Below are 57671 nucleotides of genomic sequence, written 5' to 3' on the forward strand. Positions count from 1 at the left end.
CGGAACCGACTGTTCAGACCCGACAGACAGATAAGGCTCATCCAGTGAAGGCGCTTTTTGCCTTTGCTGGATGAGACGTTCTGGCCGAGGGTCTAGGAGGTGGAGCTGGACAATGAGAAAAGCGGAATCGCCCGTTTAGCGCAGGCTGACAGATGTGAAGGCGGTTTTTGCCTTTGCTTCTGTGATTTACAATAGTATCATGATCATTTTCAAGTTTTCAGCCTATCTTTTCTCAAGATAAGAAAAAACTGCCTCATCACAGCCTATTCACGGCTTCATGAGACAGTTTTATTCTGTTTATGCTTCTTCCACTAAATCAGCAAATAATCCATATACATACTGTTCAGCATCAAATTCCTGGAGGTCATCCATTTTTTCGCCAAGGCCGACAAATTTCACCGGTATGCTCAGTTCATTGCGGATGGCGAGAACGATGCCGCCTTTTGCTGTACCATCAAGCTTCGTCAGGACGATGCCTGATACATCTGTTGCCTGAGAAAATTGTTTCGCCTGGACCATGGCATTTTGGCCGGTTGTTGCGTCAAGGACAAGCAGCACTTCGTGAGGAGCGCCGGGAATTTCACGTTCGATCACGCGCTTCACTTTTTCGAGTTCTTTCATGAGGTTTACCTTATTTTGCAGACGTCCTGCTGTATCGCATAATAAGACATCTACTTTTCTTGCTTTAGCTGCCTGGACTGCATCAAACATGACAGCTGCGGGATCAGAGCCGGCTGACTGCTTAATGACATCCACTCCTGTGCGCTCTCCCCAAACTTCCAGCTGTTCAATCGCACCAGCGCGGAATGTGTCTCCTGCAGCGAGCAGAACGGATTTGCCCTCCCGTTTAAGCTTGTGTGCGAGTTTGCCGATTGTCGTTGTTTTTCCAACACCGTTTACTCCGACAAACAAGACGACGTTTAATCGGCCTTCTTGAATATCAAGTTTTGGAGATTCAGCATCTTCCCCTTGATAGATGTCAACGAGCTTTTCTGAAATGACAGAACGCACATCTTTTGAATCTTGGATGTTGCGGCGCTTTACTTCTGTTTTCAGCTCATCAATCAGTTCCATGACCGTTGATACGCCAACATCGGCACCGATCAAAACTTCTTCAAGCTCTTCAAAAAACTCTTCGTCTACTTTGCGGTAGCGGGCTACAAGATTATTCACCCGTTCTGAAAATGAGACCCGTGTTTTTGTCAGGCCGTCTTTAAATTTTTCCGGTGAAGAATCCGGCTCTTGCTGCTGTGTAAATTTCTCTTTTAATTTTTTAAAAAAACTCATTCAGCTTCTTCCTTTCATCCTGATTGCACAAATTCTTTTGTTTCTTCCAAGCGGACTGAAACCATCTTGGAAACGCCTGACTCCTGCATGGTAACGCCATACAGTACATCAGCATCTTCCATCGTGCCTTTGCGGTGTGTGATAACGATAAATTGTGTGTCTTTGCTGAATTTCTTCAGATATTGAGAAAACCTGTGGACATTCGCTTCATCAAGGGCTGCTTCGACCTCATCAAGAACACAAAATGGCACCGGACGGACTTTTAAAATGGAGAAAAGCAATGCAATTGCTGTTAATGCACGCTCTCCGCCTGATAAAAGACCGAGGTTTTGAAGTTTTTTTCCTGGAGGCTGAGCGACAATATCAACCCCTGTGTTCAGCAGATCATCTGGATATGTAAGTCTGAGCTCTGCACGGCCGCCTCCAAACAGCGCTTGAAAGACAGACTCAAAATGAGATCTGATTTGGGTGAAGGTATGATGAAATCTCTTTTTCATTTCTTCATCCATTTCGCCAATAACCTGATAGAGAGTGTCTTTGGCTTCTTGAAGGTCATTGCGCTGATCACTAAGAAAATGGAATCGTTCTGAAACCCTTTCATATTCATCAATCGCTCCAAGATTGACCGTTCCCAGCTCTTCAATCGCAAGTTTAATGAGTTTTACCCGCTTGCGTGCCTCACCCGCATCAAGATCCAGAACATATTTTTCTTTGGCAGCTTCAAATGAAAGCAAGTATTCCTGACGCAAATGATTCAGTCGATTATCAAGTTCTACATCGAATCGGTTTAATCTGACCTCTTCATCTTTCAGCAGATCTGAAAGCTGCTTATGCTGCCTGTTTAATTCTTTCAATTCCCGTTCAGAAACTTCAAGCTGATCCTGAAGTTTCAGGCGCTGATTTCGTCTGACGGAAATCAGTTCAATCGTTTTGTTTTTGTCTTCGCGTTTTTGACGGGCTGTTTCCTCTAATTTTTCTTCTCCAGAAAAATTGGAATTCATTTCATCGTGCAGGAAATTCAAATCTTCCCGCGCTTCCGTCAATTTTTTATGCTGATCATCAAGCTCATGCTTTGTGCGTTTTGCTTTTTCAAGCTGATTTTCGAGTGATTGCTTTTTGCTTGCTAATACAACTTTCAGATCGGTTATCTCGTTTTGAACTTCTTCTTTTGAAGATTGCTGGGTTGTTTTTTGTACAGATAATTCGGCAATAAGCTGATCAAGATCCTTCATTTTTTCCTTTGAAGCATCCAGCTGCACCGCAAGCTCTTCTTTCCGCTTTATCATTCTTGCCTCTTCAATCTGATATGATTCTTTTTCGGCATCATAAAGAGAAAGATGATTGTTTACATTCTTCTCGTTCATTTCCATCTCTCTCAGTTCGGAACGGACTGACTGTGTTTCAATCCGCAGCTGCTCTCCTTTTTCTCTTTGAAGTTCAACCTGCTGATCCAGAGCTGAAATCGAGTGCTTCAGCGATTTCACGTCTTCTTCAAGCTGACTTGTTTTGTCGCTCATTTCATTAAATTGCTTTTCAATTGTTTCTAATTCGCGGCTGCGGCTTAAGAGTGAATTGTTTTTTTGCTTGACGGCTCCTCCTGTCATCGATCCCCCGGGATTTACGACATCTCCGCCCACAGTAACAAAGCGAAAACGGTAGTTTAGCAGTTTAGCAAGTTCATTTGCGCCCTTTAAATCTTCTGTGACAACGACTGTGCCGAGCAGATTAGATACAGCTTTATGGTAGCGAGGGTCAAAAGAAACCAGTTCTGAAGCAATTCCTTTAAAAGCACTGTGGCTTCTCAATGTTTGGAGATCATGCGGTGAAACGGTGCGTTCCTTCATGACAGTCAGCGGCAGGAATGTCGCACGCCCAAACGCATTTTTCTTCAGATAAGAAATCGCTGTTCTTGCAGCTTGTTCGTCTTCAACTACCACATGCTGCGCAGCACCGCCAAGGGCAATTTCTACCGCTGTCTCATATTGCTTGTCCGTTGATATAAGCTCTGCAATGGCGCCATGAATGCCTTGAAGCTGATTGCGCTGCTTCAGGACTTCTTTTACACCCTGGAAGAATCCTGCGTAATCCTCCTGCATGGCCTCAAGCATTTCTTTGCGCGATTTTGTCTGCTGCAAATATTGATAGGCTTGATAAAGTGCCGTTTCTCTTTTTTGATAAGCTGCTTTGTCCTTCTCTAATTTTGCCTGTGCGGCACGGAAGGTTTTAATTTGTTCATCCAGCTGAGCTTCAAGTAAAGAGAGCTTTGCTTCAAGTCTTCTCTTTTTCTCTTCAATCTCATTTCGTTCGTTAATGTACTTTTGATTTGCTTCTTTTAACCGGCCGGTTTTTTTTGTTTGCTGATCCATTTGATCATCTATGTATGTCATTTCATTTCTTGCCTGTGCCTGGGCATTCAGCAAATCAAAATATTCACTTTTGAGAGATTCAATTTTCTCTTCAATGTTCTGATCATACGTTGACAGCAGTGTTTGTTTCTCCTGAAGCTGTTTTTTAAGTTCGCTGACTTCTTTTTGTAGATGTTCCAATAATGCTGACTGGGTTTTCTTTTCATTCTCAAGAGCTGCTGTCCGTTCAGATGCTTCTTCTATTATTTTTTGCAGCTGAGATTTATTCTGATGGGCATTTTTTTTGCGCTCTTTAAGAACTTCTTTGCGGCCTTCAAGCTTTTCGAGGTCCTCGCTTGCAAGAAGCAGCACTTGCTGAAGATCATTAATAGATTCGTCGAGTGCCTGGGACTGATCCCTGGTTTGTTCAATTTCGGCCTCTTTCTTTTGAACAGAGGCAAACAGACTGCTTTCTTGCAGTCTTCCATTCTCAACAGTCTGTGATAAAGACTCCCATTTTTTATGAAGCTCTTCAATTTCATAAACCGTGAGAGCTACTTCAAATTGCTCAAGTTCTTCTTTTTTCTCCAGAAAATCCTTTGCAATCGATGCCTGAATTTTAAGAGGCTCGACCTGGCCTTCAAGTTCATGAAGAATATCTTGAACACGATTAAGATTTTCCTGCGTTTCCGCTAATTTGAATTCTGCTTTTTTCTTTCGTGTTTTATATTTTAAAACACCTGCCGCTTCTTCAAAGATGCTGCGTCTTTCCTCTGCTTTGCTGCTGAGAATTTCTTCCACTTTCCCTTGGCTGATAATTGAAAAAGCTTCTTTGCCAAGTCCGGAATCCATAAAAAGATCGACAATATCTTTCAGACGGCAAGACTGATTGTTAATATAAAAGTCGCTTTCACCAGATCTGTATACTCTCCTCGTAACCGATACCTCATGATAATCGATCGGCAGAAACTGGTCCTCGTTATCAAGAGTCAGAGTAACCTCCGCCATATTTACGCCTTTTCTTGAGTCGCTTCCGGCAAAGATAATATCCTCCATTTTCGTTCCCCGGAGTGACCTTGCCGACTGCTCGCCAAGCACCCATCTTATGGCATCGGTAATATTGCTTTTCCCGCTGCCGTTTGGTCCGACTACCGCGGTCACGCCTTTAACAAAATCTACATTCACCCGCTCTGCGAATGATTTAAACCCTACTATATCCAAACGTTTGAGGAACATTTAGGATCCTCCCTACTATTCTTTAAAATCAACCATATTCTATCATAATTCAGGGCAGTATGTTTAAAAAGATAAAGCCCCTTCCCGCAATCCATCCAGATGCAGCGAACTATTAATAGAAATCTTGCACGAAACCATTATTCAAAAACTGCCGGACATAAAGAGAACCCCCTGAATTCCGGGGGTTAATTCAACTTAATGAGGTTTCAGTTTTGTTAATGCTTCCTGCGCGGCATGCTGTTCAGCCACTTTTTTGGATTTGCCGTTTCCGGTTCCGAGGATTTCTCCATTCAAAGAGACAGTCGCCACAAATTCGCGATTGTGGGCAGGACCCTTCTCCTGAAGAATTTTATATTCCAAAGAACCTTTGCTGTCTCTTTGAACAAACTCCTGAAGCTGACTTTTAAAATCCATCACATGAGAAAAAGCACCATCATTAATTTTAGGAAATACACATTTTTCTAAAAAGGCAACGACAGGATCAAGCCCTGAATCCAAATATAAAGCTCCAATAAATGCTTCAAAAACATCTGCCAGCAGAGCAGGTCTTGCTCTTCCGCCAGTCATTTCTTCACCTTTACCAAGCAGTACAAGCTTTCCAAATGATAATTCATTTGCAAATGCAACAAGCGACGGCTCACATACAATAGCCGCTCGGACCTTTGTTAAGTCCCCTTCGCTCATTGTTGGATATTTCTTAAATAAAAACTGAGAAATCGTTAACTCTAAAACCGCATCTCCTAAAAATTCCAGTCTTTCATTGTCCTCGTAAGGCTTTTTGCGATGCTCATTCACATAGGATGAATGTGTGAAGGCTTGATACAAAAGTCTTTCATTTTGAAATGTATGGCCAATTTGTTCTTGAAATTGTTTGAATTCTGCTTTTTTGACAAACGATCTTCTCTCTCTGTAATTCATCTTCGGCATAGGTACCTCCATCACTTAAACAACCGCATCTTTTCTTTTTTGTTCCCATGTTTTAAAAGGGATAAAGCCCCGCTTTAAAACGGGACTTTAAATGCAACATTACTGTTGACTTTGTATGTAGTTCACAGCGTCACCCACTGTTGCAATTGTTTCTGCATCTTCATCAGAAATCTCCATGTCGAACTCATCTTCAAGTTCCATTACAAGTTCTACTACATCAAGGGAATCCGCACCTAAATCGTCTTTAAAAGAAGCTTCCATTTTTACTTCAGCCTCATCAACACCAAGACGGTCAACGATAATTTTCGTTACGCGAGCTAGTACATCTGCCATAACATTTCACCTCCCCTCAAAGTATTATAGTGTATATCCTATTAAAAAACTAGCCGAAATCAGAGAATCCAAAGCAAGACACAAAATTCTTTTTTACATGACCATTCCGCCGTCAATATGGATCGTCTGCCCTGTGATATAGCTGCTTTTATCAGAAGCTAAGAACGTGACCGCATTTGAAATATCAGATGGCTCACCAAAGCGGGCAAGCGGAATTTGCTTCAGCATTTCGGTTTTCACTTCTTCAGTTAGTTTATCCGTCATATCGGTTGTGATAAACCCGGGTGCAATGGCATTGACTGTAATATTTCTCGATGAAAGCTCTTTAGCTGCGGTTTTTGTTAAACCGATCACACCTGCTTTAGCCGCTACATAATTGGCCTGGCCAGGATTTCCGCTTACCCCGACGATGGATGCAATATTGATGATTCGGCCTTGACGCTGCTTCATCATTTGTCGTGTTACCGCTTTAGTCGTCAGAAAAACACCTTTCAAATTGATGTTGATGACATCATCCCACTCAGAGTCTTTCATTCTCATCAGAAGATTATCTTTTGTAATGCCGGCATTGTTTACTAGTATATCCAGTCTGCCAAATTGCTCAACTGTTGCTTTGACCATCGCAGCTACAGCCTCACTGTCGCTGACATCTGCCTGAACGGCAAATGCTTCTCTGCCGAGCGCTTTTATTTCATCGACAACTTCATTGGCTTTTGCTTCGCTTCCTGCGTAATTCACCGCTACATTTGCACCATTTTGAGCCAGTTCAAGTGCAATGGCGCGGCCGATTCCTCTTGATGCACCAGTAACTAATGCCACTTTACCTTCAACCATTATTTGACCTCCCTGAGCTTTTCGATTGCAGCTTCGATTGATGCCAAGTCAGATACAGCAATCGTGTTTACCTTGCGATCGATTTTTTTCACTAATCCTGAAAGAACTTTTCCAGGCCCGATTTCAACGAAAGTCGTTACACCCTGTTCTATCATTTCACTGACCGATTGCTCCCATTTGACTGGAGAAAACAATTGTTCGAAGAGCAGGTTTTTTATGTCTGCACTGCGTGTTACAGGTGATGCTGTAACATTTGCCACTACAGGGACAGCTGCATCACTAAGACTGACTTCATCAAGTATGCTTTTGAACTTTTCTGCAGCAGGCTTCATCAGCTCTGAATGAAACGGACCGCTCACATCAAGCGGGATTGCTCTTTTAGCGCCATTCTCCTTTGCTAATGCTGACGCCTTTTCTACACCTTCTGCCGTACCTGAAATGACAATCTGACCAGGGCAATTCAAATTCGCCAGCTGCACAGAGAAACCATCGTTTGTGATTTGTTCTGTCACTTCACGCAGATCCTCTAAATTCATTCCAAGAATCGCCGCCATCGCTCCGACGCCAGCAGGAACAGCTTCGTTCATATATTCTCCGCGTTTTCTGACAGCATATACAGCATCTTCAAAGGAAAGGACTCCGCCTGCCACAAGTGCCGTGTATTCTCCAAGACTGTGTCCGGCAACAAAATCAGGCTGAATTCCGCTTTCTTTGAATTTTTCCAAAACAGCGATGCTTGCTGTCAGCAGAGCAGGCTGTGCGTTGTACGTCAATGTCAGCTTTTCTTGCGGACCTTCAAAGATTATTTCAGAAAGCTGAATACCAAGCTTTTCATCTGCAGCTGCAAACACGCTTCGCGATGCTTCCACTTCATCATATAAATCTTTCCCCATGCCGACAGTCTGTGATCCTTGACCGGGAAAAATAAAGGCTAGTTTACTCATATTCTATCTCCTCTCAAGATCCCGAACAGAGTTCGTTTTCTCAATTGTTTGCTGAATCGTTTTGCAGACATCGTTGTTTACCATCTCGCGCGCCTGACGGATTGCATTATAAACAGCGTTAGGGTCTGAAGAGCCGTGCGCTTTAATAACAGGAGCCTTCAGTCCGAATAATCCGGCACCGCCGTACTCGGAGTAATCCATCTTCCCTTTGATTTCTTTTAATTGCGGCTTTAATACTGCGGCTGCGAGTTTTGATTTCATATTGCTGGTTAATGCTGTCTTCAGCATTTTAAATACGGACAGCGCCGTTCCCTCTACCGTTTTTAAAGCAACATTGCCGGTAAATCCGTCTGTTACGACAACATCTGCTGCTCCGTCAAGCAAATCTCTCGCTTCAACGTTTCCAATAAAGTTAAGATCAGATTCTTTCAATAATTGAAAAGCTGCTTTTGTCAGTTCATTTCCCTTTTTGTCCTCTGTGCCGACATTCAGCAATCCTATTCTTGGATTTGCAAGTCCGCGGACCTGTTTGGCATAAATGGAGCCCATGATCGCGTATTGCTGCAAATGCTCAGGCTTTGCGTCTACATTTGCCCCAACATCCAGCATGAGAAAGCCCTGTCCTTCTATAGTAGGAAGTGTCGGCGATAATGCAGGCCGTTCAATGCCGTCTATTCTGCCGACAATAAATAGCCCGGCTGTCATTAATGCTCCGGTGTTGCCTGCAGAAATACAGGCATCAGCCTGTCCTTCTTTTACAGCGTTTGCCATCAGCACCATTGATGCATCTTTTTTTCTTCTCACCGCTCTGACAGGTTCATCTGTTCCTTCAATGACGGTATCCGTATGTACAATTGTAATTCTTTCCGGATTAGAAAGATGTTCTTTTATAAGAGTTTCTCTGCCGTATAAGGTAATCTCAATATCTTTAAATAGAGTGACAGCTTTCATTGCACCTTCTACGATAGCTTTAGGAGCGTTGTCCCCTCCCATTGCATCAATTGCGATCTTCATTGCTGAAACCTGCCTTTTTCATTGTTTTTGACCGGTACATTTCAAATGTGCCGGAGAAGACCAGCTCAGTTCCGACATAACTGTTTACATCGACCGTGGTTCTTCCTTTGTCTTCATCCATTTTTATCACTTTAGCTTTAGCGATTACTCTCTCTTTTTCTTTAACCTGCCTGGTAAAACGAATATTTGCCTTAGCTGTTAAAGCCAGTTCATCGTCAATGACAGCAACTGCCAGTGAATTCGCCTGAGCAAATAAATGATGGCCGCGGGCGATTTGGTTCCGGACAAACACGTGCTCTTTTTTCACTTCAAAAATAGAAATGGCTGAGGAATCAAGATCAAGGTCGATAATTTCGCCGATTACTTCTTCTAACGGAAGTGATTTCACTTCATCGTCAAGCTGCTTGACGGCTACATGTTTAATCCGTTCGCGAAGCTCCGGAATCGAAAGCTCAAGCCGGTCAAGCCTGATTGTCTGAATGCTGACACTGAATTTATCTGCCAGTTCTTCGTCTGTAATAAAAGGTGTATCATTTATAGTCTGCTGCAGCATCGACTGCCGCTCTTTTTTGGATTTTCTCATTTAGTCTGACACCGTCCGCACTCTTAAGACTAGGTACTAATAGTAGTATATAATCAAATAAAGCAGATTGCAAGGTCCAAATGCAATCTGCTTTCTCTATTGTAGTAATCTATTAATCTAATTTATCTCCATCAACTACCCCTGTTTGTTCAAGATACTCCCTGAGTTCCCTATAGTCATCTGAGTGCCAGAAAGCATCGGATTGAACGAGCTTTGCAGCATCACTTCTGGCTGTTTCAAGCGCACGGTAATCATGAACCATATCAGCCACTTTAAACTCAGGCATTCCGCTTTGCTTCCTGCCAAAAAAGTCTCCCGGCCCTCTGAGCTCGAGGTCTTTCTCTGACAGCTCAAAGCCATCCGCTGTTTCTGTCATCACACGCATGCGTTCTTTGCCTGTTTCTGATTTCGGATCAGCAAGCAGGATACAGTATGACTGGGAGCTTCCTCGTCCTACCCTGCCTCTTAATTGATGAAGCTGCGAAAGTCCGAAGCGCTCTGCATCATAAATCATCATAACCGTCGCATTCGGTACATTGACTCCCACTTCAACAACAGTTGTGGAAACTAAAATTTGAACCCGGTTTTCACTGAACTCCCTCATCACTTCGTCTTTTTCCGCACTTGTCAGTCTGCCGTGCATCAGTCCCACATTCCATTTATCTTTATAAAAGTGAACGAGTGTGCTGTGAACGTCGATTGCATTTTGAACATCAAGCTTATCGGATTCCTCAATAAGGGGGCAGATGACATAAGCCTGTCTTCCTGCCTGCAGTTCTTTATGAATAAAACGAAGGATGCGGTCCAGCATTTCGTGCTTCACCCAATACGTTTCAATTTGTTTTCGCCCAGCAGGAAGTTCGTCAATCACAGAGACATCCATTTCGCCAAATGCCGTGATGGCAAGCGTCCTTGGAATAGGTGTAGCTGTCATAAACAGGACATCCGGATTTTCTCCTTTAGCACGCAGCACTTTTCTCTGCTCAACACCAAAGCGGTGCTGTTCATCTGTAATCACGAGTCCAAGCTTTGCAAAATGGACATCCTGCTGAATCAGGGCATGCGTTCCGACAACAAATTGAATTTCGCCATCTACAACTCTCTGCAGAAGTTCTCTTCTTTTTTTCCCTTTCACCGAACTGGTAAGCAAAGCGACAGTGACAGGGGATCGGCTGAAGGTTTCCGATAGTGATTCTGCATGCTGCTCAGCGAGAATTTCTGTCGGCACCATCAATGCAGCTTGATAACCGGATAAATGAGCGGCATACATAGCAATGGCCGCAACAACTGTTTTACCTGAGCCCACATCTCCCTGAAGGAGGCGGTTCATGCGGTAGTTTGACTTCATGTCAGTTAAGATTTCCCCGACTACCCTCTGCTGGGCATTAGTTAGAGGAAAAGGAAGAGATTCGGTAAATCCGTCTAATTGCAATGGGTCGATCTGATGGATAATTCCATGAGACTGCTCGCGCTGGAATTTTCGCAAAGCCTGCATTTTCAGCTGGAAAAGAAGGAATTCCTCATAGACAAAATATCTTCTTGCATGCTTTAAATCCTCATGCTTCAAGGGGTGATGCATGGTAAAAATGGCTTCTTTTTTTGCGGGCAGACGATACGCGGCCATCAGCTGTTCCGGAATCATATCCGTGATGTCAGATGCGTATTGACTTAGTGCCTGATTGATGAACTTTCTCATCGTTTTGACCGTGATCTTTTCTTTAACTGAGTATACCGGTTCGATTTCATGCTGCTTTGCCTGAGGGCCAAATACGATTTCGCTCACGGAAATCGTCTGGCGGTGCTTGTCCCATTTTCCCGAAATCGTGATGGTGGACTGCAGCTCAAGCTTCTTTTTATAATACGGGCGGTTAAAAAACACGGCACTGATTAAGTATCTTCCAACAAGAACCCGGACAGTCAGCCTTGATTTCTTTTTGCCGAAAAAGGCAAGAGAAGGTTCACTATGAACCTTCCCCTCGACTGTCACCCGTTCATCATGCTGTACTTCCGCTAAGTCCTTCAGGCGATAATCTTCATAACGATATGGCAAATATTCAATTAAATCTTTGACAGTATAAATGCCCATTTCATTCAAGATTTCTTCTGACTCAGCTCCTATCCCCTTTACGGCACTGACAGGCTGCATGAGGGTATTAGCCGCGTTCATCAAGAGAGATCCCAAAAATTTTCGCCTCGAGTTCACGGCCGGTCGGAGTGGCCGCGAGTCCGCCCTGAGCTGTTTCTTTAAGAGCCGTCGGCATCGATTGGCCGATGCGGAACATAGCATCGATTACCTCATCACACGGGATGCGGCTCGTAATGCCTGCTAAAGCCATGTCAGCCGCGATCATAGCATTTGCTGCTCCCATAGCATTTCTTTTTACACATGGAACTTCTACTAGACCGGCAACCGGATCACAAACAAGTCCAAGCATATTTTTCAGAGTAATTGCCATCGCCTCTGCAGCCTGACTGGGCGTGCCGCCTGCCATCTCTGTTATTGCAGCTGCAGCCATGCCTGAAGCAGATCCGACTTCAGCCTGACAGCCGCCGGCAGCGCCGGAAATGGATGCGTTATTTGCAACCACAAAGCCAAAAGCACCAGAAGTAAACAGAAAATCAATCATTTGTTCTCTGCTTGGATTTAATTTAGCTTTTACCGCAAAAAGAGTTCCAGGAACAACGCCCGCCGATCCTGCAGTAGGGGTTGCGCAAATGGTTCCCATTGCAGCATTCACTTCGTTTGTGGCAACCGCTTTACTGACGGCATCCAGAATAATTTCTCCTGATAGGAAATTCCCCTTTTGGATATATGCCTGCATGAGAACGGCGTCTCCTCCAGTCAGCCCAGAATGAGATTTCACACCTGCAAGTCCCTTTTCAACAGCTTGTTCCATGACCGTTAAATTCTGATCCATCATGGACAAAATTTGATCGCGTGTTCTTCCGGTCATTTCCATTTCCTGCTGAATCATAATTTCTGCTATTTTAACGCCCTTGCTTTCAGCAAGTTCGATTAGTTCTGCTACATTTCGAAACATGTTTTTTCCCCCAGTCACATCACTGCTTCTTTCAGCTTAATCTGCTATTTTCGTTACTTGAAGAATATTCGGCAGTGTTTTAAGTTCATCCAGTACAGCAATATCGATGTTTTGATCCACTTCAATCGTCATTAAAGCAAGCTTGCCTTTTTCCTTGCGCGCCACATTCATATGGCCAATATTAATCGCATATTTTGCCAGAACATTCGCTACAGCAGCAATGGCGCCAAAACGGTCGTTGTGAACAACTAAAATGGCAGGATGATTTCCTGATAATTTCAGTTCAAATCCATTCAGTTCAGTGATCTCAATTTTCCCTCCGCCGATCGAGATTCCAACAAGCTCAAGCTGGCCCTGATCATCACCGATGATGACACGCGCCGTATTCGGGTGATCCGTTATCGCTTCTTCTTCTGTGAAGGTTACTTTCATTCCTTTTTGATCTGCAATCTCTAAAGATGTTTTGATTCTTTCATCAAATGTATCAAAGTCAAGCAAGCCGCCGATAATGGCTACATCTGTGCCGTGGCCTTTAAATGTTTTGGCAAACGAGCCGTAAAACGAAATCGCCGCCCACTTCGGCTCTCTTCCAAACAGGCTCCGTGCCACTCTCCCGATTCTTGCAGCCCCTGCTGTATGCGAGCTTGACGGGCCGATCATAATGGGTCCAATGATATCAAATACACTTCTATATTTCATAAAATCCCCCTAAGCTTAGAAAAAAGTTACTGAAAAAAATCTTAATCTACCCCTGCAAGTCTCAGTTTACCAGAAAATGACCGATTGCGAAAACGTAATCATACTGGAAAAAAAGTTCGGGAAATTTCAGCTCACATAAGAAATAGAAGGGGGATCCCCTTCTATTTTTTTGTTTTATTCAATTGAAAAGATGTAAGAATATAGAGGCTGTTCACCTTTATGAACTTCCACTTCAATTTCTTCATATGTTTCTTCGATGAATCGCACCAATTCCTGCAGCTCATCATCAGCAGCATCTTCACCTTGAAGAATTGTAAGAATTTCATCATCTTCTGAAATTATCGTTTCAAGAAGCTTTTTCGCAGAGGCTAATTGGTTTGTGTCTTTAGTAACAATTTTGCCGTTTGCAATTCCCATGAAGTCTCCCTTTTCAATATCAAGTCCGTCAATATTCGTATCGCGGACAGCGTACGTAATTTGACCTGTTTTGACAGAGCCAAGGGCTTCTTTCATGATTTCTTCATTATCTTCTGCAGATCCCGAGGGATTGAATGCAAGCAATGCAGCCATTCCCTGAGGCACTGTTTTTGATGGAATAACAATTACGTGATCATCAACAACAGAAGCCGCCTGCTGAGCAGCCATGACAATATTTGAATTGTTAGGCAGGATAATGACATTCTCTGCATGAACATCTTTAATGGCCTGAACAATATCCTCAGTGCTAGGATTCATCGTTTGTCCGCCTTCAATGACTGAATGAGAGCCGATGCTTCTGAAAAGATCTGCAATCCCTTTCCCCATTGTCACAGTAACGATGCCGTATTTTTGTTTTTCCTTCTTTTTGGAAACGGGTTCAGCAGCAGTCATAGACGGAGCGTCATCAAGCAAGCTTGTGTGCTGCTGGCGCATGTTTTCTATTTTCATGTTGATCAGGCTTCCATAACGCTGTGCATATGTAAGAACTTGGCCCGGATATTCTGCGTGGATATGTACTTTAACGATTTCCTCATCAGCAATGACTAATAAAGAATCACCGTGCTCGCTGAGATCCTGTCTGAACGTCTCTTCAGTAAAAGCGTCTTTATCGTCTTCAAACCGAACCATGAATTCCGTACAGTAGCCAAATTCAATGTCTTCTGTATTGATGTGGGAAGCTACACTTTTATGATGTTCAGCACTTACAAGATCCGTCATCGAAGCAGTAACCTTAATATTTGACACCTTTTCGCCTCTTAATTCGGCAAGGAAACCTTCATAAACAAATACAAGTCCCTGGCCGCCGCTGTCGACTACTCCAACTTCTTTAAGAACAGGCAATAAATCCGGCGTTCTCTCTAAAGATGCTTTAGCTTCTGTTAAAATCGCTTCCATTAATTGATCGATTGAAATAGATGGATCAGCTTCAATTGTATCAACCGCTTTTTTGGCAGAGTCTTTAGCAACAGTTAAAATCGTACCTTCAACAGGTTTCATTACCGCTTTATAAGCAGTATTTACACCAGCCTGAAGTGCGTTTGCAAAATCGGCGCTTGTAATCGTGCTTTTTGATTCGATTGCTTTTGAAAAACCTCTGAACAGCTGAGACAGAATAACACCTGAATTTCCGCGGGCTCCCATTAATAAACCTTTTGAGAGTGCTGCACCGGTTTTGCCGATGTGTTCAGATACATGATTTTGAACCTCTTTCGCGCCTGAAGTCATCGAAAGGTTCATATTTGTTCCGGTATCTCCATCCGGAACAGGAAAAACGTTTAATGCATCAACGTATTTTGCATTGTTTGACAGGTGTCCTGCTCCCTGCAAAATCATTTCTGCAAAACGTTTTCCATCTAAAGTTGTAATTGACACGGACTTTTTCCTCCTTACTACGGGTTCGTTACACGAACACTCTGAACAAAAATATTGACTGAATCAACAGCTAGTCCAACTGTTTTATCCAGTGTGTACTTCACTTTCGTTTGAACATTATGAGCCACTTCAGAGATTTTAGTTCCGTAGCTGACGATAATGTACATATCAATATTGATATGATCTTCTTCTTGACGGACAATAACTCCGCGGCTGAAATTTTCTTTTCTTAAGATCTCAGTGATGCCGTCTTTGATCTGGTTTTTTGACGCCATTCCGACAATGCCATAACAGTCTATTGCTGCACCGCCTGCAACCGTTGCAATGACTTCATTGGATATGTCAATTTGTCCGTACTTTGTTTTCATCTCAATGGACATGATTGTTCCCCCTTTGGAATTGTTCGCATAGGCTAAAGCTATTTTACTATATACAAGCGATTTTTAAAAGTCATTCTATATCACTGCCACGGGACATCTTACCCTATAGTATTATTCAGCATCAATTATTCATGTATGTCAAGGAAAAATTCTTGAAAGCAAAAGCAAGAACTATTGCATTCCGAAAGGAGTTGTGATAAATTATTAAAGTATCTCATGACAAACAAGATCAGTATGTTTGAATTGGAAAGGTTTTTTGCAGTTAGGAGGGAATACGATGGCACGTAAATGCGTAATCACAGGTAAAAAAACACGTTCTGGAAACACACGTTCTCACGCAATGAACGCTTCAAAACGTACTTGGGGTGCTAACCTTCAAAAAGTACGTATCTTAGTTGACGGCAAACCAAAACGCGTATATGTATCTGCTCGAGCTTTAAAATCTGGTAAAGTTGAGCGTGTTTAATCAAAAGCTTTAAGCTTTTGACCCGTTCATTTCTATAGATTTTCTAAAACGAATTCAGGACGGGATTAAAACATATGAAAAAAGCACCGCTTTGGCGGTGCTTTTTTTATATTCTCAATGCCTTGGATAATGGCCCAACAAGGCAAAAAGCGCCTTCTTAGGTCATTTCTATATTACTTTAATGACCAGGGCGCTTTGCTTTTGGTATTTAGTCTTTTTTAAATGATCCCAGCATCGCCCGAACGATGCCACCTAAAAATTTCGGTAATTTGATCGTATAAAATTTCATACTTTCCCTCCTCAGCCATTCGTTCAAAATGATGATGAAAGATTCAGCGGATCTGTTTTTTCATTCTTCATCGTATGCGAAGCAAGTGCAGCCCCGATTATTTTTTTAAACATCATAGTTTAAAAAACGCTCCAGAAGTTATTCATCAGTACTTCTTACCATCATTAATATGCCTTGCTCAAACGAAAAAGTACCGAACGAAAGAATAAGTTCATTACTAATACATAGTGTAGAGCCAAGCTTAATATGACAATTTGAAAGCGGGTATTTAAAGCCAAGAAGGGTAATGCCTTTTACTTCACCGGTTACAGGAAGAAACGAAATATACGGATGATTGCTTTCACTTCCGATATGATAAGTGCCTGGCAAATGCACTGTTATTTCATTCGTATGATCAATGATTTTAATCGGTGCATCCGGATACTTTGCAAGCAGCTGAGTATTTGCAAGAAAATGATCCAGTCTTCCCCCTGTTGAACCGAATAAAAAAATTTCATCGGGTTCCTGCAAAATTGCCCATTCTAAAGCAATCTCCGTATCGGTTTGATCCTTTTCCGAAGGAAACAAGTCCATTTCAAAAGACGATTTCGCTAAATCCTCACGTTCATGATCTGAAATGGAATCAAAGTCTCCAAAAGCTCTGTCGGGGGTAATGCCTGCTTCCTGCAGGAAGATGACTCCCCTGTCAACACCAATCCAGATAACTGAATCCTTGTCATAGCTTGCTAAAGATGGAATGTACTTTTTCGGTCCGCCTGCAACAATGTAAATTGATTTCATTTTCCTCACCTATCCAGTAAACATAATAATATTATTGTTAAAACGAATTTTTAAAAAGAGGTTGTCCAGAAAGTCTGGTTTCACAAAATTGTTGTTTTCGATAATAAATGTTGTCCGTTCCTTTCCGCTCCACTTACAAGTTTACGAAAAGAACCTACAGAAAAAAGCAGGCAGGAAATACCATTTGTTTTCCTGCCTGCTTCATTTTATAGACTTATTGGACAATCCCTTAAGCATTTCTTATTTCACGAATGGCTTTCATGCGATCTTGTTGATTATATATTGCTGAACCGGCAACAAGGACATTTGCTCCTGCCTCAATGCAAAGCTTGGCTGTTTCTGTATTTACTCCGCCATCCACTTCAATTTCCGTATGCAATCCGCGTGCTTTCACCATTTCTGCTACTTCAGTGATTTTCGGCAGCACAGAATGAATAAAGGATTGACCGCCGAACCCTGGATTGACGGTCATAAGAAGAACCATATCAAGTTCGTCAAGAACGTGTTTAATGACATCGGCCGGTGTATGAGGATTAAGAACTACCCCCGCTTTTACACCTTCGGACTTGATCAGCTGAATGGTCCGGTGCAGATGAGGGCATGCTTCTGCGTGAACAGTAATGATATCCGCACCCATTTTAGCAAATGTACGGATGAAAGCATCAGGATTCTCAATCATTAAATGAACATCTAAAGGGAGTTTTGTAACCGGTCTGATCGCTTCAACAATCAGCGGTCCGATTGTGATATTAGGTACAAAATGGCCATCCATCACATCGACATGAATATAATCCGCTCCCCCTCTTTCAACATCCTCAATTTCTGCTCCAAGGCGGGAAAAGTCAGCTGAAAGAATTGATGGTGCAATTTTAATCATGGTTAGTACCTCGGCTTTCTATCCTTAATTTCTTCAATAAAACTCAAATAATGGTCATACCGGTATTTCGGGATATCCCCATTTTCCACTGCCGTCTTAACCGCACATTTCGGCTCTGACACATGTGTGCAGGCTCTGAATTTGCATTGATCGCTTTTTTCTCTCATTTCCGGAAAACAATACGAAAGATCTTCAACTTCAATATTCAAAAATTCCAATGAACTGAAGCCAGGTGTATCTGCTACCAGCCCTGATCCGACAGGAATAAGCTCTACATGCCTTGTCGTATGCTTTCCGCGGCCCAAATGGGCAGAGATATCGCTCGTTTTAAGGGCAAGTTCAGGCCGCAGCACATTTAAAAGAGATGATTTTCCAACACCGGACTGTCCGGCAAATACCGAGATGCGGTCATTTAACAATGGAAGAAGCTCGGCAATGCCATCAGCTTCAAGTGTAGAAGTCAGTCTCACTTCATATCCCATTTTGCGGTAATCATCCGCATAGGCAAAAATCTCATTCTTCTGTTTTTCATCTTCAATCAAATCCGTTTTGCTGATGCAAATAATCGGTTCAATCTCGTTCGATTCAATAAGGACTAAAAAGCGGTCCAGCAGCACCGTGCTGAAATCAGGCTCAACAGCTGAAAATACAAGGATTGCCTGATCGACATTTGCAATCGGCGGACGCACAAGCTCGTTTTTTCTGTCCAGTACCTCCTGGATGGTGCCTTCCCGTTCATTTTCGTAATCATAAATGACTTCGTCGCCAACGAGCGGTGTTACTTTATTTTTACGGAAGACTCCGCGTCCGCGGCACTGGATCGTCCGCTCTCCATCAAGACAATAATAAAATCCGCTTAACGCTTTAATAATTTTGCCTTTAGGCATACATTTCCTCCTTGATGCTGCAGGGTATTACTCTGGGTATGGAATAATTTCAGATTTCACAACCCTGTTTTCGATGATAACCTGATAAAAAGCTTTATCTCCAGGTGCAATCGAAAATTCGATTTCGCGTGAATCGTTCTCAGTGATCGTAAACTGATTAAACACATCCGAAATTGAATGCTCTGCATCATCTATGTTAATACTGACCTCGGCTGGCTGTCCCGCAAGCTCTGGCGGATAAGGAATTTCGATCTTTTTCTTCACTTTTTGAATTGGCATTGGTTCGGGACCAAGTGAAATTGTCGCTTCAAGCGTATCTCCAGGGAGTACTTTTTCAGATGGTCCAGGAGATTGTGTGATGACTTCTCCTTTGCTTACGGTGTCTGAATAAACATCTTTCCTGACTAATTCCAGATCTTTTTCTTCTATATAAGCTTTCAAAGCTTCCTCTGAATAGCCGGTCAAATCCTGAAGCTCAAACTCCTCAGGTCCCTTGCTTATCGTTAAGACAAGCTCATCTTCTCCTGGTATGACCTCAACTCCAGGTTCAGGGTCCTGTTCTAAAATCGTTCCATCCGCTGCTTCATTAAATTCTTCTACAACACTTATTTTTGTAAATCCTTTTCGTTCAAGAAGATCACGGACACGGTTAATATCGCGGTTCACATAATCATCCAGCTCTACTTTCGCTTTGCCTGAGCTCTCATAAATGATGATTGCATCCCCTTCTTTTACCGTTTTTCCTGCTTCAGGTTTTGTTTTAACAACATAGCCTTCCTGAATTTCTTCATCTTCAACAAAAATCGGGTCATCCACTACAAATTTTTCATCAAGCAGCTGTTTAACAGCCTCTTCATACTGCATTCCCGATAAATCAGGCACCTCAACATCCTTTGGCATAAGCAATGATGGAACAACAGTTACAGCTGCCACGCTTGCTACTAAAAGCAAAAGAAAGATTGTCAGTATAATCATGCCGGCTTTGTTCTTTTTCTTCTTTTCTTTTTTGCCTTTTTTATTTGCCTCTTTTACCGGCTTTTTTGTTTCATCTGTTCCTATGTTCTCAGGAGCGCGGACCATCGTATCGTCGGTCTTTTCATACATATTGGAATCCGTTATGATCGGAATCGCTTTTGTGGCTTCATTATCTTCCGGAATGACGAATTTCTCTTCGTTTAGCCGTTCTGGCTTCAGGGCAGTTGAAATATCTTCTTCCAATTCTTCAGCCGATTCATATCTGTGAAAGGTATCCTTGGCCATTGCCTTTAAAATGATATTCTCCACACTCTGCGGGATTGTGGCATTCCACCTTTTTGCAGAAGGTGTTTCGGACTGCAGATGTTTCAGAGCAATGGAAATGGCAGATTCCCCGTCAAAAGGGAGTCTGCCCGTAAGCAGCTCAAAAAGAACGATTCCAAGGGAATAAATATCTGATTTTTTATTCGCCATTCCTCCGCGCGCCTGTTCTGGCGACAAATAATGAACAGAGCCCAGCACAGAGTTCGTCTGGGTAATAGTCGTAGAGCTGAGCGCCATTGCGATGCCGAAGTCAGTTACCTTTACATTTCCATGGGGATCGATCAGAATATTGTGCGGCTTAATATCACGATGGACAATATGATTTTCATGGGCGTGTGCAATTGCGGATACGATCTGCTCCATGATATTTAAAGCTTCTCTTGGATGAAGGGGTGCATATTGCTGTATGTATTGTTTTAACGTATTGCCTTCAACGTATTCCATGACGATGTAATAGATGCCATCCTCTTCTCCAACATCAAAAATACTGACAATATTAGGATGGGCAAGGCTTGTTGCTGATTGAGCCTCTCGTCTGAATCTCTTAATAAATTCATCATCATTTGAAAAATCAAATCTTAGGACTTTCATTGCAACATCGCGATCTAAGATCATATCCCGCGCCAAATATACGTTTGCCATTCCTCCGCCGCCAATAACCCGAAGAATTTTATACCTGCCGCTTAATCGCTTGCCGATTAACACGTCTGATCACCCTCTTTGATTTCAGACGGCTGTTTGACGATGACGAGTGAAATATTATCCTCTCCTCCATTATCATTTGCCTGATTGACCAAAGATAATGCAATTTCGTCAAGTGACCCGATAGAGGTTAGCGTCTGCATCATTTCACTCTCGCCAACTTTGTTGGATAGTCCATCGGAGCATAATAGCAGAATATCTGATTCCTCAAGACAAATGGATGTCAGATCAAGTTCAACGTGTTCTTCTGTTCCTAAAGCCCTTACAAGAACATTTTTTCGGGGATGATGTTCTGCATCTTCCTTTGAAATCTGTCCTGATCGCACGAGTTCATTTACAAGCGAATGATCCTCGGTTATTTGTTTAAAACCGTCAGTGTTGCATAAGTAACCCCGGCTGTCGCCGATATGACCGATTGTGGCAAAGCTTTCTGTGCAGATTGCCGCAACTACAGTTGTCCCCATTCCTTTGCAGTCCGGATTTGTCAATGCATGTTCAAGCAAAATAGCATTCACTTTTTCGATATGCTCTTTGAGCCAATGTACAGCAAGGTCAGGGGAAGAAATGCGGGAAGCTGATTCCCACATTTCTTTCAGCGTTGCAATGGTCATTTGACTTGCAACATCCCCTGCTAAGTGACCTCCCATACCATCTGCAACAACCGCGAGCACATCTCCGTCTTCATTATTAAAGACGCCAACACTGTCTTCATTATGCTGTCTTACTTTTCCCCTGTCTGTTACTATAACGGTTTCCATGAAGTCACCTCGTCTCTTCTTTGCGCTCCTTCGCTCTAAGCTGACCGCATGCTGCATCAATGTCGTGTCCCTGCTCACGTCTGGTCGTTACGTTTATGCCGCGCTTTTTCAATGTCTTCTCAAACAGATCAATCTGTTCTCTTGGCGTTCTGACATAGTCTCGTTCAGGCACATAGTTGACCGGAATTAAGTTCACATGACATTTGAGATGCTTAATAAGCTTCGCGAGCTCTTCAGCGTGCTCTACCTGATCATTTACTCCGCCAAATAAACCATATTCAAAACTCACGCGGCGGCCTGTTTTATTCACATAATACTCAATGGCTTCCATCAGTTCAGGAAGCTTGTATGCCTTGTTGATTGGCATTAAACGGCTTCTAAGCTCCGTATTTGGAGCATGCAGAGAAACGGCAAAGTTAATTTGCAGATGTTCATCTGCAAATTTATAGATTTTTGGAATGATCCCGCTCGTTGAAACGGTAATATGGCGGGCTCCAATATTTAATCCATCGTCATGATTAATGATTTTAAGGAATCCCATCATTTCATCATAATTGTCAAATGGTTCGCCGATGCCCATGATGACCACATGACTCACGCGTTCTCCAAGCTCATCAAGTGCCTTCTGTACTTTTACGACTTGAGCAACGATTTCTCCTGCTTCTAAATTGCGTTTTAATCCGCCAAGTGTTGATGCACAGAACGTACAGCCAATCCGGCATCCGACTTGTGTTGTTACACAAACCGAATTTCCATATTCATGGCGCATCAGTACGGTTTCAATCGAATAACCGTCATGAAGTTCAAATAAAAACTTCATTGTGCCGTCATTTGAAGTTTGCTGAATGATCGTTTTAAGTGTTGTTAAAACAAAGTTCTCATCAAGCTTGCTTCTCAGTGCTTTAGGCAAATTTGACATTTCCTCAAAAGAGGATGCTCTTTTAATATAAAGCCAGTCAAAAATTTGAGCAGCTCTGAACGGCTTCTCGCCTTTCTCTGTTAACCAATCTTGCAATTCTCCGAGTTCAAGAGAATAAATGGAAGGTTTTACTTGATCTTTGATGACTGTTTTTTTTGTACGTTTTACTTCTTCCATTTTTACACCTTCTTTCTTAAGCTTGCTATATAAAATCCGTCCGTGCCGAAATAATGCGGCAGTATTTGAAGCTGGCCATCAGCAGCAAATGGTTTTGCAGGCTGCGGCAAGCGGTCAATTAATGAACGATCGAGCTCATAATCACTGTGTTTTTCTAAAAATGCCTGTACGACTTGTCCATTTTCTTCATGATCAATTGTACATGTGCTATAGATTAGTGTACCATCTTTTTTCAATAAAGGCGCGACTGAAGAAAGAATTGCCAGCTGTATTTCGGAAAGACGCCCAACATCCTCTTCTGTTTTTGAATATTTTATATCCGGTTTTCGGCGGATGACGCCAAATCCTGAACAAGGTGCATCAACTAAAATTTTATCAAACTGGCCGTTTTCAAATCGGGTATGAGCCTTTCTGCTGTCGAGCGCTTCTGTCTTAATATTGCTCAGGTGAAGACGTTCTGCCTGCTCTTTAATTAATTTCACCTTATGCTCATGCAAATCAAGTGAATGAACGGATCCCGTGTTTTCGAGGATTTCAGCAATATGCGTTGATTTACCGCCTGGTGCAGCGCATGCGTCAAGCACACTGTCGCCTTTTTGCAATCCAAGCGTTCTTGCTACAAGCATTGAGCTTTCGTCCTGGATTGTAAAGCAGCCCTTTTTAAATTCTTCTGTTTGAGTAAGATTTCCCTTCAGGCTTTTAATGGCATCTTCTGTCAGGTCGCCTTTTTCAGTTTGAATCCCTTTTCGCTCAAGTATGTCCATCAATTCCTCAGGTGATTGTTTCATTTGATTCACCCGTGCTGTGACACTTGGCGGTGTGATATTTGCCTCGCACATTTTTCTTGTTTCGCAAATTCCAAGCTGGGCGATCCAGCGCTGAACAAGCCAGAGCGGATGACTTGTTTCTACTGCAATCCGTTTTGCATCATCTTTAATGGAATCAAAGGCCGGCACACCTTCACGCTGAAGCGACCTTAAAATACCATTTACAAAAGAGGCAATCCCTTTATGCCCCCTTGACTTGGCAATTTCCACCGCTTCAAATAATACGGCCCTCTCAGGCACCCGGTCCAGATAAACCATTTGATAAACTGAAAGGCGCAGCAGATTCATGACCCACTGTTCTGTCTTTTTGGCATTCTTCAAGAACGGCGCGAGGTAAAAATCAATCGTATCTTTGCGCTGAAGAGTTCCATAAACCATTTCAGTCAGCAGAGGAATATCGATTTCTTTCACATTATTCTTCTTGATCATAGAATTTAAAAGAAGATGGCTGTATGCCTGATTTTTTTCAATTGTCAGCAGTGTTTCCAAAGCAACCTCGCGGACATTATTTGTTTTCTTCATTTTGCTCTCCCAACTTTTCTCCTGCCTGCATTTGCGTGCCTCTCAGAAAATCTTCTCCGCTCATCTTTTTCTTTCCGGATGGCTGGAGCTCTGTAATTTTGATTGCCGTGCTGTCACCAGTAGCCACAACAAAGCCATCAGAATCGATTCCAATGATTGTACCAGGTGCTGCTGTATTTTTATTTGGCATTTTTTCACCCCACCAAATCTTTACAACTTGATCATTCATGTGGGTGTAGGCAACTGGCCATGGATGCAGACCGCGGATATGATCATAGATTTCCTGGCCGCTTTTCGTCCAGTCAATCTTCTCTTGTTCGCGCTTGATGTTTGATGCGAATGTTGCTTTTTCATTATCCTGCTTGCGCGGAGTCAGCATTCCTTCAAGCAGCATGGGCAGCGTTTCTGCCAATAGATCAGCTCCGGCAGCACTCAGTTTATCATGAAGAGTCCCTACATGATCTCGCTCTTCAATTGTCACTTCTGCCTGAGTCAGGATATCACCGGCATCAAGTTTTTCAACCATGTACATGATCGTGATGCCCGTTTTCTTTTTGCCCTGAAGGATAGAATAATGAATAGGAGCTCCGCCTCTTAGCTCAGGAAGCAATGATGCATGAACATTTATGCAGCCGAACTTGGGCGCTTCTAATAATTCATTCGGCAGAATTTGACCGAATGCAGCTGTTACGACCAGATCCGGTTTGAGAGCAAGCACTTGTTCAAGCTCTTTTTTATCTCTGATTTTTTCCGGCTGAAGCACAGGAATCTTCTGTTTTTCCGCTTCTACTTTTACTGGAGGAGGTGTCAGTGTTTTTTTGCGCCCTTTAGGACGGTCAGGCTGAGTAACTACTCCAACAACTTCATAGCCTTCTGCCACGAGTCTTTTTAAAACAGGAACTGAAAAATCAGGCGTTCCCATAAAAACGATTCTAGTCATGCCAATCATCCTTCCGATTCTTCTAGCTCTTCTTCTTTAAGATATTTTTTCACTTTTGACGTAAACAAAATTCCTTGCAGGTGATCAATTTCATGCTGTATTGCTCTAGCTAAAAAACCATTTGCTTCAATGACAAATGGTTTGCCTTTTCGATTTTGAGCTCTTACTTTAACAAAATCGCTGCGTTCTACTTCCCCATATAAACCCGGGAAGCTTAAGCAGCCTTCTGGTCCTGTCTGAGAGCCGCTCTTCTCTATAATAACTGGATTAATCAGTTCGATTGTTCCATGATGGTCATCAATGTCAACTACAGCTGCTTGAATAGGTATTCCCACTTGAGGAGCAGCAAGACCCACCCCGTCAAGTTCAATCATTGTATCATACATGTCTTTTAATAACTTTGAAAGCTTTCTGTCAAAGACGGTGACAGGTTCGCATTCTTGCTCCAGCACTTCTGCCGGGTGCACTACAATTGGTTTTATAGCCAATGAAACATCCTCCAGATTTATCTTTATTTTATTTAGTTTAGACGCATATGCTGCATCTAAACCCTACATCATTGTATTAGGATTTAAATCGATGCTGATGGATAATTGATTTTTATTCATATCCTGCTGATAGCGCTCGATAATCATTTTAAGCGATGCGTGCAGATTTTCTTCCCGCTTGTATTTTATCATGCATTGATAGCGATATCTATCGTTTATCCTGGGAATGGGTGATGCTACGGGTCCAAGGATCTGCACAGTATCTGAAAGTCTTTGATTCAGGTGCTTAGCTATTTTTTCTGTGACGGAAACAGCCTTCAGGAGATCGGGATGAGACACCGTGACTAAAGCAAGATAATAAAAAGGAGGATAGGCATGCTGCTTTCTTGACAGCATTTCCTGCTGATAAAAAGAATCATAATCATGATGGCTTGCTAGCTGAATGCTGTAATGCTCAGGTGAATAGGACTGAATCACAACCTCGCCCGGCAGTTCATGTCTGCCCGCTCTGCCGCTTACTTGTGTCAGCAGCTGAAACGTTTTTTCAGATGAGCGGAAATCCGGCAGATGCAGCATCGTATCTGCGGTTAAAACCCCTACAAGGGTTACATCCGGAAAATCCAGGCCTTTTGCAATCATTTGCGTGCCTAAAAGGATATCTGCCTCTTTATTGCCAAACTGTGTGAGTAATTTTTCATGAGACCCTTTCCTTCCGGTCGTATCAACATCCATGCGGATAATTCTTGCTTCCGGCAGTACTTTTGCAAGCTCTTCTTCTACCCGCTGGGTCCCCGTTCCAAAGAAACGGATATGTTCGCTGCTGCATTCAGGACAAACCTTTGGCATTGACTCCTCATGCCCGCAATAATGGCATTTTAATTGAGAACCATGTTTATGATAGGTTAAGGAAATATCACAATGCGGACAGCCGGTCACACAGCCGCAATCTCTGCACATGACAAAAGAAGAATATCCCCGTTTATTTAAAAATAAGACGGATTGCTCCCCTTTCTGGGTTCGGTCCTGAAGCTTTTCAAGGAGCGATGATGAAAACATCGTTCTGTTCCCGCTTCTTAATTCATCTCTCATATCAATCACTTCAACTTGGGGAAGCGGCCGCTGATTCACACGCTCTTTTAAGGAAAGCAGCTGATAAACCCCTTTTCCTGCTCTTGCAAACGATTCTAGTGAAGGAGTTGCACTTCCCAAAACAACTGGACATTGATGAAATTTTGCACGGTAAACGGCGACATCCCGCGCATGATAGCGGGGATTCTCTTCTTGCTTATAGCTTCCTTCATGTTCCTCATCAATAATAATCATTCCAAGATTCGTGAATGGAGCAAATACGGCAGATCTTGCTCCAACGACAAGCTTTACCTCACCGCGATGAATTTTTCTCCATTCATCGTACTTTTCTCCGACTGAAAGACCGCTGTGCAGCACTGCCACAAGTGAACCGAATCTTCCTTTAAAGCGATTAACCATTTGCGGAGTAAGCGAAATTTCTGGAACAAGAACAATTGCTTCTTTCCCCTGATTAAGGACAGACTCGATTGACTGCAGGTAAACCTCTGTTTTCCCGCTGCCTGTTACACCATACATTAAAAAGACATCATGCCGGTTTTGTTCAACCGAGTTCAGGATTGGAGAAATGGCAGTCTGCTGCTCAGCAGTCAGAGCAAGAGGCTCTGTCTTTTTAAATATGCGGTCCTCGTACGGATCACGATAAACCTCTATATTCTCTTCCCTTAACAGTTTCTTTTTAATAAGCGTTTTTACAGGAGAGTCTGTGATGTTCAGCTGTAAAAGAAGTTCCTGAAGCGGAACAGATAGACTGCTATTTTCAATAAAATAATCGAGCACAAGCTTTTGTTTTGCTGCCTGCGCAGTACATAACTCTGATTCCTTCTTTAATTCAGCTGTTTCAGCATTTGCAGTGATGTACTTTTGAGTCTTTTTTTTGTTTTTTTGTTTTACCTGGTAAATCACTTCAAGGGCGCCCCGTTCGATTTCCAGCTGAAATTCTTTTACAGAATCGCTTTTTTCGATATCTTTCCAAAAAATGCTTCTTCTGCTTTGAAAAAATGGAAGGACTTTCGGGTGAAGCTTCGGTCTGTGTTCATCAGAAACAAGGACGATTTCCTTCTCATATTTCGCTTTCATCGCAGCCGGCAGCATAGCCTGGAAAGCAGAAATCTTGAAGCATAATGTTGTTTGAGTAAGCCAATGGCCGATATCGAGCAGTTCCTTTGTTAATGCAGGCGTAATATCCATCACTTCAGCGATTGGCTTTACCCTGTCAAATTCACTTTCATTTTTAAGGCCAATCACAAACCCCTGAACTTTGCGGGGGCCAAACGGCACGATCACACGCATTCCGGCTTTAATAAAACCTGTCCATTTATCAGGAATGAGATAATCAAATGCTCTGTCTGTCTGCATTGCTTTCACATCAACGATTACGCTTGCGAACCTCATGATTTATACTCCTTTATCAAGACGGCTGATTTCTCCTAGTATTTGCTTTGCTACCTCTTGCTTAGACAGCACAGGAAGCTCGATTTTTTCACCGCTCTTTTTGTACATAGTCACAATGTTTGTATCCGTGCCGAAACCGGCTCCGGCCAGCGTCACATTGTTCGCCACTATCATATCCAGATTTTTTTTCTGGAGTTTTCTTAACGCATATTCCTCCACATTTTCCGTTTCGGCTGCGAATCCTACGAGAATCTGGTTTTCTTTTCGCTCTCCCAGATCTTTTAAAATATCTTTTGTACGTTCCATTTCAATCGTTAAAGAACCGTCCTGTTTTTTCATTTTCTGATCGGAGACGATGCGCGGCCGGTAATCGGCAACCGCCGCAGATTTAATGACAATATCCATTACACTGAAGCGTTTCAATACTTCATGATGCATTTCTTCTGCTGATTCAACCTTCACAACCGTCACTCCTGGATGAGGAACAATCGAAACCGGGCCTGAGATCAACGTAACTTCCGCACCCATTTGATATGCAGCCTCTGCAATGGCATAACCCATTTTCCCTGAGGAATGATTGGTAAAATAACGGACTGGGTCTACTTTTTCACGGGTCGGGCCCGCAGTAATCATCACGTTTTTGCCTTTTAAAGGCAACATGTCCTTATCAGAAAAAAAACCATCTATTAAAGAGACAATTTTCTCAGGTTCTTCAAGTCTTCCTTTTCCGACATATCCGCAGGCTAAATAGCCTTCACTTGGCTCAATATATTGATGCCCATACTGGGATAACGTCAGAATGTTTTTCTGAACAGCGGGATTGTCATACATATGAACATTCATTGCTGGAGCAATCCAGACCGGTGCAGTTGTCGCAAGCAATGTCGTTGTCAGCATATCGTCTGCAATACCATTTGCTAATTTACCGATCGTATTTGCAGTGGCAGGTGCGACAACAACAAGATCTGCCCAATCCGCAAGATCAATGTGTGAGATTACGGCAGGTTTTTTCTCGTCAAATGTATCAAAATAAACCTCATTTCTTGATAAAGCCTGAAAGGTCAGCGGGTTAACAAATTCGCGGGCTGACCTTGTCATGATTACTTTTATTTCAGCTCCAGCCTGAATGATTTTGCTTGTTAAAGCTGCTGCTTTATAGACGGCAATTCCTCCGCTTACACAAAGCAGGATTTTCTTCCCCTTCATTTCACATTCCCCCACCAAAGTCATAATAGCTACTATTATAGCTGTGAATTATCAAGAATGAAAAAATAACAACCCATGTTGTTACAGGTTGTTATTTTAAAGTGCCATTTAATTAGTCTTGTTTTTCATAATCCAGCAAGCCTGAATTAATTTCTTCAAGTGCTTTGCCGACATATTTATAAGAGACAGGCTTCACGATTTGCTGATCGTGATTTTCCTGCATTTCACGTGCGCGTCTTGCCGCTACTGTTACGAGTGTATATTTAGAATCAAGCTTATTCATGAGTTTATCAATAGATGGATATAACATATTATTTATTCAACCTCCAGCATTTTCTTATAACGAAGTGCAATGCGGTCACGTCTGCAATGTTCAGCTGTGACAATCGCACGAATACGTCCGCAGGCAAGATCCACATGATCATTTTCAACGACGTAATCGTAAGCATCCATCATTTCAATTTCTTCTTTGGCAACCTTCATGCGATTATTGATGATATCCTGTGTTTCTGTTCCGCGGGTGACGATGCGGTTTTTAAGCTCGCTTAAGCTTGGCGGCATAAGGAAGATGAATAACCCTTCCGGAAATGCCTTTCGCACCTGCAATGCTCCCTGAACTTCAATTTCAAGGAAAACATCTCTTCCTTCGCTTAACGTTTTCTCCACATAGTCAATCGGCGTTCCGTAGTAATTTCCAACGAATTCCGCCCATTCCAATAAACGCTCTTCTTTAATTAATTGTTCGAATTCTTCTTTTGATTTAAAGAAATAATCAACTCCGTCAACTTCGCCTTCACGCGGTTTGCGTGTCGTCATGCTGATCGAATATTGAAAATCTGTATCATTCTGTGAAAAGATAGCTTTTCGTACAGTACCTTTACCAACACCAGAAGGACCCGAAAGCACGATGAGTAATCCTCTTTCTTTCATATCCAGAACTTTCCCTACCCTTCATCTGTTAACTCGTCTTTATTTGAAAGCCTGTGGGCAACCGTTTCTGGCTGAACCGCAGATAGTATAATATGATCACTGTCCATAATCACGACCGCTCTCGTTCTGCGGCCATAGGTTGCATCAATAAGCATGGCGCGGTCACGGGCGTCTTGAATGATCCTTTTAATCGGAGCTGATTCTGGACTTACAATGGAAATAATGCGATTGGCTGAGACGATATTGCCAAAGCCGATATTAATTAACTTAATACTCATCTGTTCGCTCCCCCTAGTAAACGACAAAACTATTTTTGCCCTAAATGGCCCATTATAAACGATTTAACTGCTAATTATTCAATATTTTGAACTTGCTCTTTTAATCTTTCTATGACGCTTTTCAGTTCTACTGAACATTTGGATATCTCTTTGTCATTTGCCTTAGAACCGATCGTATTCGCTTCTCTATTCAGCTCCTGAACAAGAAAATCTAATTTTCTTCCAATTGATTCTTCTTTTTGCATCGTTTCGCGGAATTGTGAGAGATGACTTCTGATTCTCGTAATCTCTTCTGCAATATCCGCTCTGTCAGCAAAAAGGGCAGCCTCTGTTACCAATCTGCTTTCATCAATTGTGCCCTCGGAGAGCTCAGCCATCTTTTTTTCCAGCCTTTGTTTGTAGCGGAGTACGACTTGGGGTGCATATTTCTCAATATCAGATACATAAGATTCCATAAATGCCAGCTGCTTGTGCAAATCGATTTTCAGATGTGCACCTTCTGCCATTCTCATATCTTTCAGCTTTTCTGCTGCATCCTGCACAGCCGCAAAGATCATAGAATGAATTTCTTCATTCCCTTTTGCCTGTTCTCCAACTGCAATAACATGTTCCAGCTTAAGGAGATCTGTCAGCTGCAATCCATTATGTAAATCATACCGGTTTTGAATCGAAGCAGCCGCCTGAACATATTGATCAAGCAGATTCCAATCAACTTCTATAAACCGGTCTGCCAATGATTCGCCTTCAATTGTTATGTATACTTCCACGCGTCCTCTATTAATGATAGAAGAGATCACTTTTTTGATTTTATCCTCTATGGACATCAATTGTCTAGGCATTCTTACGTTAATTTCAAAAAAACGGTGATTAACCGATTTCATTTCGGCTGTAATGGTCAATTTATCATTCCCAATTGATGAACGTCCGTATCCTGTCATGCTGCAAACCATCTATTTCACATCCAATTCTTTGATCAAATCATAAGAAATGCTCTTTGATTCAGTTCCAAAAGGCTGTTTTCGCATAGATTGCTGTTTTTCATGATAAATGTTGTCCTTTCCTTCCGCTACAATACACTTAATATTTACGAAAAGAGCTTCTAACAAAAGAAAAGGTAATAGACTGAGCTATTACCTTTCGAATTATAGCATATTTTAACTTTTTTTTCTTGTCAAAAGTGATCCTGCCAGCAAAAAAGTTGGAATGGCTGATAATCCAAGCACCAAGAGCCAGTCTCTTGCCATGATTGGCACTGTATGGAAGATCGGCTGCATCGGGGCATAGTAGATCACAACAAGCATCAGCAGCACAGATGAAATAACCGCGCCAACAAGGTAGAGGTTCTCAAACGGATTTCTCAAAAACACAGACCTTTCGCTTCTGCAGTCAAACACATGAATCAACTGAGCCATGACCAATGTTGCAAACGCAATGGTCTGGGCATAAATCAAGTTGTCCGGATCACGGTGATAAACAATCATAAATGCAGCCAGGGTCACAATCCCTATCAGGAATCCCCTTGAAATAACTTTCCATCCAAGCCCCCGTGCAAATACTCCTTCCTTATGATGCCGAGGTTTTCTTTGCATTAAATCTCCCTCTGGCTGATCTAATCCGAGAGCCATCGCAGGCAGACCATCTGTCACAAGGTTGACCCACAGAATCTGGATGGGAACAAGGGGCAGCGGAAGCGCGAGCAGCATGGCAAAAAGCATAACCAGAATTTCCCCGACGTTAGAAGCAAGCAAATATCGGATAAATTTCCTTATGTTCTCATAGATATTCCGTCCTTCTTTAATAGCAAGCTTGATCGTGGCAAAATTGTCATCCACTAATACAAGTGCAGATGCTTCTTTTGCCACATCTGTTCCTGTTATCCCCATTGAAATGCCAATATCAGCAGCTTTTATGGCAGGCGCATCATTTACTCCGTCCCCAGTCATCGCAACGACATGCCCTTTGCTTTGAAGCGCTTTAACAATTTTCAGCTTATGCTCAGGTGATACCCTTGCAAACACATAAATATCGTCGACAATCTGCACAAGCTCTTCATTTGGCATGGCCGACAGAGCTGCCCCATCTATTACTTTTCCATTTGGCGGCAGGAGATCGAGCTGTTTGGCAATGGCTCTGGCCGTATTGACATGGTCACCTGTGATCATCACCGTTTTTATTCCTGCCTGCCTGCATTCTTTCACTGCTTGTTTCACTTCAGGACGCGGCGGATCGATCATTCCCTGAAGGCCTAAGAAAACCAAGTTTTTCTCAACTTCATGCTGATGATAAATGGTTTGTACAGAGATAGGCTTAAAGGCAACCGCAATCGTCCTTAGTGCCTGAGATGCCAGATTGTCGATTGCTTCATTTATTTTTGTTTCATATTTTGAAGATATATAGTGCTGTTTTTCATCCCAAAGCACAAAGTCTAATTTCTGAAGAAGAATATCAGGCGCACCTTTAGTGATGACAAAGCGCTTCCCGTTTTTATCCTCGATGATGACGCTCATCATTTTCCGGATGGAGTCAAATGGGAATTCCTCGATCATTTTAAACTGCTTTGAAAGAGATTCTCTTGAAAGCCCTGCTTTCATCGCAGCTACAACAAGCGCCCCTTCTGTCGGATCTCCGTCCAGAATGTAGTCATCATCTTTCTCATAAATGTTAGCAGTATTGCAAAGCATGCCAAATGTAAGAATTTGCTGAAGGGATTTATTGTCTTTTACTAATACCTTTTGTTCATTGGCGAAGAATTCGCCTTTCGGCTGATAACCTATTCCGCTTAGCTGCCAAGTGCTTCCGCCGGACCATATATGCGTAACGGTCATCTTGTTTTGTGTCATCGTTCCGGTTTTATCTGAACAAATGACGGATGCACAGCCAAGTGTTTCTACAGCAGGCAGCTTTCTGACAATCGATCTTTGCTTGATCATCCTTTGAACCCCTAGTGATAAAGCAACTGTTACGATGGCCGGAAGTCCTTCTGGAATCGCAGCTACAGCAAGAGAAACACCTGCAAGGAACATATCATAGAGCTCATGTCCTTGAATAACTCCGACTGCCACTACTAAGAAAGTTAACGCAAGAGCAACAACAATTAAGATTTTCCCGAGCTGTTCAAGTCTTCTCTGAAGAGGTGTTTCCATCGTCTCGGCAGACTGAAGCAAGTCGGCGATCTGTCCCATCGCCGTATTCATGCCCGTTGCAACAACAACTCCAACCCCATTGCCCCGAGTGACCAAAGTTCCCATGAAGGCCATATTGGTTAAATCCCCAATACCCGCATGACCGTCTGACAGAGCCTTCGTAAATTTAGATACAGGAAGTGACTCTCCCGTTAAAGCAGATTCCTCTATTTCCAGGCTTTTCGCTTCAATCAAGCGGAGATCTGCACCGATTCTGTCCCCGCTCGTAAATTTCACTATATCTCCTGGAACAAGATCCTTCGATTGAATCCTTGTCCATTCGCCTTCTCTAAGTGCCTGAACTTGAGGCGCTGACATCTCTTTTAATGCTTCAAGTGATTTTTCCGCACGCCGCTCCTGAAAAAAACCCAGTATGCCATTAATAAAAACAATGGCAATGATGGCAATGGCATCTATATATTCACCAAGCAAACCCGAAATCAGTGTTGCCGCCAGCAAAACCAGCACCATAAAATCTTTAAACTGCTCCAAAAATAATAAAAATGCTGAAGGTTTTTCAGCTTCCTTAAGTTCATTGAAACCGTGATGCTTCACTCTTTTTTGGACATCTTTTTCCGTTAACCCGTTTTCTCTGCTTGTATTAATTGACTGAAGAACTTCTTCCGGTCCAATTTCATGCCATTTCATGAATTTTTTTTACACCTCTCAATACGTGGAATAGTTGGACAATCTCTTATAATGTCAATTTATTCAGCCCTGTCCAAAAAAATGCTATAATAATTTGAATGTGGAGATTTGATCCAACTTACCTATAGAAAAGGGTGCTTGCGATGTCATTTGATGGCATGTTTACATATGCGATAACAGAAGAATTGAAAAGAGATCTGGAAAATGGAAGAATCTCAAAGATCCATCAGCCGTATAAAAATGAACTGATTTTCATCATCCGGGCAAATGGGGGCAATCACCGTCTCCTGCTGTCAGCCCATCCAAGCTATGCAAGAATTCACTTAACAACAGAAAGCTATGAAAATCCGAGTGAACCTCCAATGTTCTGCATGCTGCTCAGAAAGCATCTCGAAGGCGGAGTCATCGAAAAAATCGGACAAATCGAATTAGAACGGATTTTGTACATTGATGTGAAAGGCAGAAATGAAATCGGCGACGTTACTTATAAGCGCCTGATTATTGAAATAATGGGCAGACACAGCAACATTATTCTAATCGACCGTGACCGCAATATGATTCAGGACAGCATTAAGCACATCTCCCCTGCTGTTAATCGCCACCGCACGATTATGCCGGGACAGGAATATGTTCTGCCTCCTGAGCAGAATAAACTGAATCCCTTTGAAGCGACAGAAGAAACGATTTTGCGCAAAGTTGATTTCAATTCAGGAAAATTAGATCAGCAGCTAATGCAGCAGTTTGCCGGAATCTCACCTCTTTTTGCAAAAGAAATCCTGTTCAGGGCAGGCCTTGCAAGCAGGATTAGCCTGCCGGAATCCTTTTTAAAGCTTGTTTCTGAGATCAAGAATAATGAAATCTCAGCATCTATGATTGAAACAAGTGATAAAGACTATTTCTATATTGTTCCGCTTACTCACTTAAACGGGACGAGCAAGGTTTTCCCTTCAATTTCTGAGATGCTTGACCGCTATTATTATGGAAAAGCAGCCCGTGACAGAGTAAAGCAGCAAGGCAATGATCTTGAACGATTTGTACAAAATGAACTGAAGAAAAATAAAACAAAAATCAAAAAGCTGCAAGCGACGCTTAAGGATGCAGAAAAAGCAGAGAAATACAAGCTTCGCGGTGAGCTGATTACAGCTAATATGTATGCAATAAAACGCGGGGATAAAACGGCTGATGTCATAAACTATTATGACGGAGAAATGGTCAGCATTACCTTGAACCCGCAAAAGACACCGTCTGAAAATGCACAGGCATATTTCCAAAAATACAACAAGGCGAAAAAATCGGTTGCTTTTGTTGAAGAACAAATCAGACTTGCAGAAAATGAAATCCTCTATTTTGAAAACGTGTTTCAGCAAATTGAATCCGCTTCTCCGAAGGACATCGAAGAGATTAGAGAAGAATTGATGGACGGCGGCTATTTAAAGAAAAAACAAGCAAAAGGAAATAAAAAGAATAAGCCGGCAAAAATAATCCTTGAAAAATATGCGGCAACTGACGGAACGGAAATTCTTGTCGGAAAAAACAACAAGCAAAACGATTACTTAACAAACAAAACAGCAGCACGGGATGATATTTGGCTCCATACAAAAGACATACCAGGCTCTCATGTTGTTATCCGAAGCCAGGAACCAAGCGAGGAAACGATCTTAGAGGCAGCAAATCTTGCAGCTTATTTCAGTAAAGCAAAAGGATCAAGCTCTGTCCCGGTTGATTTCACAAAAATACGGAATGTCAAAAAGCCGAATGGATCTAAACCTGGTTTCGTCATTTATGACAACCAGCAGACCGTGTATGTGACGCCAGATCCGGATTTGGTCATTAAATTGAGAAAAGCATAGACTCTTTATGAGTCCATGCTTTTTTTTGCAAGCTGAATTAATAGTCTTTTCTTTTCATCCTGACTAAGATCGGCAGCTTTTATTTTTTCACGTTCTTTAAAGAGTTCTTCTAAGAGATCAAAAAACGCATCATCAAACTGATCAATAAATTGCTTCGATAAATTTTTGGCGAGAGTCGGACTTGCGCCGCCGGTGGACACAGCAAGTGTCAATCTTCCGCGCTGATGAAAAGAAGGAACTTGAACATTGCCAAGCTCTGACTCACCGGCAAGGTTGACAAGCTGATGTTCGCCCGCCTTCCTTGCCGCCCAGGCATTCACTTCTTTGCTGTCAGTTGCAGCAACAATTATGAATGCTTCATGTAAATCATCTATATCTGCTTCTTTTTGCTTCCACTCAATTTGTGATTGAGCGTGGAGGAGGCTGATTTCTTCGATCACGTGCGGACTGATCACCTTTATTTTTGCACCCTGCTTTAAAAATACAGAAAGTCTTCTATATGCAATTTTCCCGCCGCCGATGACGATAACCAGGCGATTTCGGACATCAACCATTAATGGCAGCATTGCATGTATCTCCATATCTGAAGGTGTATTTTGAATCATGATTATTGATTGCGGCCTGCACTCTCTCGGCAAATACTTGTTCAACTTCAGAGTCATAGCCCAGATACCGGCAGAGCTTGATTTTTTCATGGTCAAGCTTTTCAGCCTTTGTCTGAATTTCCCTCATAAGCAGCCCGGTAAATAATAAATAGGGAACAAGGAAAACCGTTTTCTCTTTGAAAAGCGAAAGGTTTGAAAGCATCTCATCAAGACTCGGTTTTGCAGCAGTCAGAAAGCAGATTTCCACATTGCTAACACCGGCCTCACTCTTTACAAGTTCACTTATGGCAGTCAAATCTCTTACTACGTCCGGGTCTGAGCTGCCTCGTCCAATCAGAACGATGATCGATTCAGCATCTGGTCTTCCCTGTTCATAGATTCGGTTCGTAATGCTTTTTGCCATCTTTTGGTGCACGCCGATAGGCAGGCCATATGTAACAGCAACTTCCGGATGATTATCTGCAGCCTTTTTCACTTCCAGAGGAATGTCCTCTTTTGCATGAACAGCCGTAAGCAATAATAATGGCACAACGGCAACATGGGTGGCCCCTTGCCTGATGCAGGAAGCGAACCCTTCTTCAATAGAAGGCTCAGCCAGTTCAAGAAATGAGATTTCCTGAATATCAGCATGAATATGCTTTTGCGTTCTCTCGATAAAAGCAATGGCCTCATCACAGGCTTCTTTCACACGGCTGCCATGGCAAACATATAATACAGCTTGTTTCATTTTATAACGCCTCGCTGATTGGAGATGAAGTCTGCATTTTCTCTTCAAACCATTTAATCTTTTCGCGGTAGCGGACTACTTCTCCGATAATAATCATACTTGGATTTTTTATATTCTCTTCACGGACAACATCCAGGATATTTTCAAGTGTGCCTGTGACCGTTTTCTGAACATCTGTTGTTCCCCAGTGTACCAGCGCAACAGGCGTTTCTTTGCTTTTTCCATTTTTCAAGAGCTGCTCCTGAATATATGGAAGATTGCCGACGCCCATATAAATCGCTAACGTATCTATGCCTTTTGCCAGGCTTGCCCATTTCTCATCTTCTTTTTCATCATTTTTGTGATGGCCTGTTACAAAAGCAACGCTTGCACTTGCGTCCCTGTGCGTGACAGGAATTCCTGCATAGGCAGCCGCTGCTATGCCCGAGGTAATGCCAGGCACAATTTCAAATGGAATCTTCTGTTTTGCAAGTGCTTCTGCTTCTTCTGCACCGCGCCCGAATACAAACGGATCTCCCCCTTTTAAACGGGTCACGATCTTGCCGCTTTTCGCATAACGGATTAAGAAGTGATGAATCGTTTCCTGCTTCATTAAATGATAGTCAGGAAGCTTGCCGCAATAGATGAGATCTGCTTCCTTTTTAGCATAGGAAAGCAATTCTTTATTAACCAGGCGATCATACAAAATAACATCTGCCTGCTGGATGCATTTGATGGCTTTGAGCGTGATCAGCTCAGGATCACCGGGTCCCGCTCCAACTAAATAGACCTTTCCCATGGATAGACTCTCCTTACTAACACGCAAATGTCCCGCGCTTCATTTTGAGACAGATATCTTCATTAATGATTTGATATTCTTATAGATTAATATATCAATAAATTCTAACTTTTTGCGGATTTTTTCTTGGATATTCAGCTCTTAGTAGAAAACCTTTAAATTAAACCCTTCTCAATTAAAGTTTTCGTCAATTGTTTGACACAGTCTTCTATTGAATATTTTTCTGTATCCAATACAATTTCAGGGTTCGCAGGCTCTTCATACGGTGCGCTGATTCCTGTAAAATGTTTGATTTCTTCATTTCTCGCTTTTTTATAAAGCCCTTTAGGATCGCGTTTTTCGCATTCTTCAATCGAACATTTAATATAGACCTCGAGGAATTCATCCTTTTCAACCAATTCTCTTACAAGGTCGCGGTCAGCACGGTAAGGAGAGATAAAAGCAGTTAAGACGATTTGTCCGCTTTCAACAAACAGTTTCGAAACTTCTCCAATCCGTCTGATATTTTCCTTGCGGTCTGTCTCATTAAAGCCAAGATCCTGATTCAGGCCATGGCGGACATTATCCCCATCAAGAACAAATGCCTGAGTGCCGCGGTCAAATAAAGTCCGTGCAAAAGCGTTCGCAACAGAAGATTTGCCGGATGCTGACAGCCCTGTAAACCAAAGTATAAAACTCTGGTGCTTATTTTTATCTCTTCTCTCTTGTTTTGAAATAGAGGATTCGTGCCATACAATATTGCTGCTCATCGCTGTTTCTCCCTTCTTATGAAACGACTTCTTTTTTAAGTCCGTTTATTAACACCTCAATGACTTCTGGACGGCTGAACGTGCTTGGCGGAACTTCGCCATTTCTAAGCATTTGCCTTACCTTTGTTCCAGATAGAATGATATGTGCCGAGCTGTCATGAGGACAAGTTTTCGTTGTCGCCATTCCTTCGCATTTGCTGCAGTAGAAGCTGTGATCGAATTTCAGCGGCTTAATTCCAAGCTCCTGCTCCTCAAACTGATCAAAAATCTTCTGGGCATCATAAGTTCCGTAGTAATCACCTACACCGGCGTGGTCTCTTCCTACAATAAAATGAGTGCAGCCGTAATTTTTACGGACAATGGCATGGAAGATGGCTTCTCTTGGTCCGGCATATCTCATCGCTGCAGGGAAGACGCCAAGCTCAACCCGTTCTTCCGGATAGTAATTTCTTAGAAGAACCTCATAGCTCTCCATTCTGATTTCGGCTGAAATGTCATCTGATTTTGTTTCCCCTACAAGCGGATTTAAAAATAATCCATCTACTGTTTCAAGGGCTGATTTCTGGATATATTCATGAGCTCTGTGAACCGGGTTTCTCGTTTGGAATCCAACGACAGTCTTCCAGCCTTTGCTTTTGAAAATTTCACGAGTTTCAATTGGATCGAACGTGTATTGCTTAAACGGCTTTTCAGGTCGTTTCAGCAGTGTAATTTTGCCGCCTACATAAACATCTTCCCGCTCATGCATTTTTTTTACGCCAGGATGGGCAAGGTCTGCCGTTCCATAAACGTTTATTGCTTCAATTGCTTTGTCTGGTTCATAAACATCCTCAACCTGTATCAGGCCATATACCTCTCCTTTGTATAGCAGTCTTGCTTTTTCTCCGACTATTAATCTCTCAGCCGTTTCCTTGGAAACAGGCAATGTAATCGGGATGCTCCAGACAGTCCCTGAGGCAAGTCTCATCTCATTTACGACCTGCTCATAATCTTTCTGTGAAAGAAATCCTTCAAGCGGGCTGTATGCTCCAATTCCGATTAATTCCAAATCACTTAATGCCATTGCATCAATTTCAATTTGTGCGTGAATCTCCTGATATTTTTCCTCTGGGTTATATGCTTGTATTAGTAATCCACCGTGCGGCTGTAAACTCATGATTATATTTCCTCCTAAACATACCATTTTAATTGGTTTTAACGTTAAATGCCCCCGCCTTCTTCATGTACAGCCCGCTTTTCCTCTTTGATGGCCTTCATCAAACTGAGGGCCCCTAAAGTTGCAAGCATGACACTGACAAGAACGGTTATTGAGTAAAGATCACTTTCTAAAAATAATTTAACTAAGAAATAAGAAATGGCCAGTGAAAACAGAGGTGAAACAATCCATATGCGGACAATCTTCTTCACGATGTGCTTATGAAGAATGTCGCTTCCGTTTTTCGCCATTCCAAGACCGATAATCGCTGATGATGTGACCTGAGTGAGCGGAACCGGCAATCCGAAAATCGAACTGATAATGACGAGACCGGCACCAGTTCCCGAGATTAAAATCCCTTCAGGCTTTGAATATCTGGTAATCTTCTTGCCATTTGTCTCCAGTACTTTTTTTCCGAGGAAAATGGCTCCTAGTGCTACAAATGCCCCTCCGATCCAGGTTCCTTTTGAAACGGAGATCAAATCTGCTCCCACCAGAGGACCAATTGCATTCGCGACATTATTCATTCCCGCTGAGAAGGCTTCAAGAAACCCTGCAAGAATTAATATGCCGGTAAGCCATGGACGATCATGCAAAAACCCTTTATTCTGCAGCGTATACAGCCCTTTGCCGAATATCCAGGCTAAACCGAAAGCTGCAACAGGAACGATCACCCAAAACATCATAATAATCAGCAGTGAATTGACAAACAGCACCTGATACGCAATCCCGACTCCTACTACCGCCCCTACCGTAACTTCACTGGTAGAAAGCGGAATGCCGAGCAAGTTTGCAAAAAACAGGGAGCTTGTCGCAGAAAAAATGATAATCAGCACGATTTTCACATTAATAATGTCCTGGGGTATGATGCCTCCGCTGATTGTCTTTACAACTTCTCCGCCTCCGAGCACCGCTCCGGCAAAGACCCCGGCAGCACATATGAATAGGGCATGCCTTGCTTTTGGGACTGCACCTGACCCGTAAGCAACACCCATCGAGGCAGCAGCACCGCTTGCCCCTATATTCATTGCAAAAAAGAGACTGATGGCAAGAGCCGCTAATTCAAGCACGGCGCCTGCTCCTTATCCATGTAATCCGCATTCTGTTTTACCTTGCCCGCTCCATCTTCCGGAACGCAAATCATCAGCATTAAACGCAGGTGCGGTGCAGTGAGAGCAGCCAATGCTCGGGTAGCCCCTGTCATGCAGAGGGTTATAAGGCAAATCATTTTTGTGAACGTACCGCCACACATCTTTCCAGGTCCAGTGAATCAGCGGACAAATTTTCACCGACTGAAATTTATCATCCCGGTTAATAAATTGAACATGTTTCCTTGTTTCTGACTGTTCTCTGCGCAGTCCCGAGATCCATGCTTCAGATTCAGATAACGTCTCGTTCAGAGGCTGAAGCTTTCTGATTTGGCAGCATTTATTCGGGTTGGTTTCCCAAAGTTTATCTCCATGTTCCGCTGCCTGTTCCTCTAATGTGAGTTCCGGCTTCTTCATCACGATATTCAGGCTTGGATATTTTTCCTTTACCCGGTCGATCGTTTCATATGTTTCTTTAAAATGAACATCCGTATCCAGAAAAACAATGGTTGCATCCGGCTCTACTTTTGAAATTAAATCAACAAGCACAATCCCTTCTATTCCAAAGCTGCAGGCATAAACAATCTCATTGCCGTAATGACTGTAGCTCCACTTTAAAACGTTTAATGCGCCTTTATAAGTGTCGTCAACTTCAAAGTCAGCTGCTGGCTCCTGCCAGGTTTCATACGTAAGCATGTAAATTCTTCCCCTCTATCAGCCAGGTCCCGTTAAAAAAGACATTTTAACAGAATGACGGAACCCGTACAGTGTTAAAATGCCTCTAGTTTATCTAGTCAGCACATTATTTAATTCTTACTTTTTCGTTCTTCTCAAGCTGAATCACTTTGCCGTCCTGAACAATCAATGTGACAGAACCATAATTCATCGTTTTCAGCATTTCCCTTAATCTTTCGAAGACGAGTTCAAGCTGTTCTTCCTTTCCCACTGCAGTCCCCCATTTCCTTTCTTATCCGCTCTTTTTTTCTGAGAAATGCACCGCAATCTGAGAATGTAAAAAAGCCTTCCAACTTGAAAGACTGTTCAGGTAATGTACCTTATCTTTCAAAATGGGTTTACATTTTGCTGGATTTAGCACCTTGCCAAACGCAGGTTGCCGGGCTTCGCAGGGCCAGATCCCTTCGCCTCTCTGGATAAGTTTATTATATTTTTCTAAATTTTATCACAATTAGCCGTCCTGTCAACCCTAGTTTTTCGATCGGAATTAAAAAAAATATATTTCGCAGTGAGACATAGTGCTAAAATTTCGAATAAGGAATAAAGTTTGTGGTATAAAAAATATTTTCCAAGAGGTGATACAAATTCTGATTCCATCCATTATGACCCTTTTCACTTTCGTCATAGGCGGATTTTCATTAGCTTATGCCATTGTATCTCTTGATGATCATCATATTTTCCAAAAAATCAAAAATGAACAATCCGGACTTTTTTGGATATTTGGCTTGATTGGCTATGCGAGCTTCTCGTTTTGCAAAAGATTTCTTAAAGAAGCGTGGCTGATAAAAGTGTTCCGAACTGGTTATCTGCTTATAAGTCTTGTTTCGATTCTATTTTCGATTTTGATTTGGATATAAAAAAGCAAAGCCAGAATGACTTTGCTTTTTTTGCCTATTAAACAGTCATCCATGCTTCATTTGCCGGATTTTCGCGCCATTTTTTCAGCTTTTCCAGATCTACTTTTTCAATGGATCCCTTATTCAGAGCTACATCAATCAATGAAGAGTAATCGGTAAGAGATACAGCATGAATGCCTGCTTCTGCAAGCATTTCTGCGCCTTTTTGCAGTTCATACGTGAAGATGGAGACAACTCCTATAACTTCACACCCTGCCTCCCGCAGAGCCTGAACAGCCGTAATAACGCTTCCTCCTGTTGAGATTAAATCCTCAACGACTACAACTTTTTGACCTTCATGCACTTTCCCTTCGATTTGATTGCCTTTTCCATGGCCCTTCGGCTTGCTTCTCACATAGCACATCGGCAAATTAAGAAGATCGCTTACCCATGCAGCATGCGGAATACCGGCTGTTGCCGTTCCTGCAATTATTTCAGCTTTTGGGTACTCTTCCCTGATCAGCTTTGTCAGCCCCTCTGCAATGTCTTTTCTGACTTCAGGATAGGATAACGTTAAACGATTGTCGCAATAGATTGGAGATTTGAGGCCGCTGGACCATGTAAATGGCTCATTTGGACTTAAAAATACGGCTTCAATTTTTAACAGCTGCTCAGCAATTTGATGTTTCATACAGGCAGACCCTCCCATGCGTTTTTCATTTGTAAGTATGCTTTCAGCGGATCATCCGCTTTTGTGATGCTTCTGCCGACAACAATGGCAGTTGAACCAAGCTCCCTCGCCTTATATGGCGTTGCCACTCTCACTTGATCATTAACTGAGTCTTCCGCCATGCGGATTCCAGGTGTAATGGTTTTAAAAGAACGATTCAAATGTTGATAGATTTCTGGTACTTCAAGTGAAGAACAGACAATCCCATCGAGTCCGCTCTCATTTGCCGATTTTGCATAGTGCAGAACAGTTTCATTGAGGCTTTTATCGATGAGCAGTTCATGTTTAAGCATGGACTCTGATGTGCTTGTTAATTGCGTGACAGCAATACAGTCAGGCCTTTTTGCCCCTGCCCGCGTTCCTGATTCCAGCCCTTCTATCGCAGCCTGCATCATCGCGCTTCCCCCTGCAGCATGAACATTGACAAGATCCACTTCAAGCTTTGCAAGTCCTTTCATAGCCTGCTTGACTGTCTGCGGAATATCATGGAGCTTCAAATCAAGAAAAATGTTATGGCCGTCTGATTTAAGCTGATTGATAATCGCAGGACCTTCCTGATAAAACAGCTCCATTCCAACTTTTACATAAAGCTTTTGATCAGGCAGCTTTTTTAAAAATCCGTCCACTTCTTTTCCGTCCGGAAAATCAAGCGCGATGATAAGCGGTCTCACGTTCATTTTTCCAGCTCCTTCCGATGCATTCTGAAATATGTTCAAATCCATATTCTTTTAATGTTTGAGGCAGTTGTTCGATGATTTCAGGACATACAAACGGATTTACAAAGTTTGCTGTTCCGACAGCGACTGCACTTGCACCTGCATACATAAATTCAAGGACATCTTCAGCTGTCTGCACGCCTCCCATGCCGATAATCGGAATGGAAACAGCCTGGCTTACTTCATACACCATTCTGATTGCGACAGGCTTGATGGCAGGGCCAGATAATCCGCCGGAGCGGTTGGCGAGAATTGGTTTTGCCGTTCTCATGTCGAGCCTCATCCCAAGCAGCGTATTAATCATCGTTAAACCGTCAGCACCGGCGTTTTCAATCGCTTTGGCGATTTCAACAATGTTGCTTACATTTGGAGAAAGCTTCACATAGACAGGCACCTCTGATACTTCTTTTACTGCCCTTGTCAATGAGGCGGCAATCTCAGGGTTCGTTCCGAAAGCAATTCCTCCCGTTTTTACATTCGGGCAAGAGATATTCAGTTCAATTGCGCGTACATTTTTTGCCCTGCTGATTTCTCTTGCTACTTCAACATAATCCTCCTGTGCGGAGCCCGCTACATTTGCAATAATCGGCACGTCATAAGACTCTAGCCAGGGAAGCTCTTGTTCAAGGACTCCCTTGAGGCCCGGATTTTGAAGGCCAATGGCATTCAGCATGCCTGCTTCTGTTTCCGCCACTCTTGGCGTCGGGTTGCCAAAGCGTGCTTCTGCCGTGGCAGCTTTAATCATAATCGCACCAAGACTGCTTATATCGTACAGGTTTGCAAATTCTTTACCGAAGCCAAAGCAGCCTGAGGCCGGCATAACCGGATTTTTCAGGGATAAACCGGGCAATTCAATGTTCAGCATGATAAAAGCACCTCCCCGGCTTTAAATACTGGACCGTCGCTGCACACTTTTTTATAAGAAGTGCCAGCAGGATCATCAGCTGTATGACAAACACATGCGAAGCATGCGCCAATTCCGCAGCCCATCCGTTCTTCAAGTGACAGAAAGACAGGCTTGTCAGGAAACAGTCTCTCTATGTTTGCAAGCATCGGAGTGGGTCCGCAGGAAAATATAGCATCAAAAGCGAGTTCATATTCTTTAATCAAATCTGTGACGAATCCCTGCATTCCATAAGTGCCGTCTACAGTCGTTACATAAGTATCTCCAAGCTTTTGAAACTCTTTTTCATAGAAAACGTGCTCTTTTGACTGAAAGCCCAGAACATGCTTGACCGTCACCCCTCTTTCAATCAGGCGTCTTGACAGTTCATATAAAGGAGGCACGCCGATCCCGCCTCCGACAAGAAGGGCTGTATCGCCTTTTTCCATCTGTTTTGGATCAAATCCATTCCCGAGCGGTCCAAGTACATCAACAAGCTCGCCATTCTTTCTTGCAGAAAGGAGCTTCGTGCCTGCTCCTTCTGCTCTGTATATCATGGTAAATTCCTGATTCTCTTTATCTATTTTCGCTATGCTGATCGGTCTTCTTAATAACGGTGAGGCCGTCTCTGAAACTTTTACATGTACAAACTGTCCTGGCTGATTCATGTGATCAACTAAACTGCCTTTTAATGTGATTTCATAAATGCCTGCTGCCAATTCCCTGTGATCTGCAATCGTCATCCATTCTTTTTGTATCAAGCGTATGTCACCTCTTTGCTGATAGCGCGCTTTGGCATTTCATCTGTTGAGAAGGTCATGGACTCAAGCACTCTTAATATCGCTTTTGTCGTATCGAGCGAAGTTAAGCACGGAATGCCGTTTTCTACAGATTCACGGCGGATTCGGAATCCATCCCGCTGCGGCTGTTTTCCTTTTGTCAGGGTATTGATGACAAACTGTGCTTCGCTTGTGCGGATGATATCAAGCATGTTTGGCGCCTCGCTGCCGATTTTATTCACAATCTTTGCAGAAACTCCATTGGCATGAAGGTATTCCGCCGTTCCGCTTGTCGCCATAATCTGATAGCCGATGGCGCTGAAGCGTCTTGCAACTTCAAGACCTTCTTCTTTATCTTTATCTGCAATCGTCAGCAGAACCTGTCCGTAATTCTGCACTTTCATTCCGGATGCAATCAGGCCTTTATACAGAGCTTTTTCAAGCGTTGTATCCTTACCCATGACTTCCCCGGTAGATTTCATTTCAGGGCCGAGTGTAATATCGACTCTGCGCAGCTTTTCGAATGAGAATACCGGAACTTTCACAAAGACGCCGGCACTCTCAGGCTGAATGCCTGTTTCATAGCCAAGTTCATGAAGTGTTTTTCCTAAAATCACCTTTGTAGCAAGATTCGCCATTGGGACTCCCGTAATCTTGCTTAAAAATGGAACCGTGCGGCTTGATCTTGGGTTTACCTCAAGCACATAAACTTCATTTTTGTAGATAACAAACTGGATATTCAGCAATCCTTTAATATTTAATCCTTTGGCAAGAGCAATTGTTCTTTCTATAATCGTTTCCTTTATTTCTGCAGACAGAGTTTGCGGCGGATAGACGGCAATTGAGTCGCCTGAGTGAACGCCTGCACGTTCGATGTGTTCCATAATTCCTGGAATAAAGACCGTTTCGCCGTCTGAGATCGCGTCTACTTCGATTTCTTTTCCGGTTAAATATTTGTCAATGAGAACGGGATGCTGCGGATTTACTTTTACCGCATTTTTCATATAATGCAGCAGATCTTTTTCTTCATATACAATTTCCATTGCCCGGCCGCCGAGAACATAGGATGGTCTAACTAATACCGGGTAGCGGATCTCAGCTGCAATTTTAACTGCTTCTTCAACAGAAGCGGCGGTTTTACCCAGCGGCTGAGGGATGTTCAGCTTGCCTAATGTGTACTCAAACTTATCTCTGTTTTCAGCGCGGTCCAAGTCTTCAAGGGATGTGCCAAGGATCTGCACGCCTCTTGCTTCAAGCTCTTCTGCTAGATTAATAGCTGTCTGTCCGCCAAATTGAACGACTACGCCGCGTGGTTTTTCAAGTTCTACAATATGCATGACATCTTCTGCAGTCAGCGGTTCAAAGTAAAGCTTATCTGAGATGCTGAAGTCTGTAGAAACCGTCTCAGGGTTATTGTTGATAATGATAGCCTCATACCCGGCTTCTTTGATGGCCCATACAGAATGTACCGTTGCATAATCAAATTCCACACCTTGACCGATTCGAATCGGTCCTGAACCAAGGACAATCACACTTTCTTTGTTTGTTACAGCAGATTCGTTTTCATCTTCGTACGTGCCGTAGAAGTAAGGAGTTTCTGATTCGAACTCGGCTGCACATGTATCAACAGTTTTGAAAACCGGGAACAGCTTCAGCTGTTTTCTGTATTCATAGACTTCACGTTCTGTCATGTTCCAGAGCCTTGCGATTGCAATATCCGAGAAGCCCATTTTTTTGGCTTGCTTTAAGACATCAGCATCAAGCTTTGCTTCTTTCAGCACATTTTCAAACTTGATGATTTTTTCTATTTTCACTAAGAAGAACAGATCGATCGCACTCCACTCATGAATTGTTTCAATGGATACCCCTCTTCTGATTGCTTCTGAAAGATAGAATAACCGTTCGTCTCCTGCTTTTCTGATTCTCTTTTCGATCAGTTCATTGCTGAATTCATCAGCATTTTTCAGATCCAGATGATACTCATCTGATTCAAGTGAACGTACAGCTTTCAGCAATGATTCTTCAAATGTTCTGCCGATCGCCATTACTTCTCCTGTCGCCTTCATTTGAGTGCCAAGGCGGCGGTTTGCTGACTCAAACTTGTCAAAAGGCCATCTCGGAATTTTCGTCACGATGTAGTCAAGTGCAGGCTCAAAGCAAGCATACGTCTTGCCAGTAACAGGGTTCATCATTTCGTCAAGCGTCAAACCGACAGCGATTTTAGCTGCAAGCTTTGCAATCGGATAGCCAGTTGCTTTTGAAGCAAGCGCAGACGATCTGCTGACGCGCGGATTGACCTCGATGATGTAATATTGAAAGCTGTTTGGATCAAGTGCGAGCTGAACGTTGCAGCCGCCTTCAATTTGCAGAGCCCGGATGATTTTAAGGGAAACATTCCGGAGCATCTGATACTCGCGGTCGCTTAAAGTCTGACTTGGTGCAACGACGATTGAGTCACCTGTGTGAATGCCGACAGGATCGATGTTTTCCATGTTGCAGACCACAATCGCGCTGTCATTTTTATCGCGCATTACTTCATATTCAATCTCTTTAAAGCCTGCGATGCTTTTTTCAAGAAGACATTGAGTGACTGGGCTGTACTTTAATCCGCTTGTTACGATTTCAATCAGCTCTTCTTCGTTCGAACAGATACCGCCGCCTGTTCCGCCAAGGGTATAGGCTGGTCTTACAATAACGGGATAACCTACTCTATCTACAAAAGTGAACGCTTCTTCAAGGTTATGCACAATGTCACTTTCAGGCACAGGTTCACCAAGTTCGTTCATTAATTGGCGGAATAGATCACGGTCTTCCGCTTTTTGAATCGCGCTGAGCTTTGTTCCTAAGATTTCAACTTGGCACTCTTCAAGCACACCGGCATTTGCAAGCTCTACTGCCATATTCAATCCGGTTTGTCCTCCAAGTGTCGGGAGAAGGGCATCCGGTCGTTCTTTTCGGATGATTTTTGTTAAAAATTCCACTGTTAAAGGTTCAATGTAGACTTTATCCGCCATTTCGGTATCCGTCATGATCGTGGCCGGATTGGAGTTTACAAGAATAACCTCATAGCCTTCTTCTTTTAAAGCAAGGCAGGCTTGAGTTCCGGCATAATCAAACTCTGCCGCCTGGCCAATAATGATCGGACCTGAACCTATTACTAGAATTTTTTTAATGTCTACGCGTTTTGGCATACTTTGACCCCTTCTTTCTTGTGAGTTTCAATCATGTCGATAAATTGATCAAAAAGTCCGTTTGCATCTTCAGGTCCTGGTGATGCTTCCGGGTGGTATTGAACCGTAAATGCAGGAAGTTCTTTATGTTTAAGGCCTTCAACTGACCCATCATTCAGCGCAATATGTGTTACTTCAAGATCAGTTGCAGCAACTGAATCAAGAGTGACAGTGTAGCCGTGATTTTGAGAGGTCATCGCAATTTTCCCTGTAGCTAAATCTTTGACAGGATGATTTGAACCGCGATGTCCGAATTTCATTTTTTCAGTGTTTGCTCCTCCTGAGAGCGCGAAAAGCTGGTGGCCAAGACAAATTCCGAATAACGGAATTTTCCCGAGCACTCCGTTGATCATATCGAGTGCATGCGGCACATCTTTTGGATCCCCAGGTCCATTTGAAAGCATAATGCCGTCTGGATTCAATTGAAGGATTTCTTCTGCTGTCGTTGTGTGCGGAACAACAACGACGTCACAATCGCGCTTATTGAGCTCGCGCAAAATGCCATGCTTCATTCCAAAGTCCACCAATGCAACTCTGCAGCCGCGTCCCGGACTCGGATAAGATGTTTTTGTTGAAACGGTTTCCACTTGGTTGGTTGGAAGGTTTGCTGCTTTTAATTTTGCAAGCACTGCCTCCGTATCTGCATTCTCTGAGCAAAAAGCCCCTTTCAGGGTTCCGTATGTCCGGATAATCCTTGTGAGTTTACGAGTGTCGATTCCTGCTAAGCCAGGTATCTTTTTGAGTTTAAAATACTCATCAAGTGAATACTCGCTTCTGAAGTTTGATGGTACTTCACATAATTCTTTTACGATAAACCCATTAATGAAAGGCGAGATGGTTTCAAAATCATCGCGGTTAATTCCATAGTTTCCGATAAGCGGATAAGTAAGTGTGACAATTTGTCCGCAATAGGATGGGTCAGATAAAATTTCCTGATAACCTGTCATTCCAGTGTGAAAAACGATTTCCCCAATCGTATCTTCTTCGCTTCCAAATCCTTGTCCTGTGAAAATGGTTCCGTCTTCGAGAATTAGATGTCTGATCATGCGTTTACTCTCTCCTTTTCCCAAACTAGCTGTCCTTGTGCGATTGTTGCAATTGGCCATCCTTTGCATTTCCATCCTCCAAACGGAGTGTTCTTTCCTTTTGACAGGAATGCTTCAGGATCAATTACTTTTACTTCCTCTAAGTCAATGATTGTAAGATCTGCCGGACTGCCAACTTCTAATTTTCCATATGGAAGGTTAAAAGCTTTACTCGGCTTAATTGTCAGATAGTCGATAAGCTGCTTCAGCGTCCATTCGTTCGACTCTACAAATCGTGTATACAGCAGCGGAAATGCGGTCTCCAAACCTACGATTCCAAATGGAGCAAGCTGCATGGTTCCTGCTTTTTCCTCTTTTGTATGCGGAGCATGGTCTGTTGCTATAAAATCGATGGTTCCGTCAAGAAGTGCTTCAATTAGAGCTTCCTTGTCATCACTTCCGCGCAGCGGCGGATTCATTTTGTAGTTCGTATCAAGTTCAGGAATATCACTGTCGCAAAGCAGCAGGTGATGAGGCGTAACTTCAGCCGTGACGTTGATGCCCGCTTTCTTCGCATCCCTCACCACTCTTACAGATTCCTTTGTGCTGATGTGACAGACATGATAATGACAGCCTGCTGCTTCTGCAAGCAATACATCTCTCGCAATGTGGACCGCCTCACACACGGATGGAATACCGTTTATGCCATTTCTTTTTGCAAATTCTCCGTCATGCAAAGCTCCCTTATAAATCAGCGAGTTGTCTTCACAGTGTGCAACAATGCTCACTCCAAGCGCGGCTGCTTTTTTCATTGCCTCAAACATTATGCCGGCTGACTGCACTCCTACACCGTCGTCTGTAAAAGCAAACGCCCCGGCCTGGTTTAATCCCTCAAAGTCTGTCAGCTCTTTCCCTGCCTGGCGTGTTGTAATAGATGCGTATGGCAGCACACGGACCGAAGCTGTTTCTTTAATGCGGCTTTGCAGCCAGTTCATTTGTTCAGGATGATCCGGCACTGGTTTCGTGTTAGGCATCGCGGCAACCGTTGTGAACCCTCCCGCTGCAGCTGCTTTTGTGCCAGTTTCAATGGTTTCCTTATGCTCTCCTCCCGGTTCTCTCAGATGGATATGTAAATCGACAAAACCAGGAGAAACAAGATTGCCTTTAGCATCAATGAGACGTGCCGTTTCATGCTTGATATTTTCTTCTATTTGAACAATGATTCCATCCTGAATCAGGATATCCGTTTTTTTCTCTGCACCGCTGTTATCTAAAATACGTCCATTTTTAATGATAAAATGCATAAGTATTTTCCTCCTCGCTTAATTTGGCACTTTCTAAAGCCCGCTTCAGTACGGCCATTCGGATAAAAACGCCATTTTCCATTTGCTTGAAAATCCTTGATTTTCTGCTCTCAACCAGCCCGCCTGCAATTTCTACTCCGCGATTTACCGGTGCAGGGTGCATAATGATGGCATTCGGCTTCATGTTTTTTTCTCTTTCAATAGTTAATCCAAACTTGCGGTGATAGTCTGAAAGGCCATCATTTTCACCGTGATGTCTCTCATGCTGAATTCTAAGCAGCATCACAACATCGGATCTCTCTATCGCTTCATCTGTCGGTACGTATTGTCCGAACTCATTTGATGGATCTCTCCATTCCTCCGGCCCTGAGAGTAAAACGTTTGCTCCGAGACGCTTCAGCACTTCTGCATTTGACCGCGCTACCCGGCTATGTTTGATATCTCCGTGAATGGAGATTGTCAGGCCTTCAAATTGTTTGAACTCCTGCTGAATCGTAAGAAGATCAAGCAGAGACTGTGTCGGGTGATGACCGCATCCGTCTCCGGCATTCAATATCGGAATCTTTACTTTATCTTGCAATTCAGTAAAGTACTCATCGTTTGGATGTCTGATAACAACTGCGTTTGCTCCAATTGCCTCAAGTGTCCTTACCGTATCGTACAAGGTTTCTCCTTTTTGAACACTGGAGTGAGAGGCGTCGAAATTGAGAACATTCAGTCCGAGTCTTTTTTCTGCAACTTCAAAGCTGAATCTTGTTCGTGTGCTTGGTTCAAAAAACAGATTAGCAACAAATATCGGTGTCTCCTGCAGCAAGGTTTTCCCTGCTTTAAATCGTTCTGCATCTTTTAATATCTTCATGATTTCATCTGCAGGTACATCAGTCATTTTCAATAAGTGCCTCAACGTCATCTCTCCCCGTTTCTTAGTAAGAAAGCTTTAGCTCCCAAACATCAATGGCCAAAAACTTTCTGCCTTTTATCTTAAAAAAAACACCCTGATCAGAGATTCAGGGTGTGAGGAAGCATGGCAAATCATCAGGCTGATCTGCCAATGCTCATCCACCCTTGTAAGCCTCTCTGGACTTTCGTTAAAAGGTGATTATGCAGCTGTGTTTTCTTTCATGTTCTGTTCCTTTTCAGCGTCTTTCCGTCCAGGCAGGACCAGGTTTAAAAGAATGCCGATGATGGCTGCAAGCGCCATGCCATGAAGTTCAAATTGTTCACTAACTTTTATCATTGCACCGCCGATGCCGATTACCAGAATGACGGATGATATCACAAGATTGCGTTTGTTTCCGAAATCAATTTTGCTGTCTGTCAGCATTCTGAGTCCTGAAGAAGCGATGATTCCAAACAGCAGGATGGACACACCGCCCATAACCGGCGTTGGGATGGAGCTGATCAGGGCCGAAATTTTACCGATAAATCCGAAAGCAATCGCCATCACAGCAGCTCCGGCAATGATATATACGCTGTATACTCTCGTTATGGCCAATACGCCGATATTCTCACCGTATGTCGTGTTTGGAGGACCGCCTATTAATGCTGCAATCATCGTCGCAGTTCCATCTCCTAAGATGGAGCGGTGAAGTCCGGGCTTTTCAATATAGTCACGGCCGACAACTTTTCCAAGGACAAGCTGATGTCCGATATGTTCTGACAGTGTGACGATTGCGACCGGCACCATCAGCAGGATGATTTCATAAGAAAAGCTCGGTGTGTATGTGATAAAAGGAAGAATAAAGTCCGGTTTTTCAAAGACATTTGCAGCTGCTACTTTGCTGAAATCTACCAGTCCGATTGCAAGGGCATAAACATAGCCTCCAACGATTCCAATCAGTACTGGGATAAGGCTGATAAATCCTTTAAAGACGACCGAGCAGATGATTGTTATTGCAAGTGTTACTAATGCTACCGAGAAGTAAGTCAGATTATATTCCCCGTCCGGATTATTCATAGCCATACCGACTGCGACGTTTGCAAGGCTCAGTCCGATTACGATGATAACTGGTCCGACCACAATCGGCGGCAAGAGCTTCATAATCCACTTATAGCCGACCATTTTTATTAATAAAGCTACAATTCCGTATACAACACCGGCCAGAAAGCTGCCGACCATTGCTCCTTCAGGGCCTGCCGCAGCCTTTGCTGCGATGATCGGAGCAATAAAGGCGAAGGATGAACCAAGGTAAGCAGGCACCTGGCCTTTCGTAATTAAAAGAAATGCTATTGTTCCAAGTCCGCTTGAAATCAGCGCTATTGCTGGATCGAGCCCCACAAGGAAAGGTACTAGTATCGTTGCACCGAACATGGCGAACAAATGCTGAAAGCTGAGCGTGATCCATGTGAGCGGCTTTGGAACCTCATTTACATCCAGCTGTAAGGCATTCTTTTGATTCTTTTTCATTTTCATTCCTCCGCTTCTTCTCTTTTTGAGAAACAAAAAACCTCTTTGCATGAGGTGCAAAGAGGCAGAATAATCCCGCCTGACTCAAACTGATCACAGGCGTGTGATTTTCTTTCCCTTTTGCAGCCTCTCTGGACTCCATTAAAAGGTCTTTATTCTTTTTCGTAGATGGTTACTTGATCTGTTTCGTCCACTTCCAGCAGTTCAACTACAATTTTTTCCGAGCTTGAAGTCGGAATGTTTTTCCCCACATAATCTGCTCGGATCGGCAGTTCGCGGTGACCGCGGTCTACAAGTACTGCAAGCTGAATTTGCGACGGTCTGCCTATATCGATAAGTGCATCAAGTCCAGCTCTAACTGTTCTTCCCGTATATAAAACGTCGTCTACAAGGATGACGGTTTTATTTGTAATATCCGCCGGAATGTCAGATCCTTTTACAAGCGGCTCCTGATCGTCCGTTTTTTTTGAAAGATCATCACGGTATAACGTGATATCAAGCTCTCCTACTTCAACTGGCTTTCCTTCAATCTGTTCGATGCGTTCAGCGAGCCTTTTCGCAAGGTGAATGCCTCTTGTCTTGATGCCGACAAGAATGACTGAATCAATTCCTTTATTCCGTTCGATAATTTCATGTGCGATTCGGGTTAAAGCTCTTCTTATGGACTGCTGATCTAAAACAATCGCTTTTTGCGGCATGATTCTCACCTCTTTTTTTAGAACCTTAAAAAGAAAAATCCCTCTCGCCGTTTTGGCAAGAGGGATTTGGATGCATAGCTTAAAATACGCAGTATCAGCGTATAAGATCCGTTTCCTTCTCAGCCTCACGGGACTGTTTTAAAGGTTCATTTTTGAACTATAGTCATTATGTCAGAATAACATGAATGTGTCAATGATTATTTTTAAGTTCTGAGATAACTTCCTCAAACTCTGCAGGCAGCGGAGCTTTAAACTCCAAATATTCTCCTGTTCTCGGATGCTTGAATCCAAGTACGCCAGCATGAAGCGCCTGACCGTTTATTTTCATTGTTTTCTTAAGTCCGTACTTTGGATCTCCTACAATCGGGAAACCGATATATTTCATGTGTACGCGAATTTGGTGGGTTCTTCCCGTTTCAAGCTGACATTCGATTAAAGTATTTCCTTCAAAGCGTTCAAGTACATGAAAATGGGTAACAGCATCTTTACTGTGCTCATTTGTTACCGTCATGCTTTGGCGGTCCTGTTTATCACGGCCAATTGGAGCATCGACTGTTCCTTTATCATGCTGAATCACACCATGAACAATTGCCTGATATCGTCTGGTAACTGACTTTTCTACGAGTTGATTAACTAATGATTCATGAGCTTTATCATTCTTAGCAACCATTAGGAGCCCTGACGTATCTTTATCAATTCTATGAACGATTCCCGGTCTCATGACGCCATTAATGCCAGACAGGTCTTTACAGTGAGCCATCAGGCCATTGACCAGAGTGCCTGATAAGTGGCCTGGTGCAGGATGAACAACCATTCCTTTTGGTTTGTTCACTACGAGGACATCACCATCTTCATAATAGATATCAAGATTCATCTCCTCAGGCATCACATCAAGCGGTTCAGGGTCTGGAATGAGAAGGGTGACTGTATCGCCTGGCTGAACCTTGTAATTGCTTCTTGATTCTGCCTCATTCACTTTGACATGCCCTTCTTTAATCCAGATCTGCACCTGGCTTCTCGACCAATCGGAATTCTCTGCTGCAAGCAGCTTATCCAGACGTTCAAATTTATTGCTGTCATCAATCTTAATTTCTATGCTGTTCATTCACTTTCTCCTTCTCTTGTTTCCCTTCAAAAAGCATGACAATAAATAACAAAGCAACCCCTACACAAAGAGCCGAATCTGCTATGTTAAAGATAGGAAATGGGTATGTTCCTATGTAAGTTTGTACAAAATCCACCACTTCCTGATGAATAACACGGTCTATAAAATTGCCAATCGCTCCGCCAAGCATAAGTCCGAGCGCAATTCCCATCAATCGCTGGTCTTTTGCAAATTTTTGAATATAAATCACGAGTCCAATTACGACGATAACGGTAATGACATAAAAAAACCACATCTGACCCTGAAGAATTCCCCAGGCAGCACCTTGATTCCGATGTGATGTAATATACAATACGTTTTCAATAACAGGTATTCTTTCTCCGATTTCCAATTCGTTGACAATCAGCCATTTAGACAGCTGATCGAGCGCAATAATAACTAGTGCGATGATATAGTAAAGCACAAGCTTTCCCCAACTTTCCTATAATGTACCTTTGAATTGTATCACAGGCAAAAAAGAAGAGTAAAGCTTGTATCTCATGAAAGCAGTGTTTTAATGATATTCTCCCACTTCATGGTGAGATTGGTGATTGAGATAAAGATGAGGCAGAGATTTTCTTTCATAAAGTTCTTGAAAAGCAAAATCATGAATGGTTCTAGCTGTGGGGATAATAGCTAATTTATCAAGTGCAATTGGAGTGCCTGTCTCTTCACAAATGCCAAACGTGCCGTTTTCAATCTTCTGAAGAGCCCTTTCTACATCATTTAACTCTTCTTTTACATGAATCATAATCGTTTTTTCCTTGAATGGATAAAATAAATTTTGTTCATTCATATCCATTTCAAACAAACAATGATCAAACAGCCTTGTTTTCAATTCCTGCTGCATAATTTGAAGCTCATACCAAATGGCGTCTAAACTCATAGCGGACAACTCCTTGTGTACTTGCTTTGTACTCATAGTGTATCCGTTCTCCAGCCGCTCACGCTTTTAAGAATTTTCCTGTTTTGTTTTTAGAAAAGCGGAACCAACTGTTCAGACTCGGGCAGACAGATAAGGATCCGCCAGCAAAGGCACTTTTTAAAGATAAAAACCGCTGAACAAAGTCAGCGGTCCCCAAAATTTAAGCAGTTGTATAATTTTCATCCACAATGGCTGCACAGCGGCTGCAAAGGGTTTTATGATTTTCGCTGCTGCCGACATCTGTTGTAACAACCCAGCATCGGTCACAAGTTTCACCTTCAGCAGGTTTGACTGTAATTTTCACATGATCAAATACATGAGCATCACTCGGCGCTGCATCATAGTCTCCTGCAAGTTTAAAACCTGATACGATAAACAGCTGCTTAAGGTTTTCTTCAACCGAATCAAGCAATTGCTTCGTTTCAGCATCAACATAAAGCTCAATGCTTGCTGTTAATGACTTGCCGATTACTTTTTCGTTTCTTGCCACTTCAAGAGCCTTCAGCACATCATCGCGAAGTTCCATGAAAGCATCCCATTTTTCTTCTAATGCATCCGCATTTTCAAGTGTTTTCACTTCAGGCATATCCACAAGCTGAACACTTTCTTCAGTTACAGAATCAATATGTGCCCAAACTTCGTCAGCTGTATGAGGAAGGATTGGCGTTACTAATTTCACTAGAGAAAGAAGTGTTTCATGCAAGACGGTTTGAATCGCACGGCGCTCTTTGTTGTCTGGCGCTTCGATGTACAGGACATCTTTTGCGAAATCAAGATAAAATGAGCTGAGTTCAATCGTACAGAAGTTATGAACCGCATGGAAAATCGCTGCAAATTCATACTCTTCATAGGATTTTTTCACTTTATCTGTTAATTTATTCAGCTTGACAAGCATGTAACGATCTACATCGCGCAGTTCGTCATAAGATAGAGCATCTTTTGCAGGATTAAAATCTGCGAGGTTTCCAAGAAGGAAACGGAACGTGTTGCGGATTTTTCTGTATACTTCAGCAACCTGCTTTAAGATATTATCAGAAACTCTTACGTCTGCCTGGTAGTCAACAGATGCCACCCATAGACGAAGGATGTCTCCTCCAAGCTGATTCATGACTTTTGAAGGCAGAACAACGTTTCCTA

General features: G+C 42.8%; 54 protein-coding genes and 1 riboswitch (1 of these 55 running past the window's edge). Of the genes, 2 read left to right on the plus strand and 52 right to left on the minus strand.

Annotated features, from left to right (window positions below; all coding sequences use genetic code 11):
* Positions 1 to 297 precede the first annotated feature (297 nt).
* The 13 genes from ftsY to E2R53_RS07585 form a co-directional block, all read right to left on the minus strand.
* A complete protein-coding gene (gene ftsY, locus E2R53_RS07525; RefSeq protein ID WP_133311202.1) occupies positions 298 to 1287 on the minus strand; it encodes a signal recognition particle-docking protein FtsY in 990 nt (329 codons plus the stop codon).
* A 14-nt stretch (positions 1288 to 1301) separates the two neighbouring features.
* Complete coding sequence (gene smc, locus E2R53_RS07530; protein ID WP_133311203.1) at positions 1302 to 4868, minus strand: chromosome segregation protein SMC; 3567 nt, start codon at positions 4866 to 4868, stop codon at positions 1302 to 1304.
* A 195-nt stretch (positions 4869 to 5063) separates the two neighbouring features.
* Positions 5064 to 5795: a ribonuclease III gene (gene rnc / locus E2R53_RS07535; RefSeq protein ID WP_133311204.1), complete on the minus strand. Its 732-nt coding sequence runs from the start codon at positions 5793 to 5795 to the stop codon at positions 5064 to 5066.
* A gap of 99 nt (positions 5796 to 5894) precedes the next feature.
* Entirely contained in the window at positions 5895 to 6128 is a 234-nt protein-coding gene (gene acpP, locus E2R53_RS07540) for an acyl carrier protein (protein ID WP_070879146.1), read from the minus strand.
* A gap of 93 nt (positions 6129 to 6221) precedes the next feature.
* The gene (gene fabG, locus E2R53_RS07545) at positions 6222 to 6962 is read right to left on the minus strand and encodes a 3-oxoacyl-[acyl-carrier-protein] reductase (RefSeq protein WP_070879145.1); all 741 of its coding nucleotides are present in this window, start codon (positions 6960 to 6962) and stop codon (positions 6222 to 6224) included.
* On the minus strand, positions 6962 to 7906 hold the full coding sequence (gene fabD, locus E2R53_RS07550) for an ACP S-malonyltransferase (protein WP_133311205.1): 945 nt from the start codon (positions 7904 to 7906) through the stop codon (positions 6962 to 6964). Before fabD ends, fabG begins: the two co-directional genes overlap by 1 nt.
* A 3-nt stretch (positions 7907 to 7909) precedes the next feature.
* Positions 7910 to 8920: a phosphate acyltransferase PlsX gene (plsX, locus tag E2R53_RS07555; RefSeq protein WP_133311206.1), complete on the minus strand. Its 1011-nt coding sequence runs from the start codon at positions 8918 to 8920 to the stop codon at positions 7910 to 7912.
* The gene (fapR, locus tag E2R53_RS07560; protein WP_133311207.1) at positions 8904 to 9503 is read right to left on the minus strand and encodes a transcription factor FapR; all 600 of its coding nucleotides are present in this window, start codon (positions 9501 to 9503) and stop codon (positions 8904 to 8906) included. Before fapR ends, plsX begins: the two co-directional genes overlap by 17 nt.
* 112 nt (positions 9504 to 9615) lie before the next feature.
* Positions 9616 to 11670, minus strand: a complete 2055-nt coding sequence (recG, locus tag E2R53_RS07565) for an ATP-dependent DNA helicase RecG (RefSeq protein WP_133311208.1) — start codon at positions 11668 to 11670, stop codon at positions 9616 to 9618.
* Positions 11657 to 12544, minus strand: coding sequence for an L-serine ammonia-lyase, iron-sulfur-dependent, subunit alpha (gene sdaAA / locus E2R53_RS07570; protein WP_133311209.1), 888 nt, complete (start codon positions 12542 to 12544; stop codon positions 11657 to 11659). Before sdaAA ends, recG begins: the two co-directional genes overlap by 14 nt.
* 36 nt (positions 12545 to 12580) lie before the next feature.
* Positions 12581 to 13243 carry an L-serine ammonia-lyase, iron-sulfur-dependent subunit beta gene (gene sdaAB, locus E2R53_RS07575; protein WP_070879139.1) on the minus strand — a complete coding sequence of 221 codons (663 nt, stop codon included), beginning with the start codon at positions 13241 to 13243 and terminating at the stop codon, positions 12581 to 12583.
* Between the two features lie 174 nt (positions 13244 to 13417).
* Positions 13418 to 15094 carry a DAK2 domain-containing protein gene (locus E2R53_RS07580; RefSeq protein ID WP_133311210.1) on the minus strand — a complete coding sequence of 559 codons (1677 nt, stop codon included), beginning with the start codon at positions 15092 to 15094 and terminating at the stop codon, positions 13418 to 13420.
* A gap of 17 nt (positions 15095 to 15111) precedes the next feature.
* Complete coding sequence (locus tag E2R53_RS07585; RefSeq protein ID WP_070879137.1) at positions 15112 to 15474, minus strand: Asp23/Gls24 family envelope stress response protein; 363 nt, start codon at positions 15472 to 15474, stop codon at positions 15112 to 15114.
* 277 nt (positions 15475 to 15751) lie between these two features.
* On the opposite strand from E2R53_RS07585, the gene rpmB reads away from it, so the two are divergent.
* On the plus strand, positions 15752 to 15940 hold the full coding sequence (gene rpmB / locus E2R53_RS07590) for a 50S ribosomal protein L28 (protein ID WP_070879136.1): 189 nt from the start codon (positions 15752 to 15754) through the stop codon (positions 15938 to 15940).
* A 208-nt stretch (positions 15941 to 16148) separates the two neighbouring features.
* On the opposite strand, the gene spoVM is transcribed toward rpmB, so the two are convergent.
* From spoVM to E2R53_RS07675, 17 genes are all read right to left on the minus strand, one after another.
* Positions 16149 to 16229: a stage V sporulation protein SpoVM gene (spoVM, locus tag E2R53_RS07595; RefSeq protein WP_003328987.1), complete on the minus strand. Its 81-nt coding sequence runs from the start codon at positions 16227 to 16229 to the stop codon at positions 16149 to 16151.
* 138 nt (positions 16230 to 16367) lie between these two features.
* Positions 16368 to 17009 (minus strand): thiamine diphosphokinase, encoded by a 642-nt coding sequence (locus E2R53_RS07600; protein ID WP_133311211.1) that lies wholly within the window; start codon positions 17007 to 17009, stop codon positions 16368 to 16370.
* A 229-nt stretch (positions 17010 to 17238) separates the two neighbouring features.
* Entirely contained in the window at positions 17239 to 17886 is a 648-nt protein-coding gene (rpe, locus tag E2R53_RS07605; RefSeq protein ID WP_133311212.1) for a ribulose-phosphate 3-epimerase, read from the minus strand.
* A 2-nt stretch (positions 17887 to 17888) separates the two neighbouring features.
* Complete coding sequence (gene rsgA, locus E2R53_RS07610) at positions 17889 to 18773, minus strand: ribosome small subunit-dependent GTPase A (RefSeq protein ID WP_133311213.1); 885 nt, start codon at positions 18771 to 18773, stop codon at positions 17889 to 17891.
* A 27-nt stretch (positions 18774 to 18800) separates the two neighbouring features.
* Entirely contained in the window at positions 18801 to 20777 is a 1977-nt protein-coding gene (gene pknB / locus E2R53_RS07615; protein ID WP_133311214.1) for a Stk1 family PASTA domain-containing Ser/Thr kinase, read from the minus strand.
* Positions 20771 to 21532: a Stp1/IreP family PP2C-type Ser/Thr phosphatase gene (locus E2R53_RS07620; protein ID WP_133311215.1), complete on the minus strand. Its 762-nt coding sequence runs from the start codon at positions 21530 to 21532 to the stop codon at positions 20771 to 20773. The genes pknB and E2R53_RS07620 overlap by 7 nt, the downstream gene beginning before the upstream one ends.
* Before the next feature lie 4 nt (positions 21533 to 21536).
* Positions 21537 to 22628, minus strand: coding sequence for a 23S rRNA (adenine(2503)-C(2))-methyltransferase RlmN (rlmN, locus tag E2R53_RS07625; RefSeq protein WP_070879129.1), 1092 nt, complete (start codon positions 22626 to 22628; stop codon positions 21537 to 21539).
* 2 nt (positions 22629 to 22630) lie between these two features.
* The gene (rsmB, locus tag E2R53_RS07630; protein WP_133311216.1) at positions 22631 to 23977 is read right to left on the minus strand and encodes a 16S rRNA (cytosine(967)-C(5))-methyltransferase RsmB; all 1347 of its coding nucleotides are present in this window, start codon (positions 23975 to 23977) and stop codon (positions 22631 to 22633) included.
* Entirely contained in the window at positions 23961 to 24917 is a 957-nt protein-coding gene (fmt, locus tag E2R53_RS07635; protein WP_133311217.1) for a methionyl-tRNA formyltransferase, read from the minus strand. Before fmt ends, rsmB begins: the two co-directional genes overlap by 17 nt.
* Before the next feature lie 5 nt (positions 24918 to 24922).
* On the minus strand, positions 24923 to 25405 hold the full coding sequence (gene def, locus E2R53_RS07640) for a peptide deformylase (protein ID WP_133311218.1): 483 nt from the start codon (positions 25403 to 25405) through the stop codon (positions 24923 to 24925).
* A gap of 63 nt (positions 25406 to 25468) precedes the next feature.
* Positions 25469 to 27886: a primosomal protein N' gene (gene priA, locus E2R53_RS07645; protein ID WP_133311219.1), complete on the minus strand. Its 2418-nt coding sequence runs from the start codon at positions 27884 to 27886 to the stop codon at positions 25469 to 25471.
* 3 nt (positions 27887 to 27889) lie between these two features.
* Positions 27890 to 29092 carry a bifunctional phosphopantothenoylcysteine decarboxylase/phosphopantothenate--cysteine ligase CoaBC gene (coaBC, locus tag E2R53_RS07650; RefSeq protein WP_133311220.1) on the minus strand — a complete coding sequence of 401 codons (1203 nt, stop codon included), beginning with the start codon at positions 29090 to 29092 and terminating at the stop codon, positions 27890 to 27892.
* A 112-nt stretch (positions 29093 to 29204) separates the two neighbouring features.
* Positions 29205 to 29402, minus strand: coding sequence for a DNA-directed RNA polymerase subunit omega (rpoZ, locus tag E2R53_RS07655; protein WP_101565193.1), 198 nt, complete (start codon positions 29400 to 29402; stop codon positions 29205 to 29207).
* A gap of 5 nt (positions 29403 to 29407) precedes the next feature.
* The gene (gene gmk / locus E2R53_RS07660; RefSeq protein ID WP_133311221.1) at positions 29408 to 30022 is read right to left on the minus strand and encodes a guanylate kinase; all 615 of its coding nucleotides are present in this window, start codon (positions 30020 to 30022) and stop codon (positions 29408 to 29410) included.
* A 14-nt stretch (positions 30023 to 30036) separates the two neighbouring features.
* Entirely contained in the window at positions 30037 to 30300 is a 264-nt protein-coding gene (remA, locus tag E2R53_RS07665) for an extracellular matrix/biofilm regulator RemA (protein ID WP_029281439.1), read from the minus strand.
* A 74-nt stretch (positions 30301 to 30374) separates the two neighbouring features.
* Positions 30375 to 31250, minus strand: coding sequence for a YicC/YloC family endoribonuclease (locus tag E2R53_RS07670; RefSeq protein ID WP_133311222.1), 876 nt, complete (start codon positions 31248 to 31250; stop codon positions 30375 to 30377).
* 204 nt (positions 31251 to 31454) lie between these two features.
* Positions 31455 to 34130: a calcium-translocating P-type ATPase, SERCA-type gene (locus E2R53_RS07675; RefSeq protein ID WP_133311223.1), complete on the minus strand. Its 2676-nt coding sequence runs from the start codon at positions 34128 to 34130 to the stop codon at positions 31455 to 31457.
* A 143-nt stretch (positions 34131 to 34273) separates the two neighbouring features.
* On the opposite strand from E2R53_RS07675, the gene E2R53_RS07680 reads away from it, so the two are divergent.
* Positions 34274 to 35980 carry an Rqc2 family fibronectin-binding protein gene (locus tag E2R53_RS07680; protein WP_206197368.1) on the plus strand — a complete coding sequence of 569 codons (1707 nt, stop codon included), beginning with the start codon at positions 34274 to 34276 and terminating at the stop codon, positions 35978 to 35980.
* A gap of 5 nt (positions 35981 to 35985) precedes the next feature.
* Here the strand turns inward: E2R53_RS07680 and E2R53_RS07685 are convergent, their stop codons facing one another.
* From E2R53_RS07685 to ileS, 22 genes are all read right to left on the minus strand, one after another.
* On the minus strand, positions 35986 to 36546 hold the full coding sequence (locus E2R53_RS07685) for a precorrin-2 dehydrogenase/sirohydrochlorin ferrochelatase family protein (protein WP_165970925.1): 561 nt from the start codon (positions 36544 to 36546) through the stop codon (positions 35986 to 35988).
* On the minus strand, positions 36527 to 37312 hold the full coding sequence (locus E2R53_RS07690) for a sirohydrochlorin chelatase (protein ID WP_133311226.1): 786 nt from the start codon (positions 37310 to 37312) through the stop codon (positions 36527 to 36529). Before E2R53_RS07690 ends, E2R53_RS07685 begins: the two co-directional genes overlap by 20 nt.
* 1 nt (position 37313) lies before the next feature.
* Entirely contained in the window at positions 37314 to 38090 is a 777-nt protein-coding gene (gene cobA / locus E2R53_RS07695; RefSeq protein ID WP_133311227.1) for a uroporphyrinogen-III C-methyltransferase, read from the minus strand.
* A 155-nt stretch (positions 38091 to 38245) separates the two neighbouring features.
* A complete protein-coding gene (gene cysC / locus E2R53_RS07700) occupies positions 38246 to 38839 on the minus strand; it encodes an adenylyl-sulfate kinase (RefSeq protein ID WP_133311228.1) in 594 nt (197 codons plus the stop codon).
* Between the two features lie 16 nt (positions 38840 to 38855).
* On the minus strand, positions 38856 to 39995 hold the full coding sequence (gene sat, locus E2R53_RS07705; RefSeq protein ID WP_133311229.1) for a sulfate adenylyltransferase: 1140 nt from the start codon (positions 39993 to 39995) through the stop codon (positions 38856 to 38858).
* Between the two features lie 44 nt (positions 39996 to 40039).
* On the minus strand, positions 40040 to 41062 hold the full coding sequence (locus E2R53_RS07710; protein WP_133312212.1) for an inorganic phosphate transporter: 1023 nt from the start codon (positions 41060 to 41062) through the stop codon (positions 40040 to 40042).
* A gap of 54 nt (positions 41063 to 41116) precedes the next feature.
* The gene (locus tag E2R53_RS07715; protein ID WP_133311230.1) at positions 41117 to 41818 is read right to left on the minus strand and encodes a phosphoadenylyl-sulfate reductase; all 702 of its coding nucleotides are present in this window, start codon (positions 41816 to 41818) and stop codon (positions 41117 to 41119) included.
* Positions 41819 to 41924: 106 nt separating this feature from the next.
* Complete coding sequence (locus E2R53_RS07720; protein WP_133311231.1) at positions 41925 to 42068, minus strand: YezD family protein; 144 nt, start codon at positions 42066 to 42068, stop codon at positions 41925 to 41927.
* 106 nt (positions 42069 to 42174) lie between these two features.
* Positions 42175 to 42280: riboswitch (SAM riboswitch) on the minus strand.
* Positions 42281 to 42751: 471 nt separating this feature from the next.
* A complete protein-coding gene (pyrE, locus tag E2R53_RS07725) occupies positions 42752 to 43384 on the minus strand; it encodes an orotate phosphoribosyltransferase (protein ID WP_133311232.1) in 633 nt (210 codons plus the stop codon).
* Positions 43381 to 44100, minus strand: a complete 720-nt coding sequence (gene pyrF, locus E2R53_RS07730; protein WP_133311233.1) for an orotidine-5'-phosphate decarboxylase — start codon at positions 44098 to 44100, stop codon at positions 43381 to 43383. The genes pyrE and pyrF overlap by 4 nt, the downstream gene beginning before the upstream one ends.
* On the minus strand, positions 44069 to 45004 hold the full coding sequence (locus E2R53_RS07735; protein WP_133311234.1) for a dihydroorotate dehydrogenase: 936 nt from the start codon (positions 45002 to 45004) through the stop codon (positions 44069 to 44071). The genes pyrF and E2R53_RS07735 overlap by 32 nt, the downstream gene beginning before the upstream one ends.
* Complete coding sequence (locus E2R53_RS07740; RefSeq protein WP_133311235.1) at positions 44998 to 45783, minus strand: dihydroorotate dehydrogenase electron transfer subunit; 786 nt, start codon at positions 45781 to 45783, stop codon at positions 44998 to 45000. The genes E2R53_RS07735 and E2R53_RS07740 overlap by 7 nt, the downstream gene beginning before the upstream one ends.
* The gene (gene carB, locus E2R53_RS07745; protein WP_133311236.1) at positions 45780 to 48992 is read right to left on the minus strand and encodes a carbamoyl-phosphate synthase large subunit; all 3213 of its coding nucleotides are present in this window, start codon (positions 48990 to 48992) and stop codon (positions 45780 to 45782) included. The genes E2R53_RS07740 and carB overlap by 4 nt, the downstream gene beginning before the upstream one ends.
* The gene (locus E2R53_RS07750) at positions 48977 to 50077 is read right to left on the minus strand and encodes a carbamoyl phosphate synthase small subunit (RefSeq protein ID WP_133311237.1); all 1101 of its coding nucleotides are present in this window, start codon (positions 50075 to 50077) and stop codon (positions 48977 to 48979) included. The genes carB and E2R53_RS07750 overlap by 16 nt, the downstream gene beginning before the upstream one ends.
* Complete coding sequence (locus tag E2R53_RS07755; RefSeq protein ID WP_133311238.1) at positions 50074 to 51360, minus strand: dihydroorotase; 1287 nt, start codon at positions 51358 to 51360, stop codon at positions 50074 to 50076. Before E2R53_RS07755 ends, E2R53_RS07750 begins: the two co-directional genes overlap by 4 nt.
* Complete coding sequence (locus E2R53_RS07760) at positions 51344 to 52264, minus strand: aspartate carbamoyltransferase catalytic subunit (protein ID WP_133311239.1); 921 nt, start codon at positions 52262 to 52264, stop codon at positions 51344 to 51346. Before E2R53_RS07760 ends, E2R53_RS07755 begins: the two co-directional genes overlap by 17 nt.
* Before the next feature lie 195 nt (positions 52265 to 52459).
* Complete coding sequence (locus tag E2R53_RS07765) at positions 52460 to 53767, minus strand: solute carrier family 23 protein (RefSeq protein WP_133311240.1); 1308 nt, start codon at positions 53765 to 53767, stop codon at positions 52460 to 52462.
* Positions 53768 to 53919: 152 nt separating this feature from the next.
* Positions 53920 to 54465, minus strand: coding sequence for a bifunctional pyr operon transcriptional regulator/uracil phosphoribosyltransferase PyrR (gene pyrR, locus E2R53_RS07770; RefSeq protein ID WP_070879104.1), 546 nt, complete (start codon positions 54463 to 54465; stop codon positions 53920 to 53922).
* Between the two features lie 190 nt (positions 54466 to 54655).
* Positions 54656 to 55570 carry an RluA family pseudouridine synthase gene (locus E2R53_RS07775; RefSeq protein ID WP_133311241.1) on the minus strand — a complete coding sequence of 305 codons (915 nt, stop codon included), beginning with the start codon at positions 55568 to 55570 and terminating at the stop codon, positions 54656 to 54658.
* Positions 55551 to 56033: a signal peptidase II gene (gene lspA, locus E2R53_RS07780; RefSeq protein ID WP_070879102.1), complete on the minus strand. Its 483-nt coding sequence runs from the start codon at positions 56031 to 56033 to the stop codon at positions 55551 to 55553. Before lspA ends, E2R53_RS07775 begins: the two co-directional genes overlap by 20 nt.
* A 90-nt stretch (positions 56034 to 56123) precedes the next feature.
* Positions 56124 to 56495, minus strand: coding sequence for a TraR/DksA family transcriptional regulator (locus E2R53_RS07785; RefSeq protein WP_133311242.1), 372 nt, complete (start codon positions 56493 to 56495; stop codon positions 56124 to 56126).
* A 199-nt stretch (positions 56496 to 56694) separates the two neighbouring features.
* Positions 56695 to 57671 carry the 3' portion of an isoleucine--tRNA ligase gene (ileS, locus tag E2R53_RS07790; protein WP_133311243.1) on the minus strand. Its footprint extends 1795 nt past the window's final position, so the window shows 977 of its 2772 coding nt (coding positions 1796–2772); the start codon falls outside the window, past its right edge; the stop codon is at positions 56695 to 56697.

The sequence above is a fragment of the Peribacillus frigoritolerans genome (assembly GCF_004358755.1).
GTDB lineage: Bacteria > Bacillota > Bacilli > Bacillales > Bacillaceae > Bacillus_P.

What these genes read in the sequence shown, in the direction of transcription:
- ftsY (WP_133311202.1), bottom strand. Translation starts at nt 1,287, where the DNA reads ATGAGTTTTTTTAAAAAATTAAAAGAGAAATTTACACAGCAGCAAGAG.
- smc (WP_133311203.1), bottom strand. Translation starts at nt 4,868, where the DNA reads ATGTTCCTCAAACGTTTGGATATAGTAGGGTTTAAATCATTCGCAGAG.
- rnc (WP_133311204.1), bottom strand. Translation starts at nt 5,795, where the DNA reads ATGCCGAAGATGAATTACAGAGAGAGAAGATCGTTTGTCAAAAAAGCA.
- acpP (WP_070879146.1), bottom strand. Translation starts at nt 6,128, where the DNA reads ATGGCAGATGTACTAGCTCGCGTAACGAAAATTATCGTTGACCGTCTT.
- fabG (WP_070879145.1), bottom strand. Translation starts at nt 6,962, where the DNA reads ATGGTTGAAGGTAAAGTGGCATTAGTTACTGGTGCATCAAGAGGAATC.
- fabD (WP_133311205.1), bottom strand. Translation starts at nt 7,906, where the DNA reads ATGAGTAAACTAGCCTTTATTTTTCCCGGTCAAGGATCACAGACTGTC.
- plsX (WP_133311206.1), bottom strand. Translation starts at nt 8,920, where the DNA reads ATGAAGATCGCAATTGATGCAATGGGAGGGGACAACGCTCCTAAAGCT.
- fapR (WP_133311207.1), bottom strand. Translation starts at nt 9,503, where the DNA reads ATGAGAAAATCCAAAAAAGAGCGGCAGTCGATGCTGCAGCAGACTATA.
- recG (WP_133311208.1), bottom strand. Translation starts at nt 11,670, where the DNA reads ATGAACGCGGCTAATACCCTCATGCAGCCTGTCAGTGCCGTAAAGGGG.
- sdaAA (WP_133311209.1), bottom strand. Translation starts at nt 12,544, where the DNA reads ATGTTTCGAAATGTAGCAGAACTAATCGAACTTGCTGAAAGCAAGGGC.
- sdaAB (WP_070879139.1), bottom strand. Translation starts at nt 13,243, where the DNA reads ATGAAATATAGAAGTGTATTTGATATCATTGGACCCATTATGATCGGC.
- E2R53_RS07585 (WP_070879137.1), bottom strand. Translation starts at nt 15,474, where the DNA reads ATGTCCATTGAGATGAAAACAAAGTACGGACAAATTGACATATCCAAT.
- rpmB (WP_070879136.1), top strand. Translation starts at nt 15,752, where the DNA reads ATGGCACGTAAATGCGTAATCACAGGTAAAAAAACACGTTCTGGAAAC.
- spoVM (WP_003328987.1), bottom strand. Translation starts at nt 16,229, where the DNA reads ATGAAATTTTATACGATCAAATTACCGAAATTTTTAGGTGGCATCGTT.
- E2R53_RS07600 (WP_133311211.1), bottom strand. Translation starts at nt 17,009, where the DNA reads ATGAAATCAATTTACATTGTTGCAGGCGGACCGAAAAAGTACATTCCA.
- rpe (WP_133311212.1), bottom strand. Translation starts at nt 17,886, where the DNA reads ATGATTAAAATTGCACCATCAATTCTTTCAGCTGACTTTTCCCGCCTT.
- rsgA (WP_133311213.1), bottom strand. Translation starts at nt 18,773, where the DNA reads ATGCCTAAAGGCAAAATTATTAAAGCGTTAAGCGGATTTTATTATTGT.
- E2R53_RS07620 (WP_133311215.1), bottom strand. Translation starts at nt 21,532, where the DNA reads ATGGAAACCGTTATAGTAACAGACAGGGGAAAAGTAAGACAGCATAAT.
- rlmN (WP_070879129.1), bottom strand. Translation starts at nt 22,628, where the DNA reads ATGGAAGAAGTAAAACGTACAAAAAAAACAGTCATCAAAGATCAAGTA.
- rsmB (WP_133311216.1), bottom strand. Translation starts at nt 23,977, where the DNA reads ATGAAGAAAACAAATAATGTCCGCGAGGTTGCTTTGGAAACACTGCTG.
- fmt (WP_133311217.1), bottom strand. Translation starts at nt 24,917, where the DNA reads ATGACTAGAATCGTTTTTATGGGAACGCCTGATTTTTCAGTTCCTGTT.
- priA (WP_133311219.1), bottom strand. Translation starts at nt 27,886, where the DNA reads ATGAGGTTCGCAAGCGTAATCGTTGATGTGAAAGCAATGCAGACAGAC.
- coaBC (WP_133311220.1), bottom strand. Translation starts at nt 29,092, where the DNA reads ATGAAGGGGAAGAAAATCCTGCTTTGTGTAAGCGGAGGAATTGCCGTC.
- rpoZ (WP_101565193.1), bottom strand. Translation starts at nt 29,402, where the DNA reads ATGTTATATCCATCTATTGATAAACTCATGAATAAGCTTGATTCTAAA.
- gmk (WP_133311221.1), bottom strand. Translation starts at nt 30,022, where the DNA reads ATGAAAGAAAGAGGATTACTCATCGTGCTTTCGGGTCCTTCTGGTGTT.
- remA (WP_029281439.1), bottom strand. Translation starts at nt 30,300, where the DNA reads ATGAGTATTAAGTTAATTAATATCGGCTTTGGCAATATCGTCTCAGCC.
- E2R53_RS07670 (WP_133311222.1), bottom strand. Translation starts at nt 31,250, where the DNA reads ATGGTTTGCAGCATGACAGGATACGGACGTTCATCAATTGGGAATGAT.
- E2R53_RS07675 (WP_133311223.1), bottom strand. Translation starts at nt 34,130, where the DNA reads ATGAAATGGCATGAAATTGGACCGGAAGAAGTTCTTCAGTCAATTAAT.
- E2R53_RS07680 (WP_206197368.1), top strand. Translation starts at nt 34,274, where the DNA reads ATGTCATTTGATGGCATGTTTACATATGCGATAACAGAAGAATTGAAA.
- E2R53_RS07685 (WP_165970925.1), bottom strand. Translation starts at nt 36,546, where the DNA reads ATGCTGCCATTAATGGTTGATGTCCGAAATCGCCTGGTTATCGTCATC.
- E2R53_RS07690 (WP_133311226.1), bottom strand. Translation starts at nt 37,312, where the DNA reads ATGAAACAAGCTGTATTATATGTTTGCCATGGCAGCCGTGTGAAAGAA.
- cobA (WP_133311227.1), bottom strand. Translation starts at nt 38,090, where the DNA reads ATGGGAAAGGTCTATTTAGTTGGAGCGGGACCCGGTGATCCTGAGCTG.
- cysC (WP_133311228.1), bottom strand. Translation starts at nt 38,839, where the DNA reads ATGAGCAGCAATATTGTATGGCACGAATCCTCTATTTCAAAACAAGAG.
- sat (WP_133311229.1), bottom strand. Translation starts at nt 39,995, where the DNA reads ATGAGTTTACAGCCGCACGGTGGATTACTAATACAAGCATATAACCCA.
- E2R53_RS07710 (WP_133312212.1), bottom strand. Translation starts at nt 41,062, where the DNA reads ATGAATATAGGGGCAAGCGGTGCTGCTGCCTCGATGGGTGTTGCTTAC.
- E2R53_RS07715 (WP_133311230.1), bottom strand. Translation starts at nt 41,818, where the DNA reads ATGCTTACGTATGAAACCTGGCAGGAGCCAGCAGCTGACTTTGAAGTT.
- pyrE (WP_133311232.1), bottom strand. Translation starts at nt 43,384, where the DNA reads ATGAAACATCAAATTGCTGAGCAGCTGTTAAAAATTGAAGCCGTATTT.
- pyrF (WP_133311233.1), bottom strand. Translation starts at nt 44,100, where the DNA reads ATGAACGTGAGACCGCTTATCATCGCGCTTGATTTTCCGGACGGAAAA.
- E2R53_RS07735 (WP_133311234.1), bottom strand. Translation starts at nt 45,004, where the DNA reads ATGCTGAACATTGAATTGCCCGGTTTATCCCTGAAAAATCCGGTTATG.
- carB (WP_133311236.1), bottom strand. Translation starts at nt 48,992, where the DNA reads ATGCCAAAACGCGTAGACATTAAAAAAATTCTAGTAATAGGTTCAGGT.
- E2R53_RS07750 (WP_133311237.1), bottom strand. Translation starts at nt 50,077, where the DNA reads ATGATCAGACATCTAATTCTCGAAGACGGAACCATTTTCACAGGACAA.
- E2R53_RS07755 (WP_133311238.1), bottom strand. Translation starts at nt 51,360, where the DNA reads ATGCATTTTATCATTAAAAATGGACGTATTTTAGATAACAGCGGTGCA.
- E2R53_RS07765 (WP_133311240.1), bottom strand. Translation starts at nt 53,767, where the DNA reads ATGAAAAAGAATCAAAAGAATGCCTTACAGCTGGATGTAAATGAGGTT.
- pyrR (WP_070879104.1), bottom strand. Translation starts at nt 54,465, where the DNA reads ATGCCGCAAAAAGCGATTGTTTTAGATCAGCAGTCCATAAGAAGAGCT.
- E2R53_RS07775 (WP_133311241.1), bottom strand. Translation starts at nt 55,570, where the DNA reads ATGAACAGCATAGAAATTAAGATTGATGACAGCAATAAATTTGAACGT.
- E2R53_RS07785 (WP_133311242.1), bottom strand. Translation starts at nt 56,495, where the DNA reads ATGAGTTTAGACGCCATTTGGTATGAGCTTCAAATTATGCAGCAGGAA.